The organism is Pseudomonas proteolytica, assembly GCF_007858275.1.
Taxonomy (GTDB): Bacteria; Pseudomonadota; Gammaproteobacteria; order Pseudomonadales; family Pseudomonadaceae; genus Aquipseudomonas; species Aquipseudomonas proteolytica.
In genome coordinates this window covers 1-55566 of record NZ_VFEV01000029.1, presented here as the reverse complement: position 1 = coordinate 55566, position 55566 = coordinate 1, and the positions used below count along the sequence as shown (strand labels likewise).

The window sequence follows — 55566 nt, the reverse complement described above, 5'->3', positions numbered from 1 at the left end:
AAACCAGAAAAGATCAATGATTGATATTTTTAACAACAAAGGTGTTGCATCATGTCGGTACCCCCGCGTGCCGTTCAGCTTAACGAAGCGAACGCGTTCCTTAAGGATCATCCTGAGGTTCTGTACGTAGACCTTCTAATTGCGGATATGAATGGTGTGGTGCGCGGTAAGCGCATCGAACGCACCAGCCTCCACAAGGTTTACGAGAAAGGCATCAACTTGCCTGCCTCTTTATTTGCCCTGGATATCAATGGCTCGACGGTGGAAAGCACCGGCCTGGGTCTGGACATCGGTGATGCTGACCGAATCTGTTATCCAATCCCCGATACCCTGTGCAATGAACCCTGGCAAAAGCGCCCTACCGCGCAACTGCTGATGACCATGCACGAACTTGAAGGTGAACCTTTCTTCGCCGATCCGCGCGAAGTGCTCCGCCAAGTTGTAACCAAGTTTGACGATATGGGCCTGACCATCTGCGCAGCCTTCGAGCTTGAGTTCTACCTGATCGACCAGGAGAACGTGAACGGCCGCCCACAACCTCCCCGCTCGCCGATTTCCGGCAAACGCCCGCACTCGACACAGGTCTACCTGATCGACGACCTCGACGAATACGTCGACTGCCTCCAGGACATTCTGGAAGGTGCCAAAGAGCAAGGCATCCCGGCCGACGCCATCGTCAAGGAAAGTGCCCCGGCGCAGTTCGAAGTGAACCTGCACCACGTCGCCGACCCGATCAAGGCATGCGACTACGCGGTACTGCTCAAGCGCTTGATCAAGAACATTGCCTACGACCATGAGATGGACACCACCTTCATGGCCAAGCCTTACCCGGGCCAGGCAGGCAACGGTTTGCACGTGCATATTTCGATCCTGGACAAAGAAGGCAAGAACATCTTTGCCAGCGAGGATCCCGAGCAGAACGCCGCATTGCGTCACGCGATCGGCGGTGTGCTGGAGACCCTGCCTGCACAAATGGCTTTCCTGTGCCCCAACGTCAACTCCTACCGTCGTTTCGGCGCACAGTTCTACGTGCCGAACTCGCCGTGCTGGGGCCTGGACAACCGCACCGTGGCGATTCGCGTCCCTACCGGCTCGTCCGACGCGGTACGTATCGAACACCGCGTGGCCGGCGCCGATGCCAACCCTTACCTGCTGATGGCTTCGGTCCTGGCGGGCGTGCACCACGGTCTGACCAACAAGATCGAACCTGGCGCACCGGTGGAAGGCAACAGCTACGAGCAGAACGAGCAAAGCCTGCCGAACAACCTGCGTGACGCACTGCGCGAGTTGGACGACAGCGAGGTGATGGCCAAGTACATCGATCCGAAATACATCGATATCTTCGTCGCCTGCAAGGAAAGCGAGCTGGAGGAGTTCGAACACTCCATCTCCGACCTTGAGTACAACTGGTACCTGCATACCGTGTAAACGGATTGTGGTGAGCGGGCTTGCTTGTGGTGAGCAGGCTTGTCTGTGGCGAGCGGGCTTGTCTGTGGCGAGCGGGCTTGCCCCGCGCGGGGCTGCGAAGCGGCCCTCATTCAAAAACACCGCGATGCATCTGATGCATCGCGGTGTTTGTTTTGGGGCTGCTTCGCAGCCCAGCGCGGGGCAAGCCCGCTCGCCACAGACAAGCCCTAGCCACAACAAGCCCACTCACCACAAACAAGCCCTAGCCACAACAGGCCCACTCACCACAAACAAACCTGCTCCCCACAACAAGCCCTATCTGTACCGATATGGATCTCTGCGTACAATGCGCTCTGCCTTGTAGGAGACTTCCATGACCACCCGCCCCGCCGCCCCTCGCAAACCCCGCGCCCGCAGCCAGGCCCGGATCGACGCGATCCTCGACGCCGCCCGCACCTTGCTGGCAGCCGAAGGCGTGGCCAGCCTATCGATCTACAGCGTGGCCGAACGGGCGCAGATTCCGCCGTCATCGGTGTATCACTTTTTCGCCAGCGTACCGGCCTTGCTCGAAGCATTGACGGCTGACGTACACGCCGCATTCCGCGCCGCGCTACAAGCCCCCATCGACCACGACAGCCTGCATCACTGGCGCGACCTGTCGCGCGTGGTGGAGCTGCGCATGCTGACCATCTACAGCAACGACGCCGCCGCCCGGCAATTGATCCTCGCCCAGCACGGCCTCACCGAAGTGACCCAGGCCGACCGCCAGCATGACCTGGAGTTGGGGGACTTGATGCTGCAAGTGTTCAACCGCCACTTTGAAGTGCCGGTGCTGCCGGCAGATGTGGACGTGTTTGCCCTGGCGCTGGAGCTAAGCGACCGCGTTTACGCGCGCTCGGTGCATCAGCATGGGCAGATCACCCCGCGCATGGCGGAGGAAGGGATGCGGGTGTTTGATGCGTATGTGGGGCTTTATTTGCCGGTGTTTTTGCCTAAGCGATAAGGGTTGTGGTGACTGGGCCGGCCTTATCGCGAGCAAGCCCGCTCCCACATTCGACCGCATTCCCATGTTGGAAATCGGTCGAATGTGGGAGCTGGCTTGCCTGCGATAGCGGTCTGAAGCCGATCACAGCTTGGCGATCGACACCTCGGTGGACTTCACAAACGCAATCACTTCACTGCCAATCACCAACTCCAGCTCTTTCACCGAGCGGGTGGTGATCACGGAGGTGACGATGCCGGACGCGGTCTGCACGTCGATTTCCGACAGTACGTCGCCTTCGACGATTTCCTTGATGGTGCCTTTGAACTGGTTACGCACGTTGATCGCTTTGATAGTCATGGTGTTATTCCTTAAGGGACAAGTGAGTTATTGCGCCCAACGCAATTGCGTAGGCAACGGTGAAACAGGTTCCGGCTCCGGCGGCGTGCCGGGCAGTGACAGCACACGGTTGAGGACTTCGGTTTCCAGGGCCGCCAGGCGATGGGAGCCACGGACCCGCGGGCGTGGCAGTTCCACATGCAGGTCGAGGCCGATTTCGCCGTCTTCGATCAGGATTACCCGGTCGGCAATGGCCACGGCTTCGCTGACGTCATGGGTCACCAGCAACACGGTAAAACCGTGCTTGCGCCACAGGTTTTCGATCAGTTGCTGCATCTCGATGCGGGTCAGGGCATCCAGCGCACCCAAGGGTTCATCCAGCAGCAACAGGCGCGGCTGGTGAATCAGGGCGCGGGCCAGGGCCACCCGTTGTTTCTGGCCACCGGACAACGCCGCCGGCCATTCATCGGCACGCTCGGCCAGGCCGACCGCCTCCAGCGCCTCAAGCGCCTGGGGCCGCCAGTTGCCTTTTAGGCCCAGGCCGACGTTATCGATGATCTTTTTCCACGGCAGCAGGCGCGCTTCCTGGAACATCAGCCGCGTGTCTTCGAGCGCTTCGCTCAGGGGTGCAGAGCCTGCAAGCAACTCGCCACTGCTGGCGCTATCAAGGCCGGCCAGCAGGCGCAGCAAGGTACTTTTGCCACAGCCACTGCGGCCCACTACAGCCACGAACTGGCCCGCCGGGATGTGCAGGTCAATCTCGCGCAGGACTTCCCGCGCGCCGAACGCCTTGCGCAGCTTGCGCACCGCTAACGGAATGCCCCGCAGCAGGCGTGGAGGTTGTTGAGCGGTCATGCCGCACCTCCTTTGTGTACTTGATAGGCCGGATGCCAGCGCAGCCACACCCGCTCCAGGCCACGCGCCGCGAGGTCCGCCAATTTGCCGAGCACCGCGTACAGCACAATCGCCAGTACCACCACGTCGGTTTGCAGGAACTCCCGGGCATTCATCGCCAGGTAGCCGATACCGGAGCTGGCGGAAATGGTTTCCGCGACGATCAGCGTCAGCCACATAAAGCCCAGGGCAAAACGCACCCCCACCAGAATCGATGGCAACGCGCCCGGCAGGATCACCTGGCGAAACAGGCTGAAACCCGACAAGCCATAACTGCGCGCCATCTCCACCAGTGCCGGGTCGACGTTGCGGATGCCGTGATAGGTGTTGAGGTAGATGGGGAACAGCGTGCCGAGGGCGACCAGGAAAATCTTCGCCGTCTCATCAATGCCGAACCACAAAATCACCAGCGGGATCAGCGCCAAGTGCGGCACGTTACGAATCATCTGCACCGAGCTGTCCAGCAGGCGCTCGCCCCATTTCGACAGGCCGGTGATAAAACCCAGGGCCAGGCCAATGCCGCCGCCGATCACAAAACCCAGGCCCGCGCGCCAGCCGCTGATGGCCAGGTGGGTCCAGATCTCACCGCTACTGACCAGGTGCACGCCGGCCGCAATCACTGCGCTGGGGGCCGGCAAAATCCGGGTCGACAGCCAGCCCGCCGACACCGACAACTGCCACACCGCCAGCAACAGGACCGGCAGTGCCCAAGGCGCCAGCCGATGCAGAATCCGTTGACTATTCATGACGGCGCCTCAGCTCTGCGACGCGGCTTTGGGAAGAATGTCGTTGGCCACCATCTCGCCAAACGGGCTGACGTAACCGGCACTTTTCGGCAGCTCGGGACGTTCGATATCCAGGTGCGGGAACAGCAACTCTGCAACCCGGTACGACTCTTCCAGGTGTGGATAACCGGAGAAAATAAAGGTGTCGATGCCCAGGTCCGCGTACTCCTTGACCCGCGCCGCCACGGTCGGCCCATCGCCCACCAGTGCCGTGCCGGCGCCGCCGCGTACCAGGCCGACGCCAGCCCACAGGTTGGGGCTGACTTCGAGGTTGTCGCGACTGCCACCATGCAAGGCGGCCATGCGCTGCTGGCCAACCGAATCAAAGCGCGACAGCGAGGCCTGGGCACGTGCGATGGTGTCGTCGTCCAGATGGGAGATCAGTTTGTCGGCGGCTTTCCATGCCTCCTCGTTGGTTTCACGCACGATCACATGCAAGCGAATACCGAAGCGCACGGTGCGCCCAAGCTTGGCCGCCTTGACCCGTACCTGCTGGATTTTTTCCGCGACTGCCGCTGGTGGTTCGCCCCAGGTCAGGACCATTTCCACTTGTTCGGCTGCCAGGTCCTGGGCCGCTTCGGAAGAACCGCCGAAATACAACGGCGGGCGTGGCTGCTGGATCGGCGGGTAGAGCAACTTGGCGCCTTTGACGCTGATGTGCTGGCCGTCGTAATCCACGGTTTCGCCTTCCAGCACGCGCCGCCAGATACGGGTGAATTCCACCGAGGCCTGGTAGCGCTCCTCATGGCTAAGGAACAGGCCATCACCGGCCAGTTCTTCTGGATCACCACCGGTCACCAGGTTGAACAGCGCCCGTCCACCGGACAGCCGGTCCAGGGTCGCTGCCTGGCGCGCCGCCACCGTCGGCGAAATGATGCCGGGGCGCAGGGCAACCAGAAATTTCAGACGCTGGGTCACCGGGATCAGCGAGGCGGCCACCAGCCACGAGTCTTCGCAAGAACGACCGGTGGGGATCAGTACCCCGCCAAAACCCAGGCGATCAGCGGCCTGGGCCACCTGCTGCAGATAACCGTGGTCTACGGCGCGAGCGCCTTCGGCAGTGCCAAGGTAATGGCCGTCGCCGTGGGTAGGCAGGAACCAGAAAATATTGAGGCTCATGGAGTTGTCTCCTGAAGAAGTCGGATTACGGCGCTTTGGCAACGGTCGCAGGTGGCGTCCAGATCACGTCCTTGATGCTCAAGGGCTTGGGAATCAATTTGAGCTGGTAGAAGGTGTCAGCGATTTTCTGCTGCGCGGCGACCACTTCCGGGGTCAGGAACAGCGCGCCGTAGCCCTGGCGTTTGACCGAGGTCAGGGTGATGTCAGCCGGCAGGCCGAGCAGCGGCGCAACTTGTTGGGTGACTTGCTGGGGGTTGGCCTTGGACCATTCGCCTACGGCGCGCACTTCTTCCACCAGCGCCTTGATCACGTCCGGATGTTTTTCGGTATAGGGCTTGGTGGCCAGGTAGAACTGGTGGTTGTCGGCAATGCCGGTGGCGTCACGTAGGGTGCGGGCTTGCAGTTGTTGCTCGGCGGCCGCCTGGTACGGGTCCCAGATGACCCAGGCGTCGACACTGCCTCGTTCGAAGGCGGCACGGGCGTCGGCGGGCGGCAGGAACACGGTCTGTACGTCGGTGTATTTCAGGCCGGCGTCTTCCAGGGCGCGCACCAGCAGGTAATGCACGTTGGAGCCTTTGTTGAGCACGACTTTCTTGCCCTTGAGCTCGGCCACCGATTTGATCGGCGAGTCCTTGGGTACCAGGATGGCCTCGCTGGTCGGCGCTGGCGGTTCGTAGGCGACGTAGAGCAGATCGGCACCGGCGGCCTGGGCGAACACCGGTGGGGTTTCGCCGGTGACGCCAAAGTCGATGGAGCCGACATTCAGCCCTTCGAGCAACTGCGGGCCACCGGGAAACTCGGTCCACTGCACGGTCACGCCCTGCTCGGCCAGGCGTTTTTCCAGGGTACCCTTGGCTTTGAGCAGCACCAGGGTGCCGTATTTCTGATAACCGATCCGCAGGGTTTCAGCGGCCTGGGCTTGAACAATGGCGCCGAAGGACACAGCCGCAGCAAACAGTGCGACCAGGCCCCGACGCAAGATGATAGTGCGCATGGCGCTCTCCAAATTGACGATTAGGGTTGTGGCTGCACCTGCTTGGCCGTTGGCGGCTGAGTAAGGTGAGGGTTTTGTATTCGGGTGTGGCTTATATCCGGGTGTGGCTTAGATGCTCCAGCGAGCACTCAACAAACGTTCATTCAACACATGGGGGTCCAGCGGTTGCGGGCGGCGGGCCATGGCGCTGTAGAACTGCTCCAGGGCTTCGCTCAAGCGTTGTTCAAGGATCGGCACCAACTGCGCCTGGGCACTGCCTTCGCCGTAGGCGATCTGGCTGTCCTCGGCAAAAATCCCGTGCAGCAGCTCTTGGGCTTTGAGTGCCGACAGCACTGGCTTCAAGGCGTAGTCCACCGCCAGCATGTGGGCAATGCTGCCGCCAGTGGCCATGGGCAATACCACTTTGTGGGCCAGGGCGCGTTCCGGCAGCAGGTCGAGGACGGTTTTCAGCGCGCCGGAAAACGACGCCTTGTACACCGGCGTGGCGATCAGCAAACCATCGGCATTGGCCACCTGGGCCAGCAGGTCGAGGACCTTCGGGCTGTCGAAGCGGGCATACAGCAAATCTTCGGCCGGGAAGTCCCGTACCTGATAACTCACCACTTCCACGCCTTGCTGCTGCAACCAGCGCCGGGAGTGATCCAGCAAGACCCCGGAGCGGGAACGCTGACTGGGACTGCCACCAAGTGTTACGACCAGCATCGGGAGTTTCCTTGAGCAAGTGTCGGCGGTTCGCGGTGCGGCGATGGCGCCAAGATGGAACAGACCTTATCAGCAGATTTATATATCTATAAATCTTATTTTTTCATTTGTTTATTCTTAAATTGCATATAAGAAAAATCATTTATCAGGCGAAAAAAAAGGCCGTCGAGACGGCCTGAAAACCCCTGCTATGTGAGCACTGAAATGCGATCAACCTGTGGGAGCGGGCTTGCTCGCGAATGCGGCGTATCAGTCAGCACATTTCTTGCTGATCCACCGCATTCGCGAGCAAGCCCGCTCCCACATTGGATTCAGGTTAACGATTAGGTTGTGGGGTCAGCCGCTGATACGGCTTGACCACGCGATAGCCCTTGGGAAAGCGCTTTTTGATCTCGTCTTCATCCTTGAGCGACGGCACGATCACCACTTCATCACCGTCCTGCCAGTTGGCCGGAGTGGCGACTTTGTAGTTGTCGGTCAGTTGCAACGAGTCGATGACCCGCAGGATTTCGTGGAAGTTGCGCCCGGTGCTGGCCGGGTAGGTGATGGTCAGGCGAATCTTTTTGTTCGGGTCGATCACGAACAGCGAACGCACGGTAAGGGTGTCGTTGGCATTGGGGTGGATCAGGTCGTAAAGGTCCGAGACCTTGCGGTCGGCATCGGCCAGGATCGGGAAGTTGACGAGGGTGTTCTGGGTTTCGTTGATGTCTTCGATCCACTTGTGGTGGGAGTCCACCGGGTCCACCGACAGAGCAATGGCCTTGACCCCACGCTTGGCGAACTCATCCTTGAGCTTGGCGGTGAAGCCCAGCTCGGTGGTGCACACCGGGGTGAAGTCCGCCGGGTGGGAAAACAGCACACCCCAGCTATCGCCCAGCCACTCGTGGAAACGAATCTTGCCGGCGCTGGAATCCTGTTCAAAGTCGGGGGCGATATCGCCCAGTCTGAGGCTCATGGTGTGGCTCCTGATGAGTGCTTATGCAACCCACTGTGCCTGCGCCGATGAGATTTTAAAAAGAATAAATATCGATTTATTTAGACGATATAGGAATATTAAAAATCTGTTCACTGGACCCTGCAAAAGGCGCACGCCAACATGCCGCCCAAGGTTCGAGAAGGCCTTGAGACGCTGTAAAAAGAGGGATTCAGGAAGGGCTTGCGGGGGTTGAGCCCGACTTGAAAGCAACAGCACCTTGCCCGGCTTTGCGCCGGGCAAGGTTTTACGGGTATACGGATTTAATGGTTGATGGGGCACCTTCACCCCATCAATCTGATACCACCCTCAGATGGTTGATAGATCGACTCCGTAGTTGAGTTCCTCTGCGAAGTCCGGCAGTCCGTAACCGATGGTTTTCTTGTAGAAAGGAGAGACCTTCGCAGTCGGTGCCTTCTTCTTGTGCTTCGTGGTGTAGAGCATTCGTGCCCGCATCACCTCGAAGGAGTAACCGCGCCCTTCACGGTTCTTGTCCTTGGCCAGTCGGTTGATGGACTCCGTGTAAGCGTTGGTGACGGGCATGTCCGTCTCGAAGTAGGTCATGGTCTCTTCGCGCCAGTTTCCCACTGCCCTGACCAGATCGCTCCAGACTTCCTTTTGGCCCTTCGGGATGGTGGCTATCCACTCGTCCAGGGCGGCTTCTGCCTGGAGCCGTGTGGTGGCGTCCCAGATGCCGTAGAAGCGCTCCTTGTGCTCGTAGGCGGCCAGCAGTTGCGGGAACGCGCCTGTCCAGGTCTCCATGATGAGGCGCTCCCGGTCTGAGACTTCGTGAGCGCGTTTCAGCAGGATTTTCCGGTCTCCCTTGAGAGTCCGGCTCTGGGACGGTTTCAGCTCCTTTCTGAGGCCCTTGCGCACTCTCTCTAGGGCATCGTTGGCCATGCGCACCACATGGAACTTATCGACCACGATACGGGCCTGGGGCAGCACAGCCTTGACCGCTGCCCGGTAGGGGTTCCACATGTCCATGCTGACGATCTCGACCTTCTGCCGGTCTTTCAGCTTCATCAGGTAGTTGGTCACCACGTCCTGGCGGCGGGTGGCCAGCAGGTCGAGCAGGGTTCGCTCCTCAATGTTGGTCAGAATGCAGCGGTAGCGCTTGTTCAGGTATAGCTCGTCAATGCCCAGGATGCGGGGCGTCTCGAAGCGGTGCCAGCGCCCCAGGAACTCGGCGCGGGCGTTGAAGATGTCGCGCACCGTCTTCTCGTCCAGGCCGGTCTGTGCCGCCACAAAGGTGTAGGGGTGGTTGAAGGATTCCTTCTCCACGTACTCATGCAGCCGCAGTGTCATACGGAATCCGTCCACCATCTCCGGTAGCTGGGGCCTGAATGTTGTCTTGCAGGCCCGGCAGGTGTATCGGCGGCGGACCACCCAGAGAGTGACCCGCTTGCCGTGGATGGGCAGATCACGATAGGGAACGTCACGCTTGCCGAACCGTACGAACTCACCCTGCACGCCGCATTCCTCGCAGGCGATGGGATCGGGCACGTCCACCTGGAAGTGCATTTCGTCGTCGGTTGATTTGCAGCCCAGTACTTGGTATTGCGGCAGGTGAAGGATGTTGTCGGGAAGTTCGGTCATGGTGTTGTATAGGCGTAGGTGTCAGTCAGATCCATCCGACTCGGCATTGGTGTTTGCTTTTTTACCCAACAAGCTGCTGGAAACGAAAAGTAAGGCACCGAGGACAATTGCAATATCAGCCAGGTTGAAGGCCGGCCAATGCCAGTCTCGCCAATAGAAATCAAAGGAATCCACAACATAGCCGCGAAAGACCCGGTCAATCAGGTTGCCCATGGCGCCACCGAGGATAAGACTGTAAGCGATGGCTTCTCCTTTATGACGATTTTCAAGGATCAGCTTGATCAGAAAAATCGAGACCACTACCGCGATTCCGATAAAAAAGTAGCGCTGCCAGCCTCCACCATTCGCAAAAAGACTGAATGCGGCACCGGTGTTCCATAGGTGCACCCAGTTAAAGAACGGGGTCACCGAAACATACTCGCCATAGGCCATTGATTGCTGCACCAGCCACTTTACAGCCTGATCAGACGCTGCCAGCAGGCCCGATATGGACAATAGGGCATACGGCGAGAGCTTTTTGCCAATAATGAGCATTATTTAACCCTTCAACGCCAAAATGCGTCTGGCACCGTTAAGTACAATGCCCCCCGCGATGGTGCCGATAATCAGATCCGGATAATTGGAACCGGTCCACGCGACCAGGGCGCCGGCGGTGATGACCCCCAGGTTGATCACCACGTCGTTGGCCGAGAATATCCAGCTTGCCTTCATGTGCGCCCCGCCTTCCCGATGTTTGGATATGAGCAGCAGACAACTGGTATTGGCAATCAATGCGACGAATGCGATAGCCATCATCACCAGCGATTCAGGCTCACTACCGAATACAAAGCGTCTCACCACCTCTACGAGCACGCCCACAGCCAAGATCAGTTGCAGTACACCAGCAAGATGCGCGGCACGTACCTGCATTTTCACGCTATGTCCAACCGCATAAAGGGCAAGCCCGTACACCGCCGCATCGGCAAAATTGTCCAGGGATTCTCCAATCAGGCCGGTGGACCGGGCGATCAGACCGGCAGTCATTTCCACCACGAACAGAAGTGCATTGATGCCGAGCAACCAGCGCAGGGTCCCGGATTCTTGCTTAGCAGAAGCTGCCGAAAACTCGGCGGCCTTGATGGTCTCCGGATTTGCAGCGACGGTTTCCTGAAGCGAGGCGCCTAGCCCCAAGGTCTTCAGTTTCGAGGTGACGGGCTCGACCTCGCCGTCATGCACGACCTTCAGCCGGCGGTTCGACAAGTCGAAGGACAGCGCCCGAATTTCCTCAAAGCCGTTCAGGGCTAGGCGAATCATTCGTTCTTCTGATGGACAGTCCATCTTCGGCACGGCATAAACACTGACCCATCTCCCTGGCGCCTCGGAGGAGGCCTGTATATCGGTATCCGCTGCGGACGTTGCATCACCGCCACAGGCGCCACCACAGGATTTGCTCATGATACGACTCCACTTGAACAATGTTGTGGTACCATTTAAAACTATAAAGCTACTATAAGGTCAATAGAGTAAAGAATCCGTTGGGGAGGAGGCTGATGCGCATTGGTCAGTTGGCGCAGTTGGTAGGGGTCGAAACACAGACGATCCGCTTCTATGAACAGCAGGGCTTGTTGCCGCCGCCTGATCGGCAGGACAACGGTTACCGTGTCTATACCGAGAAGCATGGTGAGGGGCTGGCCTTCATCCGTCGCTGCAGAATCCTGGGCCTGTCACTGGCTGAGATTCACGAACTACAGAGCTATGAGGACGACCCTCATCAGCCTTGTACCGCCGTCAACGCCTTGCTCGATGATCACATCTCTCATGTGCGGTCGCAGATAACCGCTCTGCAAGCGCTTGAGAAACAACTCGTTTCACTGAGAGCGAGTTGCAACGATGACCGGGAAGTTGAGGCGTGTGGGGTTCTTGCTGGAATTAGCGAAGGAAACATGCACCAGCAGTAGGTGAAGCATCAACCAGATAATCCGATGAGATGCCGGTCTGTCTCACTCTCATGCAAAGGTAAGATCAACCATTTAATCCGCTTACCCGGTTTTACTGCTGGTATTACAAGATCGGCAGGGTGTAGCTGACGATCAGACGGTTTTCGTCCTGGTCACGCTGGGAAGCAACCTGGGAGCGCAGCGAGGCGTTTTTCCACGCCAGGCCCAGGCCCTTGAAGGTGCCTTCCGGGATTACGTAGCCGAGGTTGAAGTCACGTTCCCACTCGCCCTTGTCGCCGGTCGAAGTGGCGATGTTGTCACCCTTGAGGTAGACAACAGAGGTGGTCAGGCCTGGCAACCCGATGGTTGCGAAGTCATAAGCGTACTGGGCCAACCAGGTGCGCTCGCCGGCGCGTTGGAACTTGCCGATCTGCATGTCAGTGATCAGGTACGAGGAAGCACCGTCACCCTGGTTGAGGAACGGGAAGTCGCTGGTGCCATTGACACGCTGGTAGCCGGCGCTGATCGCGTGGCCTTGCAGGCTGTACGTGAACTTGGCGCTCCAGGTGCGGTTATCGACTTCGCCGCCATTCTGGTAGCCCGACGCACGGTAGCCGGCGATACGGCCTTCCTGGCTCGAGTTCTTGCCGTCGGAGTCACTGTTGAAGTAACGCAGGTCGGACTTGATGCTACCTACTGGCAGCGCCCAGTTGTGGGTCAGGCCCAGGAAGTGCTGCTTGTAGAAGTCGGACAGGTTGCCGTAGTAGTACTGGGCCACCAAGTCTTTGGTGATCTTGTAATCACCACCGGCATAATAGAACTCGTTGCTACGTGCGTTGGCGGTGGCGGTGCGGGTTGCACCGTTGGAGCCAGCGATAGTCAGCGAGTCATTGTTGCTGGAGTTACGACCTTTGGCGTGCTCCAACTTACCGCCAACCAGGGTCAGGTTGTCGATTTCGTTGGAAGTGATCTGGCCACCTTCAAAGGTTTGTGGCAACAGACGACCGTCGTTGGACGTCACTACCGGCAGTTTCGGCAGCAAGGTACCCAGCTTCAGTTCGGTCTTGGAGATCTTGACCTTGCCCGTCAGGCCCAGACTGGCGAAATCGTCTACCGCACGACCGTCGCTGTCGCTTGGGAAAACAACGCCACCCTTGTTGGCGCTGTTGTTGTTGTAGGCGGTGCCTTTACCGGAGTCCAGCTTGACGCCGTACAGGCCGATCGCATCAACACCGAAACCAACGGTACCTTGGGTATAGCCCGAGGCGAAGTTGAAGATGAAACCCTGGCCCCATTCTTCCTGCTTGGAAGGCTTGGCGGCGCCATCACGGTTATCTTGGTTGATGTAAAAGTTACGTGCAGTAACGCTTGCCTTGCTGTCTTCAACAAAACCAGCGGCGCCAGCTTGCTGAGCCAAAACCCCAGCCGCGACGGCGAACGCCAATGTGGACTTCTTCATGTACCGCTCCTCTCGTTTCTAATTTTTGTAGTTCTTTGGTCTCGGGTCTGACGCCCTCGATCCACAGATGCGCGATTAGCGCCAGATCGTGACTGACAAGTCAATCGTAACCTTGTGTGTCTACTACCTTCGTCTAACCGCAGTTGATTTGGTCCCTGCAGGGTAATGAGTTTTTCATACACCCAAAAAGAATTATTTCATCCTTTTTCATACTATTCAGGAATAACACTTTCCATGGCGCGACAATCCCGCAGCGGGGTATCGCTCCATAAGCTAATTCCTAAAGGGTATTTATTGGCCATTTTTTAGATCGTTTAGTGTGATCAGAATCTCGCACACGTCACTCACGATCAAAAAGGCGACGCCATCATGGCCAAACGCGCATCCTCTAGTCAATTTGTTACAGTTTTACTATCACTTACACTTTCTTTTGGCGTGCAAGCGGCCAGTCTCACCATCGGTTACCAAACCGGGGTTGACCCCAGCAAAGTGCCCCAGGCCGACGGCGTCTATGAGCAGGCCATCGGCGAGAAAATCGACTGGCGCCGCTTCAATAGCGGCCCGGAAGTGATCACCGCGATTGCCTCCGGCGATGTGCAGATCGGCAACCTCGGCTCCAGCCCGTTGGCGGCCGCCGCATCCCGTAACCTACCCATCGTAGCGTTCATCGTATCGGCCCAGATCAATAGTTCTGAAGCTTTGGTAGTGCGCAACGACAGTCACATTGACGCACCCAAGGACCTGATCGGCAAAACCATCGCCACGCCCTTTGTCTCCACATCCCACTACAGCCTGCTCGGGGCCTTGAAACACTGGGGCCTGGACACAAAGCAGGTCAAAGTGGTGAACCTGCAACCAGGCGAAATTGCCGCAGCCTGGAAACGCGGGGATATCGACGGCGCGTTTGTCTGGTCGCCGGCCCTGGGGGAAATCCGCAAGACCGGCAGGATCCTCACCGATGCTGCCCAGGTCGGCCAATGGGGCGCGCCGACGTTCGAGGTGTGGGTGGCGCGCAAGGATTTTGCCGAGAAGCATCCTGAGGTGGTGGCCAAGTTTGCCAAGGTCACCCTGGATTCGTTTGCCGAGTATGCGGCCCATAAAGCCAGTTGGACGGTGGATTCGGCGCCGGTACAGAAGATCGCCAGGTTGACCGGCGCAAACGCCGCAGATATTCCCGAACTGCTGGAAGGCAGCACCTTCCCCGATGCCCGGGCGCAGCAAACCGACGCCTTGCTTAATGGTGGGACAGCCAAGGCCATTGGAGATACGGCGAAGTTTCTCAAGGAACAAGGGAAAGTAGAGACAGTGCTACCGGACTATTCAGCCTACGTGACCGGAAAATTCATCAAAGAATAAACCCGGACAAAGAATGTGGGAGCGGGCTTGCTCGCGAAGGCGGTGTGAAGTCAATAAATGTGCTGACTGACACACTGCCTTCGCGAGCAAGCCCGCTCCCACATTAGGTATTGGGTGTACCGAATACCGTGTTTACAGGGTCTTCTCGAAGATCTTCGAATTACGCTGGAAGTTGTACAGCGAAGCCCGCGCCGACGGCAGGCGATCCACGCTGCTTGGCACAAAGCCGCGCTCGCGGAACCAGTGGGCGGTACGGGTCGTCAGCACGAACAGGGTCTTCAAGCCTTGGGTGCGGGCGCGGGTTTCGATGCGCTCGAGCAGCTCATCACCACGGCCGCCATGGCGATATTCCGGATTGACCGCCAGGCACGCCAGCTCACCCGCCTCCGAGTCGGCAATGGGGTACAGCGCGGCGCACGCGATGATCATGCCTTCGCGCTCTACCACGCTGAACTGTTCGATTTCCCGCTCCAGCACTTCCCGCGAGCGGCGCACCAAAATGCCCTGCTCTTCCAGTGGGCTGATCAGGTCCAGCAGGCCGCCGACGTCTTCAATCGCCGCCTCCCGCACCAGTTCGAATTGCTCCTGGGCCACCAGCGTACCGCCGCCGTCCCGGGTAAAGAGTTCGGTCAACAGCGCACCGTCTTCGACATAACTGACGATGTGGCTGCGCCCCACACCCCCACGACAGGCCTCGGCCGCCGCATCCAGCAGTTCGGCCTGGTAGTTGTTGCCCAGGCGTTGCAGGTGCGCCGGTACTTGCTGCGGACGCAGCTCGCGCACCAGTCGGCCGTTTTCGTCGATCAGGCCCAGGTCGGCGCCAAACAACAGCAGCTTGTCGGCGCCCAGGTCGATGGCGGCGCGGGTGGCGACGTCTTCACAGGCCAGGTTGAAAATCTCCCCGGTCGGCGAATAGCCCAATGGCGACAGTACGACGATGGAGCGTTCGTCCAGCAGGCGGTTGATGCCCTTGCGGTCGACCCGGCGCACTTCGCCGGTATGGTGGTAATCGATACCGTCCAGCACGCCGATCGGCCGTGCGGTCACCAGGTTGCCACTGGCTACCCGCAGGCGCGAGCCCTGCATTGGCGAGGACGCCATGTCCATGGACAGTCGTGCTTCGATAGCAATACGCAAGTGGCCGACCGCGTCGATCACGCACTCCAGGGTCGCGGCATCGGTGATGCGCATGCCATCGTGGTAATGCGGGGTCAGGCCGCGAGCGGCGAGGCGGGTTTCGATTTGCGGGCGCGAACCATGTACCAGCACCAGGCGCACGCCGAGGCTGTGCAGCAGCACCAGATCGTGGACGATGTTGCCGAAGTTGGGATGATCCACACCGTCGCCCGGCAGCATGACCACAAAGGTGCAGTCACGGTGGGCATTGATGTAAGGGGAAGCGTGACGAAGCCAATTGACGTATTCGGGCATAAACCTGGGCCTGTTATAAAAAGCAGCCAAAAAAGGATGAATCGCTAAACGCACAGCGGGCTGATGGTTATCGTCGGAACAGGCTTGGCGACACGCTCGCTCTCCTTCTAAGTACGGGATGCAATGGGGTTAATTTATGCAGGTTTGAGGCAGTAGTGTTCAATCAATTCCCGCAATAGACGCACTGTAGGCGTCAAGCGTGACATTTCAAGGTACTCGCCCGGCTGGTGGGCGCAGGCAATATCCCCAGGGCCGAGCACCAGGGTTTCACAACCAAGGCGCTGAAGATAAGGCGCTTCAGTGCCGAACGCTACTGCTTCGGCACGATGGCCGGTCAATCGTTCCGCGACCCGCACCAGCTCGGCATCTTCAGGCTGCTCGAAAGGCGGCACTTCGGGGAACAGCGGCGCATAGTCGATCTGCACCTGATGGCGTTCGGCGATGGGCCGCAGTTTCTGCTGGATGGCGTCGCGCAGCACCTGCGGATCCATGCCGGGCAAGGGCCGCAGGTCGAATTCCAGGGAGCATTGGCCGCAAATGCGGTTGGGGTTGTCGCCGCCGTGGATGCAGCCAAAATTCAAGGTGGGCTGGGGCACGCTGAACTGTGGGTTGCGATACTCCCGCTGCCAGGCCAGGCGCAGGCCGCGCAGCTCGCCCATGGCATCATGCATGGCTTCGAGGGCGCTGTGGCCCAGGCTTGGGTCTGACGAGTGACCACTGCGCCCGAGGATGTCGATACGTTCCATCATCACGCCCTTGTGCAGGCGGATCGGTTTGAGGCCCGTGGGCTCGCCAATCACTGCAGCCCGCCCCAGCGGGCGACCGGCCGCAGCCAGCGCGCGGGCGCCGGCCATGGAGCTTTCTTCATCACAGGTGGCAAGGATCAACAGCGGCTGCTTGAACGGTTGGTCGAGCAGCGGCAGGACCGCTTCGATGGCCAGCGCGAAAAAGCCTTTCATGTCGCAGCTACCCAGTCCTACCCAGCGCCCGTCCACTTCCGTCAACTTCAAAGGATCGGTCTGCCATAGCGCTTCATCGTACGGCACGGTATCGCTGTGCCCCGCCAGCACCAGGCCACCGGGGCCGCTGCCGAAGCTGGCCAACAGGTTGAACTTGCCAGGGCTGACCTGCTGGATCTCGCAGGCAAAGCCCAGTTCGCCGAGCCAGGTGGCGAGCAGATCGATCACCGGGCGGTTGGTCTGGTCGAGAGACGCTTGGGTACAACTGACAGAGGGCGCGGCAATCAGAGCGGCAAATTGTTCTTTCATGGACGGTAAAGGCATGCGCTGTCTCTCAACTTCCACAGATGAAACCCATCATAGAACCATCTGCGCTGCACAATAAACCCGTTGCGGCACGTTGCCGGGCTCAGTCCTGTACACTGCACGACCTTGGCAGCCACATATTCCCCCGGCTGCACTCCCGATCCTGGATGTTCCGGCCATGCAAAAAGAAACCGAAATCAAGCTCCGCGTCAGCCGCGAGACCCTCGCCGCGCTGCGTGAGCACCCGCTCCTGAAAAAACGCAATAAAAGTGGCTGGGAACGCCGTGAGTTGATGAACCAGTACTTCGATACCCCCGAGCGTGACCTGGCCCAGGCCAAGGTTGCCCTGCGCCTGCGCAAGGATGGCGACGAAGTGATCCAGACCCTCAAGACCCGCGGCCACAGTGTTGCCGGCTTGTCGGAACGTAATGAATACGACTGGAAGCTGCCTAAAGCCAAGCTCGACGTGAAGAAACTCGACGGCGAATGCTGGCCCGAGCAACTGGCCGAGCTGGACAAAAAGACCCTCAAGCCGATCTTCACCACCGACTTCGTGCGCGAACGTGCCGAGATCGCCTGGGGCCGTGGCAAGGCCAAGGTGGTAATCGAAGCCGCCCTGGACCTGGGCCATGTGATTGCCGGCAAGCAGAAGGAAGAAATCTGCGAACTGGAACTGGAACTGCGCGAAGGCGAGCCCGCCGCCCTGCTGGAACTGGCTGCCGAACTGGCCCAGACCCTGGCGCTGATGCCGTGCGATATCAGCAAGGCCGAGCGCGGCTATCGCCTGTTTGACGCCAACAGCTATTCCCTGAGCCTGCCGGCCCCGCAACTGCAACCAGAAATCCCCCTGGACGACGCCTTCGCCGCGCTCACCTGGCATCTGCTGGGCAGCAGCCAGCGCCTGGCCGAGCAGTACCGTTTCAACGGTCACTGGCGCCTGCTGCAGGACTGGGTGGAAAACCTCGCCGAAATGCGCGCCCTGATCGGTAGCCTCGGCCAGGCTGCGCCACGTCAATCCACCAGCGAACTGCGCAGCGCCCTCGACGCCCTGCTGGAAGACTGGCGCCCACTGGTCCAGGCCGGTGAAGACGATGAAGACGTGCGCAAGGCCGCGCCGGAACAGTTCCTCGAAGAATTGACCGACGTGCGCTGGGGCCTGTTCTCACTGAACACTTCGCGCTGGCTGCTGGCCCGCACCTGGACCCAGGACCGCAACGTGCGCGGCAACCGCCAGGGCGCCGCCCAGGTCGCCAACTGGCTGCCGCGCCTGCTGGCCGACGAAGCCGTCGCCCTGCGCCTGCCGCGCTACCAGCAACAGCCCGAAGACCTCGCCGAGCAACTGCCGCGCATCGAGCGTCTGCAGGCTTGGCTGCACCATGCCCGGCACCTGCTGGAAATCCCGGAGCTGGATCGTTTGTACGGTGAGCTGAACAAGTTGGCGGCCCTGGCCAACCTGCCAATCACCGACGAATCGCTGGATGCGCGGATGCATCAGGTGATTGCGGTGTATCAGAATCGTGCGTGGAAGACTTTGCTGCGTCTGTAAGCGCCCCCAGGTTTGTTGTGGCAAGCCGACCTCTTGTGGAACAGGCTTGTCGTGGCGAGCGGGCTTGCCCCGCGCTGGGCTGCGTAGCAGCCCCAACCAAGACCAACTTATTTTTCAGGTGGACCGAGGCGACAGGTTTTGGGGCTGCTACGCAGCCCAGCGCGGGGCAAGCCCGCTCGCCACGACAAGCCCGGTTGCCACAAGCCGCCGCTCAGCGCAACACTGGCAGGCTGGTGGTCGACTTGATTTCCGACAACGCCACAATCGAGTTGACCTCCTGTATCCCCGGCACCATCGACAACTTCTCAAAGAAAAACCGCTCATACGCCTCGATATCCGAGGTGACAATGCGCAACAGAAAATCCACCGCTCCCATCAACACATAACACTCCAGCACCTCCGGGAACCCGCGGATCGCCTCGGTGAACTCCGTGAAGTTGGACCGCCCGTGGGCGTTGAGTTTGACCTCGGCAAAGATCTGCGTGTTGAGGCCAATCTTCTTGCGGTCGAGCAACGTCACCTGGGCGCGAATCACCCCCTCTTCCTTGAGCCGCTGGATCCGCCGCCAGCAAGGCGACTGCGACAGACCGACCTGTTCGGCAATCTGCGCGCTGGAGAGTGACGCGTCTTCCTGCAGCAGTGCCAGGATCCGGCGGTCGTAGACGTCCAACTCACTGTGCATAAAAATACCCTTTAATCCCGTACGCTCGAATAGTGCTATTCATTTATAAGGCATATCACTCAAACATAGATAAGAAATACCCCACAGCTCATGTAAAAATTTCTCCAGTCAAATTTGGAGAACGGCCATGCATTCAGTCCCAGCCAGCCCCACCCGCGTCGATGCCTGGGCAGTCAGCAATAGCCATTGCCAGGCGCGCTACCAGATCCTCGCCGAAGCCGAGCCCGATGTGCTGTGCCGGATCCTGAACTACTTCGCTTTGCAGTTCCTCGTGCCGCAACAGGTGAACGTGACACGCGACGATGACCTGCTGAACATCGACGTAGTGATGGACGGCCTGAGCTGGCACCGCGCCCAGGTGATCGGTGAAAAACTTCGTAACCTGATCAGCGTGTGCTCGCTGGAGCTGCAACCTGTTGAATCCACAAGGTTGCAGACCGTACAAGCGATGGCTCAGTAAAAACCGGCAATAACCCTCTGGGCGACAGCGACCAGGATGGAACTAGCCTTGGCGCTACCGCATGAAACCGCCCAGGAAACCGCCATGCCCGTTGCGCCACAATGCCAGGATCGCAGGCTTTGCCTCGACGAACTGCTGCCCGCCCTCACCGCCCATGGCTTGATCGACACTGCCCTGGCCGAACGCCTGCGGCGAACTCCGGCCAATGGCCTGCACCCGCTGGAGTTTCTCGCCGGCCAGTCACTGCCCGACCCCACGCGGCCTGGCCTGCCGCTATCACTGGAACGGCTGACCCAATGGCTCGCCAGTCATGTATACCAGCCCTATCTGCGCATCGACCCACTGAAAATCGATGTGGCGAGCGTGGTGCCGCTGATGTCCCATGCCTTCGCCCAGCGCCACCATATCCTCGCCGTCGCCCTGGATCGCGACAGCGTGACGGTGGCCAGCGCCGAACCCTACCTGCGCGAGTGGGAAGCGGGGCTGGCTCATGTGTTGAAGCGCTCGATCAAGCGCGTGGTCGCCAACCCCCAGGCGATCCGCAGTTGTACCCAGGAGTTCTTCCGGCTGGCCAGGTCGGTCAGCGGGGCCGACCAGACCAACCCCACGGCGCCCCCTGCCGAGCAGTTGCTCAACCTCGGTGCCGGCGATCAGGAGCCCGACGCCAACGACGCGCATATCGTCAATATTGTCGACTGGCTGCTGCAATTTGCCTTCGGCCAGCGCGCCAGCGATATCCATATCGAACCGGGCGGCGACCAAGGCCGCGTGCGCTTCCGTATCGACGGTTTGCTGCACGATGTCTATCAGTTTCCGCCCCAGGTCACGACCGCCGTGGTCAGCCGCCTGAAAAGCCTCGGGCGGATGAATGTCGCCGAGAAGCGCAAGCCCCAGGATGGCCGGGTCAAGACCAAGACGCCCACGGGTATCGAAGTGGAATTGCGTCTTTCGACCCTGCCCACGGCCTTCGGCGAGAAGCTGGTGATGCGGATTTTCGATCCCCAGGTGCTGCTCCAGGATTTCCAGCAACTGGGGCTGTCGGCCGATGACCTGCAGCGCTGGCAGCACATGACCGCCCAGGCCAACGGTATCATCCTGGTCACCGGCCCCACCGGGTCAGGCAAGACCAGCACCCTCTATACCACCCTGCGGCAACTGGCTTCCCGCACGGTGAACCTGTGCACGGTGGAAGACCCCATCGAGATGGTGGAGCCGGCCTTCAACCAGATGCAGGTCCAGCACAATATCGACCTGACCTTCGCCAGCGGCATCCGCGCGCTCATGCGCCAAGACCCGGACATCATCATGATCGGCGAGATCCGCGACCTGGAAACCGCTGAAATGGCGATCCAGGCGGCCTTGACCGGTCATCTGGTACTGTCGACCCTGCACACCAACGACGCTCCCAGCGCAGTAAGCCGCCTGCTGGAACTGGGCATTCCCCATTACTTGATCAAGGCCACTCTGCTTGGGGTCATGGCCCAGCGCCTGGTGCGGCGGTTGTGCCCACACTGTAAAAGCCCGACGGCGTTGAACCAGGACGCTTGGCACAGCGCTACCCAATCCTGCGTGGCACCACCCGCCAGCGTCTACCGCGCCAATGGCTGCGTAGAGTGCCGCGAAAGTGGCTATCGCGGGCGTATCGGGGTCTACGAAATCATGCTGATGAATGACGGGGCCAGGGCCCTGGTCAGTGCCGACACCGACTTGCAGGCACTGCGCCGCGAAGCGCTCAACGGCGGCATGCACAGCCTGCGTCTGGCAGGTGCGCACAAGGTGGCTGCGGGGCTGACCACACTGGAGGAAGTGCTACGGGTCACACCAGCGAACGAGTAAACCGTTCTTATCTGCGGCAAGCCCGTTACAATCGACAGACTTCGCGTCACCGCCACCACCAGACAAGGAATCGTTATGCAGATCGGAACAGTGCTTCTCCTCTTCGTAGGCTTGGCCATCGCCATCCTGTTCATGGGCTTCAAGGTCGTGCCCCAGGGCTACCAGTGGACCGTGGAACGCTTCGGCCGCTACACCAACACGCTCAAGCCTGGCCTGAATATCATCATTCCTGTGATGGACCGCATCGGGCGCAAGATCAACGTGATGGAAAGCGTGCTGGATATTCCGCCCCAGGAAGTGATCACCGCCGATAACGCCACAGTGCAGATCGACGCGGTGTGTTTCTTCCAGGTGGTGAACACCGCCCAGGCAGCCTACGAGGTCAACAACCTCGAACATGCGATCCGCAATCTGCTGCAAACCAACATCCGTACGGTGCTCGGCTCGATGGAACTGGATGCCATGCTCAGCCAGCGCGACGGCATCAACGAGAAGCTGCTGCGCACGGTCGATGAAGCCACCGCACCTTGGGGCATCAAGATCACCCGTATCGAGATCAAGGACATCAGCCCGCCCGCCGACCTGATGGCCGCCATGTCCGGCCAGATGAAAGCCGAGCGTATCAAGCGTGCCCAGATCCTCGAAGCCGAAGGCCTGCGCGCCTCCGCCATCCTGACCGCCGAAGGCAAGAAGCAGGCGCAGATCCTCGAGGCTGAAGGTGGTCGCCAGGCCGCATTCCTTGAATCCGAGGCCCGTGAACGTCAGGCCGAGGCAGAGGCCCGTGCCACGCAGGTGGTATCGGAAGCGATCGCCACCGGTAACGTGCAAGCCATCAACTACTTTGTCGCACAGAAGTACATCGACGCCCTTGGCAAGCTGGCCTCGGCCAACAACAGCAAAGTCATCCTGATGCCGCTGGAAGCCAGCCAGGTCATTGGCGCAGTGGGAGGCATCGGCGAAATCGTCAAGGCCACCTTCGACAACAAGAAAGCCTGAGGCCCGCACCATGTGGGAATTCCTGCAACACCTGTCGTTCTGGGATTGGCTGGCGCTGGGCACGGTGCTGCTGATTCTTGAAGTGTTTGGTGCCGGCGGTTATCTGCTGTGGATGGGGATCGCGGCGGCGGCCGTTGGTGTGCTCAAGTTCCTGATCCCGGGGCTTGGGCTGGAGCTGCAACTGCTGCTGTTTGCGGTGCTGTCCATCCTGACGGCGGTGTACTGGTGGAAGCGCCAGCGCAGCAGCGCCAAGGCCAGCGACCAGCCGGGCCTGAACATGCGCGGTTCGGAGCTGATTGGCCGCACCTTTGTGGTGCATCAGGCGATTATCGACGGGCGGGGCAAAATCAAGGTCGGCGATGGCGTATGGATGGTCACCGGGCCTGACGCACCTGTAGGGGCTCAAGTACGGGTGATTGGCCAGGATGGCGTGATTTTGCGAATTGAAACTGTTTAGTCAGCCATGGAACTCGACCGGGTTATCTACAATCAAACTGTTCAGATAACCCAGTCGGAGTCACCCATCATGCGTCTCAAATATGCTGTCGCCACCCTCGCCGTGCTTTCCCTCCCAGTTGGATCGGCCATGGCCGACAGCTTCTGGCGTAATGTCATCTCATCGGGCGCCACCACCGGCTCGACGTACCTGACCTTCAAGGACCACAAGCTGGTCGTCGCCGCCCAGGACGACGCCGGCAGCTTCGTCGCCAGTGACGGCGGTATCCGTGGCCCATACCTGGAAGCCGCCATGCAGAAAGTGCGGGCAGACAATCCAGGCCTGAAAGCCACCGACATGGAGTTGGCCAACGCCATCCTGGCGAAAAACGCAGTTGCTGCCGAGTAAATCCGGTGCGTGAAAAAGCCGCTTTAGAGCGGCTTTTTTTTGCTTGTTTTTCGACGATACGTTTACAGGCGACAGGCTATATTCAGTTGCCCCGTGCGACGATGCCGGGGTTGATTTGAGTTTTTATTCTTGGTCTTTCTCCTGCGGGTACCTTCAACATCATGAGCCAACTGCCTTTCCTGCCGTTTTCAAAACCCAGCATTGACGAAGCCACCATTGCGGCGGTCGGTGATGTGTTGCGCTCGGGCTGGATCACCAGCGGGCCAAAGGTGCAGGCGTTCGAAGCACAGCTATCGGAGTACTTTGGTGGACGGCCGGTGCGCACCTTCAACTCCGGCACCTGCACCATGGAAATTGCCCTGCGCATCGCCGGGGTTGGCCAAGGGGATGAGGTGATCACCACACCGATTTCCTGGGTGGCGACCGCCAACGTGATTCTGGAGGTGGGCGCCACGCCTGTGTTTGCCGATATCGACCCCGTGACCCGCAATATTGACCTGGTCCAACTGGAAGCCGCTATCACACCGCGTACCAAGGCGATTATCCCGGTGTACCTGGCCGGCCTGCCGCTGGACATGCCGATGCTCTACGCCCTGGCCAACAAGTACGGGCTGCGTGTCGTCGAAGATGCCGCACAGGCGCTCGGGGCCAGCTGGGATGGCCAGAGGATCGGCGCCACCGGGGATTTTGTCTCGTTCAGCTTCCAGGCAAACAAGAACATCACCTCTTGCGAAGGCGGCTGCCTGGTGTTGAACAACGCCGAAGAAGCACGCCTGGCGGAAAAGTACCGGCTGCAAGGCGTGACTCGCAGCGGCTTCGATGGCCTGGATGTGGATGTGCTGGGCGGCAAGTTCAACATGACCGATGTCGCCGCGGCGGTGGGCCTGGGCCAATTTGCCAACATCGAGCAGATCACTGCCCATCGACAGGCCCTGGCCCGGCATTACTTCGAGTGTTTTGGCAGCGATTTCGAGGCGACATACGGCGCGCAGTTGCCACCTGCCGACTTCGAAAACAGCAACTGGCACTTGTTCCAGCTGGTACTGCCTGAGCGCCAGGATGGCCTGCCGGCCCGCGCCACGTTCATGGAGCAGATGCAGGCCCAGGGCGTGGGCATTGGCTATCACTACCCGCCGATCCATCTGCTGAGTTTGTACCGGGCACAGGGGTTCAAGGAAGGCATGTTCCCGGTGGCAGAACGAGTCGGGCGTTTGATTGTGTCGTTGCCGATGTTTACGGCGATGACCAAGACGGATGTAGAGCGCGCGGTTGCGGCGGTGAAGCAGGTGCTCAAGCCCTGACCTTTGTTGTAGGAGCCGGCTTGCCGGCTCCTACACAGGGGGGTGTTACTCGCCGATGGCAGCCTTGTAGCCGGCGGCATCCAGCAGTTTTTCCAGTTCGGCGGTATTGCTTGGCTTGACCTTGAAGATCCACGCCTCATACGGCTTGTCGTTGAGCGACTCAGGGGCATCGGTCAGATCCTCGTTGACCGCAATCACTTCACCCGACACTGGAGAGTAAATATCCGAAGCAGCCTTCACTGATTCCACGACGCCCGCTGCGTCGCCTGCAGCAAATACCTTGCCCACTTCAGCCAACTCAACGAAGACCACATCACCCAGTGCTTCCTGGGCGTGATCGGAGATCCCGACGGTCACCGAGCCATCAGCTTCCAGGCGTGCCCATTCGTGGCTTTCGGCAAAACGCAGTTCGGCAGGGATATTGCTCATAGTCTGTGTCCTCAAAAGAAATGTCAGCGGCCATTGGCCTGCCGGAAAAGGTTAGATCAAGGTTTTGCCATGGCGCACGAAGGTCGGTTTGACCACTCGCACCGGGTACCATTTGCCGCGAATCTCTACCTCGGCGCGGTCGGCGGTTGCCATCGGTACACGCGCCAGGGCAATGGATTTACTCAGCGTAGGAGAGAAACTACCACTGGTGATCTCTCCTTCGCCAACATCGGCGATACGAACCACCTGGTGAGCGCGTAAAACCCCACGCTCCTCCAGCACCAGACCCACCAGTTTGAGCTGAACCCCAGCCTCACGCTCGGCTTCCAGGGCCGCACGCCCGATGAACGCGCGGCTGGCAGGTTCCCAGGCGATGCTCCAGGCCATATTGGCGGCCAGAGGGGACACATTCAGGTGGATATCCTGGCCGTAAAGGTTCATGCCGGCCTCCAGGCGCAGGGTGTCGCGCGCGCCCAGGCCGATGGGCGAGATGCCCGCCCCGACCAGGTCGTTGAAAAAACCCGGGGCCTGGTCGGCGGGCAGGACGATTTCCAGGCCATCTTCGCCGGTATAGCCTGTGCGCGCGATGAACCAGTCGCCGTCGGCACGGCCCTCGAAGGGCTTGAGCTGGTGGATCAACACGCCACGAGACTGGGTGACCAGCTCGGCAATCTTGTGTCGGGCCTGGGGCCCCTGGATAGCCAGCATGGCCAGGTCCGGGCGCTCACGCATCATCACCTGGTAGCTGCCCAGCTGGGCCTGCATCCAGGCGATATCCTGGTCGCGGGTGGCCGCGTTGACCACCAGCCGGTAACCGTCTTCGGTGCGGTAGACAATCATGTCGTCCACCACCCCGCCCTGCTCGTTGAGCATGGCGCTGTACAGCGCATGGCCGCAGCCATGCAAACGACCGACATCATTGGCCAGCAGATACTGCAGCCACTCCCTGGCCTGATGGCCCGAGATGTCGATCACGGTCATGTGGGAAACATCAAACACCCCACAGTCACGGCGCACCTGATGGTGCTCCTCGACTTGCGAGCCGTAGTGCAGAGGCATATCCCAACCGCCAAAATCGACCATTTTCGCGCCGAGGGCGAGATGCAGGTCATACAGAGGCGTACGCTGTCCCATGGGTTTCTCCTTCCGGGCGTGGCGAAGGTGCGGACGGTCGCCGTTCGGGCTACACACCTTGAAATACAAGGCCTGCAGCCACAATCAGCCACCCTGCCCGAAAGACGGGCCGCACCGAATGCCGCGCATTGTAGCCTCAAGCCGTAGGACTGGCACCTAACCGATTCGTCGCGCCGAACGTCGGATCAAGCCGATGACCGGCAACAGGCCGACCAATACCAGGGTCAGTGCAGGCAAGGAGGCACGCGCCCACTCGCCTTCGCTGGTCATCTCGAAGATGCGCACGGCCAGGGTATCCCAGCCGAATGGGCGCATCAGCAGGGTCGCGGGCATTTCCTTAAGTACATCGACAAATACCAGCAAGGCTGCACTCAAGGTGCCTGGTAGCAAGAGCGGCAGATACACTTTGCAAAACAGTCGTGGCCCACTGACCCCCAGACTACGCGCTGCTTCCGGCAAGGATGGGCGGATGCGCGCCAGGCTGTTTTCCAGCGGGCCATAGGCCACAGCCAGGAAGCGCACCAGATAAGCCATCACCAGGGCCGACAGGCTGCCGAGCAGCAAAGGCTTGCCCGCGCCTCCCAACCAGCTGGAAAGCGGAATCACTAACTCGCGATCCAGATAGCTGAACGCCAACATGATCGACACCGCCAATACCGAACCCGGCAAGGCGTAGCCCAGGTTACCCAGGCTCACCCCGGAGCGGATGGCCCGGGTCGGCGCCAGGCGGTTGGCAAACGCCAGCAGCAGCGCCACGCTGACGGTGATCAGCGCGGCCATGCCGCCCAGGTAAAGGGTATGTACGATCAGCCCGGTGTAACGCTCGTCGAGGTCGAAACGCCCGCGCTGCCAAAACCAGGCCAGCAGTTGGATCATCGGAATGACAAACGCGCAGGCAAATACCAGGGCGCACCAGCCAGTCGCGGCGGCGGCTTTGAACCCATGCAGGTGATACAGCGCCTTGCCCCGTGGCCGCTCGTTGCTTGGGCGGCTGGCGCCACGGGCCCGGCGCTCGCCGTAGAGCACCAGCATCACCACCAACAGCAACAGGCTTGCCAGTTGCGCGGCGCTGGACAGGCTGAAAAAGCCGTACCAGGTCTTGTAGATGGCGGTGGTAAAGGTGTCGAAGTTAAACACCGACACCGCGCCGAAATCCGCCAGGGTTTCCATCAGCGCCAGGGCCACGCCGGCGCCGATGGCCGGGCGCGCCATGGGCAGGGCCACCCGCCAGAATGCCTGCCAGGGTGATTGGCCCAGCACCCGCGCCGCCTCCATCAAGCCCTTGCCCTGCGCCAGAAAGGCGGTGCGCGCCAGCAGGTAGACGTAGGGATAGAACACCAGCACCAACACGATGATCACGCCACTGGTGGAGCGTACGCGCGGCAAGCGCAGGCCTGTGCCGAACCACTCACGCAGCAGGGTCTGCACCGGCCCGGAGAAATCCAGCAGGCCCACGAAGACAAACGCCAGGACATACGCCGGGATGGCAAACGGCAGCATCAACGCCCAGTCCAGCCAGCGCCGGCCGGGGAATTCACAGAGGCTGGTCAGCCAGGCCAGGCTCACGCCCAACACCGTTACGCCAACTCCGACCCCCAACACCAAGGTCAAGGTGTTGCCCAGCAGGCGCGGCATCTGGGTGTCCCACAGGTGCGACCAGATTTGCGTGTCAATGCTTTGCCAGGACAGCAGCAGGACACTCAGCGGCAGCAGCACCAGGGCAGCGACAGTGAAGACCGGCAGGTACCAGCGGCGTTGGGCGGGGTGGGCCAAAAGAAATTCCCAAGCAGTGGATGATTTGGAGACATACACAAACCACTGTGGGAGCGGGCTTGTGTAGGAGCTGGCTTGCCTGCGATAGCATCACCCCGGTATCGCTGATACACCGAGGTGTCTGCATCGCAGGCAAGCCAGCTCCCACACAAGCCAGCTCCCACATTAGATTTGTGAAGCCTTACAAATTGTACTCAGTTCCAGCCTGCGCGATCCATCAGGCGAATCGCCTCGGCCTGGCGCTTGCCCGCGACTTCCACCGGCAAGGTGTCAGCCTTGAACTTGCCCCAGCTCGCCACTTCAGCCGAAGGCTCGACCGCCGGGTTGGCCGGGAACTCCTGGTTGACGTCGGCAAAGATCTTCTGCGCTTCAGGCGTAGTCATCCATTCCACCAGGGCCTTGGCGGCGTCCGGGTGCGGGGCGTATTTGGTCAGGCCAATGCCCGACAGGTTGACGTGCACGCCACGGTCGCCCTGGTTAGGCCAGAACAGTTTCACGGCCAGCTTCGGATCCTGCTTGTGCAGGCGCCCGTAGTAGTAGGTATTGACGATGCCCACATCGCACTGCCCGGCATTGATTGCCTGCAATACGGCGATGTCATCGGAGAACACGTCGGTGGACAGGTTGTTGACCCAGCCCTTGATGATCTCCTCGGTCTTGTCCGCGCCATGGGTCTCGATCAGGGTGGCGGTCAGCGACTGGTTATAAACCTTCTTCGCGGTGCGCAGGCACAGGCGGCCTTCCCATTGCTTGTCGGCCAGGGCTTCGTAGGTGGTCAACTCACCCGGCTTCACACGGTCGGTGGAGTAGGCGATGGTCCGCGCCCGCAGGCTCAAGCCGGTCCAGGCATGGCTTGAAGCGCGATATTGCGCAGGGATGTTGGCGTCGATCACCTTGGAGGTGAACGGCTGCAAAATGCCCATCTGCTCGGCTTGCCAGAGGTTGCCGCCATCGACGGTCAACAGCAGGTCGGCGGTGGCGTTCTGGCCTTCGGCCTTGATGCGCTGCATCAGCGGCGCTTCCTTGTCGGTGATGAACTTCACCTGTACACCGGTTTTCTTGGTGTAGGCATCGAACACCGGCTTGATCAACTCGTCGATACGAGAGGAGTAGACCACCACTTCGTCAGCCGCCTGGACGGTGGTGCTGGCGATAAGGGTGAGTGCCAGGGCAGTCAGGAGGCGCTTGGGTGCCAACATAGGTGCGGTCTCTCGTAGGAAAAGTGAGCGCAAATGATAAGGACTCACATTTAGCATCTCAACCGAACACTGGGTGGAGGCGTTACGAGATGTTGCGTGATTGGCTTCCGGGGTGCGGCAACCGGCCTCAGGCTTTGGCCAGTTCCGGTAGATCCCCAGTCAATCCCAATGCCTGGCGCACAAATACCGCCTTGGCCTCGGGCATCTGGTCGACCATCTTCAACCCGGCATTGCGCAACCAGCGCAACGGCAGTTGGTCAGCCTGGAACAACCGCTCAAAGCCCTCCATCGCCGCCATCAGCGCCAGGTTGTGGGGCATACGCCGGCGCTCGTAGCGACTGAGCACCTTCACATCCGCCAAGCGTTCACCGCGCTCGGACGCCTGCAGCAGCACCTCGGCCAACACCGCCGCGTCGAGGAATCCCAGGTTCACGCCCTGCCCCGCCAACGGGTGGATGACATGGGCGGCATCGCCAATCAGGGCCAGGCCTTCGGCGACGTAACGCTTGGCGTGGCGCTGGCGCAACGGTACACACAGGCGTGGATCGGCGCTGATCACACTGCCCAGGCGGCCTTCAAAGGCGCGCTCCAGTTCGCGGCAGAAGCTTTCGTCGTCCAGGGCCATCAAGCGTTCGGACTCACTCGGTGTGGTCGACCAGACGATCGAACACCAATCTTCCTGGCCATCGCGCACCAGCGGCAGGAATGCCAGCGGACCATGGTCGGTAAAGCGCTGCCAGGCCGTGCGCTGGTGCGGTTGGCTGCTGCGCACGCTGGTGACAATGGCGTTGTGCAGGTAATCCCATTCGCGGGTAGCAGTGCCCGTCAGGCGGCGCACCGCCGAATTGGCGCCGTCGGCCGCGATCACCAACGGCGCGCGCAGGGTGCGGCCATCAGCGAGGGTCAGCAGCCAGTCATCGCCGGAGCGACGCATCTGTTCCAGGCGCGCATTGGCCAGCAGGCCCAGGTCGCAGTCGTGCAGGCGGTCGAGCAAGGCGTCCTGGACCACGCGGTTTTCGACGATATGCCCCAACACCTCGGCATGCACACTGGCCGCCGAAAAGTGGATCTGCCCGGTGCCGCTGCCATCCCACACCTGCATCTCGCCGTAGGGGCTGGCGCGGCGACTGGCGATGCCGTCCCACACGCCCAGGCGTTCGAGGATGCGCTGGCTGGCAGCCGACAAGGCGCTCACCCGTGGTTCAAACGGAGCGTCGGCATCAAATGGCTTGACGCTCAACGGGCTACCGTCGAGCAGCAGCACTTGCAGGCCACTGCCTTGCAACGCCAGCGCCAAGGCGCTTCCGACCATTCCGGCCCCGACAATCAGCACATCTGCGCGCATGTCCATGCTTTATGCCTGCTTCGCTGGCGGCTTGCGCCGCACGTAAAGGGTTTTGTCGACTCGCGCCACCAGGGTGCCGGAGCCGTCGTGAATCTGCACTTGGAGGCGCGGCAAGTATTTATCGCCGCCCTCGGTCTGCCGCAGCACCTCATCCAGCAAGGCCTGGTCGATAGAGAATTCGGCAAACACCGGGCCTTTGCCCGGCGAGATGAAATCGATGCTCGCCGCTTTGTCCCAGACGATGTAGTCGCGCCCCAGGTTCTCCATCAGCATCAGCATGTAGAACGGGTCGACCATCGAATACAGGCTGCCGCCAAACTGCGTACCGACATAGTTGCGGTTGTACCAGCCCAGCCCCATCCGCACCTTCACATGACGAAAGTCCGCGCTCATATGCTGCACGCTGATCCCTGCGCCCAGATACGGCGGGTACAAGGTCATGACCCAACGCAGTAACCGCGCCTTGCCCAGGCGCTCGATCAGCCACTTACGCATCAGGACGCGTACCCAGGCCCATCGCCTGCCGGGCGAACCAGCGCTTGGCCGGCGGCAACAGGTCCAGGCCCAGCAGGCCGAGGTTACGGCCCATGGCGACCAGCGGCTGGCCGCTGCCGAACAGGCGGGTGACCTGATCAGAGAAGCCCACGGTCATCTGCTGATCCAGGCGCTGGCGTTCGCGGTAAGCCTGCAAGGTCGCCAGGTCGCCCGGCACCGCCGGCCCGGCCAGCAAGGCCTCGGCCAACGCATAGGCATCACGCAGGGACAGGTTGAAGCCCTGGCCGGCAATCGGGTGCAGGCTGTGGGCCGCGTTGCCGAGGATCACCAGGTGCGAGCGCACCTGCTCCTCGGCCTCCACCAGCGTCAGCGGATACAAGTGACGCGCGCCGACCTGTTTCAAGGTGCCCAGGCGGTAGCCGAACACACCCTGCAATTCACTGAGGAAGCTGCGCTCATCCAACTGCGCCAAGCGCTGGGCATCCATGCCGACACGGGTCCAGACCAGCGCGCAACGGTTGTCCGCCAGTGGCAGCAGGGCCATCGGGCCTTCGTCGGTGAAACGCTCGAACGCCTCGCCGTTGTGGGCTTCGCTGGGGGTGATGTTGGCGATCAGGGCGCTCTGGTTGTAAGGCCGTTGCTTGACGCCAATGCCCAACTGCTCGCGCAGCCCGGAGCGGCCGCCATCGGCCAATACCGCCAGGTCGCATTCGATGACGGTTTCATCGTTGAGGGTCAGGCGGTAGCCGTCGGCCAGCGGCTCCATGCGGCTGACTTCTGCCGGGCAGCGCCAACTGATCACGTCTTTGTCCAGGCCTTGCCACAGGCACTGCCCGAGCCAGGCGTTTTCCACCACATAGCCCAGGGCCGGCACGCCCTCCTCCAGCGCCGACAAGCGTGCGGTAGAGAAGCGGCCACGATCGGAAACATGGATTTGCTTGATCGGCTCGGCACGCCGGGAAATGTCCTGCCATACGCCCAGGCGTTGATAGATCTGCCGCGCACCAAAGGACAGCGCCGAAGAGCGGGCGTCGTAGCTCGGCTGATAGCTGTCGCCGGGAGCAAAGGGTTCGATCAGCACGATCTTCCAGCCCCGGGCCTTGGCCCCGGCCTGCAACGCCAGCGCCAGGCTGGCGCCCACCAGGCCGCCGCCGATAATGGCCAGGTTGACCCGGCTCATCGGGCTGCTGCCATCAGTGCTTCGATCTCGGCCACGCCCTTGGGCACGCCACCGGTCAGAATTTCACAGCCTTGCTTGGTCACCACCACGTCATCCTCGATGCGCACGCCTATGCCACGCCATTTCTTTGCCACGTTCTGGTTGTCCGGGGCAATGTAGATGCCCGGCTCCACGGTCAGGGCCATGCCCACTTCCAGCACCCGCCATTCGCCGCCGACCTTGTACTCGCCGACATCATGCACATCCATGCCCAGCCAATGCCCGGCGCGGTGCATATAGAACGCCTTGTAGGCTTCGCTGGCGATCAGCTCATCCACATCACCCTGCAACAAGCCCAACTTCACCAGCCCGGCGGTGATGACTTGCACCGTCGCCTCATGGGCCTGGTTCCAATGCTTGTTCGGCGCGATCTGCGCAAAGGCGGCTTCCTGGGAGGCCAGCACAATGTCGTAGATCGCCTTCTGCTCGGCGGAAAACTTGCCATTGACCGGCCAGGTGCGGGTGATATCGCTGGCATAGCAGTCGATTTCACAACCGGCGTCGATCAATACCAGGTCGCCGTCCTTGAGCAGCGCGTCATTCTGCTGGTAGTGCAGGATGCAACTGTTGCGCCCCGACGCGACGATGGAGCCATAGGCCGGCATCTTCGCCCCGCCCCGGCGGAACTCGTAGTCCAGCTCGGCTTCCAGGCTGAACTCATGCAACCCTGCACGGCTGGCCTGCATCGCCCGGATGTGAGCGGCGCAGGAAATCCGCGCGGCTTCGCGCATCACCTTCACTTCTGCGGCGGATTTATACAGGCGCATGTCGTGCAGCAGATGATCCAGGGCAACGAATTCGTTCGGCGGCTGCGCACCGAGGTGCGCCTTGGAGCGGATCACGTTGATCCATTCCATCAGGTGCCGGTCGAATTCGGCATTGCTGCCCATGGCCGAGTACACCCGGTCCCGGCCTTCGATGAGGCCGGGCAGGATGTCGTCGATATCGGTGATCGGGAAGGCATCGTCGGCACCGTATTCGCGAATCGCGCCTTCGGTGCCGGCGCGCAGGCCGTCCCATAATTCGCGCTCGGCATTGCGTTCGCGGCAGAACAGCACGTATTCGCCGTGAATGCGCCCAGGCATCAGCACAATCACCGCTTCGGGCTCGGGGAAGCCGCTCAGGTACTGGAAGTCGCTGTCCTGGCGGTACACATGCTCGACATCACGATTGCGGATCGCCACGGCGGCGGCCGGCAGGATCGCGATGCTGTTGGGTTCCATCTGCGCCATGAGCGCCTTGCGGCGGCGGGTGTATTCCGCTTTGGGGATATGGATCATGGGCAGGTGGGTTCCCTCTCTTAGTGCAGCGACGGCTTGGGCGCTGCGGGCTCAGCAGACTTTTTGGTCTCGGTGAACAGCAGCAGCGGCGCGACGCGCAGGTATTCCATGACTTCCATATAGGCGCCTTCGCCGTCTTCGGACTCTTCCAGGGCATCTTGCACCTGGGAGATGGCGGCCAGGTCTTGCAACACTTCCTTGGCGTCGGTGCTCAGTTCCAGGCCGCCGGCGTTCACGCCAAAGCCATGGAGGAAACCCTGGCACCATTGGCCCAGAGCCGCAGCACGCTCGGTGAGCGGCGCGTCGTCGGTTGGCAGCAGCAGGACTACGGTGACGTCATCACCGGTCAGTTCGCCTTTAACCATTTCTTGCAAACCGATCAACGCATTGCGCACGTTTTCGGTAGGCTCGGTTTCCAGCAGCTCGGCCACGTCGGCCAGCCAGTTATCGGCGTCAAAACCGACGCCGGTGCAGCTGCGGCCCAACAGCACGCCATGCAGTTCGGCGGGCGAGCAAGGGTGGCCGCTGGTGCTCAGCAGTTTGGAAAAAGCGTCGTACGGGGAATTCTGAATAGGCATGATGAGCTAGGCGCCAGGCGGCGCGATGTCTAGAATGAAGCGCTGTATCCTAGCACCGGCAGACGCACCCGACTATCAAGGGCGTCAGATCGTTTATCCTGCAGTTGCCATTCATCAGACAAATCCAGTGGAACCCAATGGAAGACACCGACTTGCAAGCGCTGATGGCCAGACTCGAATTGCTAATTACCCGGGTCGAGCAACTAAAGAGTCAAAACGGACTCCTATTAGCTCAGGAAAAGACCTGGCGCGAGGAACGCGCGCACCTCATTGAAAAAAACGAAATCGCCCGGCGTAAGGTCGAATCGATGATTTCGCGCCTGAAGGCCCTGGAGCAAGACTCATGAGTTCAAGCAATAGCGTCACCGTGCAGATTCTCGACAAAGAGTATTCAATCATCTGCCCCCAGGAAGAACGCAGCAACCTGATGAGCGCTACCCGCTACCTGGACGGCAAGATGCGCGAGATCCGCAGCAGCGGCAAAGTCATCGGCGCCGACCGTATCGCCGTGATGGCCGCACTGAACATTACCCACGATTTATTGCATAAGCAGGAACGCCCGGACGTACAGGCCAGCGGCTCGACACGCGAGCAAGTGCGTGACCTGCTTGAGCGTGTCGACCTGGTACTTTCTACCGATCAGGAACCACCCAAGGGCTGATTGCCGCGTCTATTTGGGGTATACTCGCCTCACTCCCTGGCGTGCTTGCCAGTCGGCGATGTCCCTGAGCCGATTCGCACTACCCTGGAAGTTGCACGTTGGGCTGGTGTGCATGTCCGCTAGACGGAAAGCCTTAAAGCCTACTGCATCTTCCACCTTGAACTTTCGGGTTCAAGGGCTAAGTCGACAGCGGTTCTGTCGGGGAGCCTGATTCCCAAACTCAATGCCAGTCCCCGGACTGGCATTGTTGTATGAGCCGACCACCATGACCGAACCTGCGCCGCTTTCCCGTCCGCAACTTCGACGCATGTTGCGCAATGCCCGCCGCGCCCTGACGCCGAGCGAGCAGCGCCGGGCCGCCATTGGCCTGTATCGGCAACTGGCACAGCACCCGCTGTTTCGCCGGGCCAAACATATTTCCCTGTACCTGCCGACGGATGGCGAAATCGATCCGCGCCTGCTGCTGCGCGCAGCCCAGCGCCGGGGCAAGGCCACCTACCTGCCGGTGCTCAGCGCCTGGCCACGGACCAAGATGGTGTTCCAACGCGTGAGCCCCAGGGAAAAGCTTGCGCCCAATCGCTTTGGCATTCTTGAGCCACGGGTCAATGTCGGGCGCCAGCGCAAGGTCTGGGCCCTGGACCTGGTGCTGCTGCCATTGGTGGGGTTCGATGATGCGGGCGGGCGACTGGGCATGGGCGGCGGCTTTTACGATCGCAGCCTGGCGTACCTGGCGCGCCGTTCGTCGTGGCGCAAGCCAACGCTGCTAGGGCTGGCCCATGAGTGCCAGAAGGTCGAACGACTGGCGCAGGCAAGCTGGGACGTGCCGTTGAATGGCACCGTTACCGATAAAAGATGGTATGTCGCAGAGGGGACGCCGCTGGAATCAACGGCGCCGAAATAGCGTCAACGCTTGAAGGTTTGTTGCTGCTGCTGTGCAAATTCAACGGGCGCTTCGGTCTTGTTCGACCACAGGCTTTGCGCATACCCGGTGGTCACGACGCCCAGACCGAACAAAATAACCAAAATCCATAGTAAATCCGGTTTGCGTTTCATCGATTGCCCCCCTTCAGGCATATCACACACGATGACAGCAACGTTCCAAAGTAGTCCGTTCCAGCTGCGTCAAGCTTAAAATCCCGGCATTCTGCGTTAACGTGAACCAACACGCAAACCTTGGCGTCAACCGACCGTCGGTTTGTCATGAAATTGACAGACAACCTGCCCAATCCCCTGTGAAGGAGCAAAACCATGGCCTATTGGCTGATGAAATCCGAGCCCGATGAGCTGTCCATCAAGGGCCTGGAAAAACTCGGCGAGGCGCGCTGGGATGGCGTGCGCAATTACCAGGCGCGCAACTTCCTGCGGGCCATGGCGGTCGGCGATGAGTTCTTCTTCTACCACTCCAGTTGCCCGGAGCCGGGGATTGCCGGCGTAGGGAAAATCATCGAAGCGGCTTACCCCGACCCGACCGCGCTGGAACCTGACAGCCATTACTTCGATGCCAAGGCCACACCCGAGAAAAATCCGTGGAGCGCCATCACCGTTGCCCACGTCAAGACCTTCCCCAAAGTCCTCGGGCTGGGCTACCTCAAGCAACAGACCGCCCTGGCTGAAATGCCCCTGGTGCAAAAAGGCAGTCGCCTGTCCGTGATGCCGGTGACAGCCGAGCAATGGGCGGCGGTAATGGCCCTGCGCTAACCCCCCCTGGCCAAAGAAGCCCTCCATCAACACCTCAACACCGCATCATAAAGAGCGGGTCAGGGATTCATTTGACCGGTATCAACGGCTATCGGTTACGATCCCGGCAAACTAGGACGCTAACACCGCAGGATGCACCCATGTCGACGTCACATCGCAGTTCGCAATTCTTCGCCTTTCTCCTGATTTTGCTGTTGGTCGCCGCCGGCGGCTTCGGCTACTGGAAGTCCACCCTCGACCGCCTGCCAGAAGGCTTGAGCATGGGCAACGGCCGGCTGGAATCCACCGAAGTGCAGATCGCCACCAAAATCCCCGGCCGCCTGGCCGAGGTGCGGGTCGATGAAGGCGACAAGGTGCTCAAGGGCCAACTGCTGGCGCGTATCGACACCCGCACCCTGGAAGCCCAGCGTTCCCAGGCTGAAGCCGAAGTGCTGCGCGCCAAGGAAAATTTCGCCGCCGCCGAAGCCAACGTGCAACTGCGCCAAAGCGAAAACCTGCTGGCCAGCCAGGAACTCAAGCGCACCCAGGAACTGTACCGACGCGGTTTTGCCAGCGCGCAGTTGATCGATCAGCAACAGGCCCGCCAGAACACCGGCAACGCGGCAGTGGTCGCGGCCCAGGCCCAGGTGAATGCGGTCAAGGCCGCCATCGGTGCCGCCCAGGCCCAGGTGGCGCAACTGACCAGCGAGATCGACGACAGCAGCCTGCGTGCGCCCATCGACGGCATCATCCAGTTGCGCCTGGCCGAACCCGGCGAAGTGCTCGGGGCCGGCGGGCGGGTGTTGTTGTTGATCGACCCGAATGACCAGTACATGAACCTCTACCTGCCCGCCTCGGTCACCGGTCGCCTGACCGTGGGCAGCGAAGCGCGGATCGTGCTCGATGCCCTGCCGGATCAGCCGTTGCCGGCAAAAATCAGCTTTGTCGCGGCCAAATCCCAGTTCACCCCCAAAGAAGTGGAAACCCGCGACGAGCGCCAGAAACTGGTGTTCCGCGTCAAGCTGCGCCTGACTCAACCCAGCGCCGTGCCCCAGGCCAAGCCCGGCATGCCCGGCGCCGGCTACGTGCGCACTGCCGACCTGGACTGGCCGGCCAACCTGCAATGAACGGCCTGGCGCTGCACGCCACGGGTATCAACCACCGCTACGGCAAGCAACAGGCACTGATCGACATCGCCTTCAGCCTGCCGGCCGGCACCCGCTGCGGGCTGATCGGCCCGGATGGCGCGGGCAAGTCGAGCCTGCTGGGCTTGATCGCCGGGGTTAAAAAGCTGCAGGCCGGAGACTTGCAGGTGCTGGGCGGCTCCATCGAAGACCGCCGCCACCGCAACAGCCTGTACCCGTTGATCGCCTTTATGCCCCAGGGCCTGGGCGGCAACCTGTATCCCGAGCTGTCCATCAGCGAAAACATCCGCTTTTTCGCCACCCTGTTTGGCCTATCCAAAGCCGACTGCGACCAGCGCATGCACAACCTGCTGCTGGCCACTGACCTGGCGCGCTTCGCCGACCGCCCGGCGGGCAAACTGTCGGGCGGGATGAAGCAAAAACTGGGGCTGTGCTGCGCGCTGATCCACGATCCGGATCTGTTGATCCTTGATGAGCCCACCACCGGCGTCGACCCATTGTCCCGCCGCCGCTTCTGGGAGCTGGTGGAAACCGTACGCAGTGAACGCCCACAACTGACGCTGCTGGTGGCCACGGCCTACATGGAGGAAGCCGAGCAGTTCGAACATTGCCTGATGCTCGACCGCGGCAAGCTGATCGCCGATGGCCTGAGCCGCGACCTGGCGGCTGTCACGCCCAGCGGCAAGCTGGACGAAGCCTTTACCCATTTCCAGGGCGACAGCGCGCACAACAACCAGCCGCTGGTGATCCCACCTCGGGCGAACGACAACACTGATATCGCCATCGAAGCCCACGACCTGACCCTGCGTTTTGGCGACTTTACGGCGGTGAACAAAGTCAGCTTCGCTATTGGCCGTGGTGAAATCTTTGGCTTTCTCGGCTCCAACGGCTGTGGCAAGACCACCACCATGAAAGTCCTCACCGGGCTGATGCCGGCCAGCGAAGGCAGCGCCACACTGCTGGGCAACCCGGTGAACGCCAAGGACCTGGCGACCCGCAAGCGCGTGGGCTTCATGTCCCAGAGCTTCTCGTTGTACGGCGAGCTCAGCGTGCGCCAGAACCTGGTGCTGCACGCACAACTGTTCGACCTGCCCAAGGCTGACAGCGGCCCGCGTATCGAAGAGTTGATCCAGCGTTTTGACCTGGGCAGCGTCGCTGAGCAACCCTCCGGCGAGCTGCCCCTGGGTTTGCGCCAGCGCCTGTCCCTGGCCGTGGCGGTACTGCATCGCCCGGAAGTGCTGATCCTCGACGAACCCACGTCCGGGGTGGACCCCGCCGCACGTGACGATTTCTGGCGCCTGCTGGTGGAGCTGTCCCGCGAGCAAGGGGTGACGATTTTCCTCTCCACCCACTTTATGAACGAAGCCCAGCGCTGCGACCGTATTTCCTTGATGCACGCCGGCAAGGTGCTGGCCTGCGACACGCCGCACGCACTGCAACAACAATTCCACGGCGAGACCCTGGAAGCCGCGTTCGTCACCTGCCTGGAGCAAGCCCAGCAAGCCCCGCAAGCCGACGCCCCCAGCGCGACCGTCAGCACGCCGACTACGCCGCCCGTCAGCAAGCGCGGCTTCAGCCTGGCGCGCCTGCTGGCGGTGGCCAGCCGTGAAGGCAAGGAACTGCTGCGCGACAAAGTGCGCATGGCCTTTGCCCTGCTCGGGGCGATTTTCATGATGGTGATCTTCGGCTACGGCATTTCCCTGGACGTGGAGAAGCTTGCCTTCGCCGTGTACGACCAGGACCAGACACCCCAAAGCCGGGCCTACCTGGAAGCCTTTCGCAGTTCACGCTACTTCGCCGAACAGCCGCCGATCACTGATTCGGCCGAGTTGCACCGGCGCCTGCAGCGCTCGGAGATCAAACTGGCCCTGGAAATTCCACCCGGGTTTGGCCGCGATCTGTACGCCGGACGCCAACCGGCGGTGGCCGCCTGGCTTGATGGCGGCATGCCGTTTCGCGCCGAGACCAGCCGCAATTATGTAGAAGCCGTGCACCAGGCCAACCTCCAGCAATTGGCCGAACTCAACAGCACACCACGGGCCCAGCCGCCTGCGGCCAAACTGGAAACGCGCTTTCGCTACAACCAGGACGTGGTCAGCGTCAATGCCATCGGCCCCGGCGTGATGGCCCTGATCCTGGCCTTTATCCCGGCAATGCTCACTGCCCTGGGCATCGTGCGTGAGAAGGAGCTGGGTTCGATTACCAACTTCTACGCCACGCCGCTGACCCGCCTGGAATTCCTCCTCGGCAAACAGGCGCCGTATCTGGTCATCAGCCTGATCAACCTGGCCTTGCTGGTGGCAATGAATCGCTGGCTGTTCGGCGTGCCGTTCAAGGGCAGCGCTCTGACCCTGGCCTTTGGCGGGCTGCTGTACGTGCTGGCGACCACCAGCATGGGCCTCCTGATTTCCGCGTTCACCCGCACCCAGATCGCCGCGATCCTCGGCACCATGATCATCACCAGCCTGCCGACCATCCAATTCTCCGGGCTGATCGTGCCGCGCTCGTCCCTGGAAGGGGCGGCCGCGCTGATGGGCATGCTGTTTCCTGCCGGTTACTTCCTGGATGTGGCCGTCGGCACCTTCACCAAAGCCCTGGACTTGCGCCAGTTGTGGCCGCAGTGCCTGGCGCTGTTCGGGTTTTTCCTGGGGTTCACTGGGCTGAGCCTGGTCATGCTTAAGAAGCAGGAGGCCTGATGCACAAGTTCGCCCATATCCTGCGCCTGGGAATCAAGGAACTCACCAGCCTGCGCCACGACAGTGTGTTGCTGTTGTTTCTGTTCTACGCCTTCACCGTCGCCATCTATATGCCAGCGGCCGGCTCGGTGATTGGCGTGCACAACGCAAGCGTGGCCTTTGTCGATGAGGACCACGGCCAATTGTCGCGCCAGTTGGCCGAAGCCCTGCAGCCACCGGAATTCCAACCCGCCGTGCCACTGGCCTACGACCAGTTGGACAAGGTCATGGACAGCGGCCAGTACACCTTCGTGATCAACGTGCCGGCCAATTTCCAGGCAGACCTGTTGGCCGGGCGCCAACCAAGCGTACAGGTCAACGTGGATGCCACGGCGATGAGCCAGGCCTTTATGGGTGCGGGTTATATCGGGCGGATTTTCCAGCGCGAACTGCTGACCTACAGTGGCCAGCCTGACGCCAGCCAGCGGGCGCCGGCGGCCCTCACCACCCGGGCGTTGTTCAACACCAACCTGGAAGGCGGCTGGTTCCTGGCGGTGATCCAGATCGTCAACAACATCACCATCCTCGCCATCGTACTGACCGGCACGGCGCTGCTGCGCGAGCGCGAACACGGCACCCTCGACCATCTGCTGGTGCTGCCGCTGACAGCGCTGGAGATCATGCTGGCGAAAATCTGGAGCAACATGCTGGTGGTGGTGCTGTGCACCTGGCTGTCGCTGGAAGTGGTGGTCAAGGGCATGCTCGGCGTGCCGCTGGCCGGGTCGTTGAGCTTGTTCCTGCTGGTGACGGCACTGTACCTGTTTGCCAGCACCGCCCTGGGCATCTTCCTGGCCACCCTCGCCCGTTCGACGCCGCAATTCGGTCTGCTGGCAATCCCGGTGATCATTCCGATGCTGCTTCTGTCTGGCGGCAGCACGCCGCTGGACAGCATGCCCGAATGGTTGCAATGGGTGATGCAGGGCTCGCCGTCGACGCATTTTGTGAGCTTGAGTGCGGCGATTCTGTTCCGGGATGCGGGAGTAAGCGTGGTGTGGCCGGACTTGCTGGCGCTAGCGGCGATTGGGTTGTTGTTTTTTGCGGTGGCGTTGGCCAGGTTCAGGAAAAGCCTGGCGTCTTGAGGTGCCCGCAAGGCCGTCATCGCAGCATCGGTATCTACACAACTTTCAGAAACTGACGAACTTCGCTGTGGCGAGCGGGCTTGCCCCGCGCTGGGCTGCGAAGCAGCCCCAAAAAGCCCCCCGCGTTTCTTCAGATAAACCGCGATGGCCGGGTTTAGGGCTGCTTCGCAGCCCAGCGCGGGGCAAGCCCGCTCGCCACAACAACGCTATCTGCCTGGATTTAGGCGTTGCGGCAAAATTGTGTAGATACCTATGGTCATCGCAGGCAAGCCAGCTCCCACATTTTGAGGGTGAGCACCGTCAAATGTGGGCACCGGCTTTTCAGCGCGGGCTTTACTGGATGATCAAGTTGTTGAACAACAGGTCCTCAACCACCGGCTTGCCGGTTTCGTCGTTCATCACTTGTTGGGTCTGCTTCAACGCTTCCTGGCGCAACTTCTCTTTGCCTTCGACACTGCCCATGCTCTCGACAGTCTGCTGGGTAAACAACGCCACCAGTTGGTTGCGAATCAACGGTTCATTGGCCTTGATCGCCGCCGCCGCTTCCGGGCCGGTCACGCGCAGGGCCACATCGGCCTTGTACACCCGCAGTTTCGGGCCGCCATCCAAGGCGTAGTTGCCCACAAAAGGCGGCGTCAGGCTGTAATAGCTGACCTTCGGCGCTTCGCCTTCCTTGGCTTCTTCGGCATGGGCCGCCATCGGCAACGTCAGGGCCAGCATCAACAGGATCCACGCTTTCACAGTTCATTCCTCAAATTCGGTTGCCAGTAGCATAACGCTAGCAAGGCAGAGCACAAGCTTATGGCGACTTATCAGGCCGGGGCATGCTCGTTGACCCGTGACCTTACCCACCTACACTTATCGGCCAATACGCCAAAAGGAATAGTCCGATGAAAGCCGTGCTGTGCAAAGCCTTCGGCCCTGCCGAAACCCTGGTGTTGGAAGACGTCGCCAGCCCCGCGATCAAGAAGAACGAGATCCTGCTGGATGTGCATGCCGCCGGGGTGAATTTCCCAGACACGCTGATCATCGAGGGCAAGTACCAGTTCAAGCCACCCTTCCCGTTCTCGCCGGGTGGCGAAGCGGCAGGCGTGGTCAGCGAAGTCGGGGAAAAGGTCAGCCACCTCAAGGTCGGCGACCGGGTCATGGCGTTGACCGGCTGGGGTAGCTTTGCCGAGCAGGTCGCTGTACCGGGCTATAACGTACTGCCGATCCCGCCGAGCATGGACTTCAACACCGCCGCCGCCTTCAGCATGACCTACGGCACCTCGATGCACGCGCTCAAGCAGCGCGGCCACTTGGTGGCCGGCGAGACCCTGCTGGTACTGGGTGCGTCCGGTGGCGTGGGGCTGGCCGCTGTGGAAATCGGCAAGGCCATGGGCGCCCGGGTGATCGCTGCCGCCAGCAGCGCCGACAAGCTGGCTGTGGCCAAGGCGGCGGGTGCCGATGAGTTGATTAACTACAGCGAAACCAACCTCAAGGATGAAATCAAGCGCCTGACCGATGGCAACGGCGCCGACGTGATCTACGACCCGGTAGGTGGCGACCTGTTTGACCAGGCCATCCGCGCCATCGCCTGGAACGGGCGCCTGTTGGTGGTGGGCTTTGCCAGCGGGCGTATTCCTGAGTTGCCAGTGAACCTGGCGCTGCTCAAGGGCGCGGCGGTGGTCGGGGTGTTCTGGGGCTCGTTCGCCCAGCGCCAGCCCCAGGATAATGCGGCGAATTTCCAGCAACTGTTCAGTTGGTATGCCGAGGGGAAGCTGAAGCCACTGGTTTCGCAGGTGTACCCGCTGGATAACGCCGCCCAGGCGATCAATGACCTGGGGCAGCGCAAGGCGGTGGGCAAGGTGGTCGTCCAGGTCCGCCACTGATCTGTGGAGGAGCTGGCTTGCCTGCGATAGCGGTCCGTCAGCTCCACCTGTTTAGCTGAGCCACCGCTATCGCTGGCAAGCCAGCTCCTACAGTTGAGTCGCGGGGTTCTGAGGAATTTGATTACGACGCATATTTATCTATTAGCGACATGTTCGTAAAAGAACATGCAATTACTCCAGTTTCCTGTGTTTGCAGATAAGAGGCGATGCTATTTTCGGTAACGAAACTGTAACATTCGCATCCGCAGTCAAAACAAGAAATTTGGAGCTCTTGAATGTTTGCTTTCTTTCGTCCTGCCCCTCATCAGGCACCCCTGCCTGAAGAAAAGATCGACAGTACCTACCGACGACTGCGCTGGCAGATCTTCGCCGGTATTTTCTTTGGCTACGCGGGTTACTACCTGCTGCGCAAGAACTTCTCCCTGGCCATGCCGTATTTGATCGACGAGGGTTACACCCGTGGTCAACTGGGCCTGGCCATGTCGGCGATCGCCATTGCCTATGGCCTGTCCAAGTTCCTCATGGGCCTGGTGTCCGACCGCTCCAACCCGCGCTACTTCCTGCCTTTTGGCTTGCTGGTGTCGGCGGGGGTGATGTTCATTTTCGGTTTCGCGCCTTGGGCCACCTCCAGCGTGACCATGATGTTCATTTTGCTGTTCATCAACGGCTGGGCCCAGGGCATGGGCTGGCCGCCGAGCGGACGGACCATGGTGCACTGGTGGTCGCAGAAAGAACGCGGCGGCGTGGTGTCGGTGTGGAACGTGGCGCATAACGTCGGTGGCGGCCTGATCGGCCCGCTGTTCCTGCTGGGCATGGCCTGGTTCAACGACTGGCACGCGGCGTTCTATGTACCGGCCACTGTCGCCCTGGCGGTAGCGGCGTTTGCCTTCATCACCATGCGCGACACCCCACAGTCGGTGGGCCTGCCGCCTATCGAGAAGTACAAGAACGACTACCCGGAAGGTTACGACGACAGCCACGAAGACGAATTCAGCGCCAAGGAAATCTTCGTCAAGTACGTGCTGCGCAACAAAATGCTCTGGTACATCGCCTTCGCCAACGTGTTCGTGTACCTGCTGCGCTACGGCGTGCTGGACTGGGCACCGACCTACCTCAAGGAAGCCAAGCACTTCACGGTCGACAAGTCGTCCTGGGCGTACTTCTTCTATGAGTGGGCAGGGATTCCGGGCACGCTGCTGTGCGGCTGGATGTCAGACAAGATCTTCCGTGGCAACCGAGGCCTGACCGGCATTGTGTTCATGGCGTTGGTCACCGTGGCGACCCTGGTTTATTGGCTCAACCCGCCAGGCAACCCGATGGTCGACATGATCGCGCTGTTCTCCATTGGCTTCCTGATCTACGGCCCGGTGATGCTGATCGGCCTGCAGGCACTGGAGCTGGCGCCGAAGAAAGCCGCCGGTACAGCCGCAGGTTTTACCGGCCTGTTCGGTTACCTGGGCGGTTCGGTAGCGGCCAGTGCGGCCATGGGCTACACCGTGGACCACTTCGGCTGGGATGGCGGCTTTGTGCTGCTGATCGGCGCGTGCCTGTTGGCTATCGCGTTCCTGATTCCTACGCTGTGGCACACCAATAGCGTCAGCTCGGCGCGTTAATCGCCGCGACGCCTTTGGCACATCGCTTGAGCCGCGCCTCCAGATTCTTGTCTGGCATGGCGTGGCTACGCAGGGCGTTGACGGTCTGCTCGACATAATCGCGAGTAGTGCCGTAGCGCCCGCAAGCGCTGGCGAATACCTGGTTCAGCACGCTGTCGGGCAAGTTGCCGGCGTAGCTGGGCAAGTGCCGCTCCAGCACAAAACCCAACGCCTGCACCTGACTGCCGTCTTCAAGCCGGCAACTGAGCCAATGTGGCCGATACGAAGGGTAAGGCATCTCCCGCTGCCACAAGGCATAGAGCGAAGCCTCCAGCTGCTCCTCCGGCAGGCGATAGGCAAAGCCACTGCACGAGCCGCCGCGATCCAGGCCAAACACCAGCCCCGGCAACTCCGGCGTACCCCGATGCTCGTGGGACCACAGGTACAGGCCCCGGTGATAACCGTGGACCCGTGCCCGCAGGCGCTGGGTGGCCGAACACTCGGGACGCCAGATCAGCGAGCCGTAGGCAAACAACCAGACCGGCCCACCCTTGTGCAGGCCCATGGTGGCCTGCATCGAGCTCATCAATTGTTCGTGAGTGAGTTGCGGCCCCAGATCGAGCCGCGGAGGGTAAGCCAATTGCAGAAGTTCGGATTCAATAACGGTCATGGCGGATCGCTTAGGTCTCCTTTCTCGGAAATGAAGAGCTACTACCAGTTATAGGCGACTTTACCGTAATAGAACGCGCCGCTGTAACCGTAAGGCGAAAAAGTGCTATAGGCCAGGTTGCCGCCACTGCTGGCGTAGGCATTGAGCTTTTCCGGGTACTTATCGGTCACGTTGTCGCCGCCCACGGTGAAGGTCCAGTTGTGTAATGTGTAGTCAGCCGACAAATCCAGCACCCAGGCGGCCTTGAAGGTCTGGTCATTGACCTTGTCCGCCTGGTAGCTGGTGAATTCGCCATAGCGCACCAGATTGCTGTGCAGCGCCCAATTGCCGAAGGTGAAATCGTTGCCCAGGCTCAGCTTGTGCTGGGGCGTGGTGTCGCCCAGCAGACCGATGCGCTCGCGCCGGTCGACCCGCACCAGGTTGGCGCCCAGGCTATCGAGAATGGCCGGGTTGGCCTTCACGTCCGTGACCTTGGTGTGGTTGTAGTTGTAGCCCACGGTGCTGTTCCAGCGGATGCCGTTGTCCAGTTGGTAGCGGTAGTTGGCCACCAGGTCGACGCCGTCGGTGCTGGTGTCCGTAGCATTGGTGAAGTAGCGGGCGGTGGTGTAGTCGATATTGCCGACGCCATTGGCTTGCAGATAGGCGCGTGTCGCCGCGTTAAGGGCAAGGTTGGACGACAGGCTTATGCGGTCGCGGATGTCGATGCGGTAGACGTCCGCCGTCACCGTCAGGTTATCCGCGGGCTCCAGCACCAGGCCCAGGCTGTAGTTGCGTGACTTCTCGGCCTTGAGGTCTTCGGCGCCAAGCAAACGCGCCACCTGGCTGTTGGCCGGGAAGGTGCCGGCTTCCTGGATGGTGTTGCCGATCAACTGCGACGAGGTGTAGGCAAAGTTCTGCTGGGCCAGGGACGGCGCGCGGAAGCCATTGGAAATACTGCCGCGCAGGGCCACTTGCGGGGTGAAGTCATAGCGCGCCGACAGCGAGCCGCTGACGTTGGAGCCGAAGTCGCTGTAGTCCTCATGGCGCACCGCCGCCGAAACCCCGAGCTTCTCGGTGAAGTTGGTTTCCAGGTCCAGGTACTGCGCCCAGTTGTGGCGCGAGGTGCTGCCGGCGTCGGCATCGCGGAAACCGCCGAGGCCTGAACTGCCGGTCTGGTAATAGGAGGCCGGCTCACCGGCTTCAATCTCATAGCCCTGGTGCAGGTATTCGCCGCCGAATGCCACCGATACCGGGTACGGCAGCCAGCCCAGGTCAAACTCACGGGACAGGTCCAGGCTGAGCTGCTTCTGCTCGTTGCTCAGGGTGCCGTTGTCGAATTTGCGCGGCGTCGCCAGGCCCAGGGAGGTGTTGATGGTTTCGGTGTGCAGTTCGTACTGGTTCTTGCCGTAGTTGGCCGACAGGTCGTAGTGCCAGTCATACGCCAACTGCCCGCGCAGGCCGGCCACCAGCGAGGTATCTTCGAGGCTGCCACGGATCAGCGGCAGGTAGCCATTGGGGTTGAGCGCCGGGAGGTTGTTGGACGCATTGCTCGCCCGGTAGAACGCCGCCGTCTCGCCACGCCGCTTGCTGTAGCCGCCAAAAGTGTAGAACTCGGCAGCTTCGTTGAAAGCGTAGCCAGCGTTCAGCCACAGCTTGCCTTCGTTGGTCGAAGGTTCGCCCTGGCGGAACACCCGCTGGCCGTACGTGGTGGAACCGATGCTGGCCGGGCGGTAATCGTGGCCGGCGCGGTTGGTGTAGTCATTGTCGGCACCTTCGGCCGAAAGGTTGATAAACCCGTTCTCGCCTACGGCCAGGCCGGTGTTGCCGCTGATGTTGCGCTGGATCCCGTCGCCTTTCTTGTATTGGCCGAACTTGCTCGAAACCGAGCCGCCGTGGTCGGTCTGCTTGAGGATCACGTTGATCACCCCGGCAATTGCATCGGACCCGTAGCGCGCCGACGCGCCATCACGCAGCACTTCAATATGGTCGACCGCCGACAACGGGATGGCATTCAAATCCGCCGGGGCCGAACCGCGGCCGACCGCACCACCCAGGTTGACGAAAGCGCTGGTGTGGCGCCGCTTGCCATTGACCAGCACCAGCACTTGATCCGGCGACAGGCCGCGCAGTTGCGCCGGGCGCACCAGTTCGGCGCCGTCCACCAGGCTAGGGCGGGGGAAGTTGATAGAAGGAATCAGCCGCGCCAGTACCGCGCCCAGCTCATCGGAACCGCTGCTGCGCAGGCTTTCGCCGGAAATCACATCAATAGGTGATAGTGACGCGCTGGCCGTGCGCTCTTGGGCGCGGGTACCCGTGACGATCACGGTGTCGAGTTTTGGCGTTTCGGTCGCCGCCGCTTCAGCGGCGATCACTGGATTGAATCCCACGGCGGCCAGCAAATTGGCTGACAAAATCGCCGTGTACAGCGCGTGCCTGTTGTAGCTCCCCATACCGCTCCCCTTGGAATCAAAAGTCAGAACGTCAATGCCCTGAGTTCATACGATCGATCCGTGTGGCGGACGGTGGCGGTCATTTACTGGTTAGTGGCAGATAGTCGGTAGCCCGATGACATATAGCTTAATGATATTCATCTTGACGAATAAATATCTTTTAAGAATAAGCAACAGCATAAGCAACAGACCCCGTTCATCAGGATTGCTCCAGAAAATCCCGCTACTTTCAGCGCCCGTTCAGCCTTTGGGCAGAGCGAGCCCTCAAAATAGGCCCGCGTCACGACCCACTTAGCCGTGCATCCACCGACTATCGAGGTCGCCCCATGAAAAACCGACTTTCCGGCCTGCTGCTCCTGGCACAGGCCACCACCGCCCTGGCCGCCGAAGCGCCGGCCAACGACGACAAAGGCTTCTGGTACGCCCAGACCAGCGTCTACACCCGGCACTTTGCGCCGGATCCCGAGCACAACAACAACCAGGACCTGATCGGCCTGGAGCGTAATGACGCTTCGGGGTGGGTGTATGGCGGTGCGACCTTTCGCAACTCGTTTCGCCAGCGCTCGTACTACGCGTACGCAGGCAAGCGCTACGACATGAGCGACTATCCGGTGTATCTGAAGCTCACCGGCGGGGCGATCCAGGGCTATCGCGGCAAGTATCGCGACAAGATTCCGCTGAACCGCTACGGCGTGGCGCCGGTGATCATTCCGTCGGTGGGAACCCACTATGGGCCGGTAGCGGCGGAATTCGTATTGCTGGGGTTCAATGCGGCGATGGTGACCACAGGTGTGCGGTTCTGACACCGACAGACGTGAGTAGACACAATCCCCTGTGGGAACCGGGCCTATGTGGGAGCGGGCTTGCCCGCGAATGCGGTGTGTCAGTCAACACAGCCAGCGACTGATTCACCGCTTTCGCAGGCAAGCTCACACACCGTTTGAAGTCAGGAGCGTGGTGCGTAGGCAAACACGTCGGCGCGCATCTGGTGTGCATCCATGCCGGCGTTGACCAGCGCATCCAACGTGCCATAGATCATCGCTGGCGAACCGCTGGCGTAGACATGCACGCCCTTGAGGTCGCTGATGTCTTCACACACCGCCTCATGCAACAAGCCACAGCGCCCTTCCCAACCGCACAAGTCACTGACCACTTTGTGCAGGAACAGATTGGGCAATTGCTGCCATTGCTCCCAATGCTCCACCTGATAGAAATCATCTGGTTGGCGCACGCCCCAATACAGGTGCACAGGGTGCTTGAAACCGCTGGCCCGGCAGTGCTCGATCAGGCTGTGCATCTGGGCCATGCCGGTGCCGGCCGCGATCAACACCAGCGGCCCGTCGGGCAGTTCGGCCAGGTGGGTATCGCCAAATGGCAGTTCGACCCGCGCCATCTGGTTACGCTGCAACTGCTCGATCAGGCTGCGGGCGCTGTCTTCACGCACCAGCACATGCAGTTCCAAATCGCGCCCGGCATGGGGCGCCGAAGCCAGGGAAAACGCCGACTTCTCGCCGTTTTCGCGCTCGATCATCAGGTACTGGCCCGCGTGATAGCGCACCGCCTTGCCGGCCGGTGCCCGCAGGCGCACGCGCCACACGTCGCCCCCCAGGTCCACGCACTCGCTCAACTGGCAGGCAAGTTTGCGCACCGGCAACTCTCCCGGCGCCAGCACGCCATCCCATAGCACGATGCAATCCTCCAAGGGCTCGGCGATGCAGGTATAGAACTCGCCATGATCGCGCACCTCACCGGCTTGTTGCACCCGGCCCTCGACCAACAGGGCCGCACAGACGTGGCACACCCCATTACGGCACGCCTGCGGGCATTCATAGCCCAGGCGCCGCGCGCCTTCAAGAATCCGCTCGCCGGGCTGCAAGTCGAGGACCGCACCGGAAGGTTGCAGGGTTACACGCATCAATCTATTCCCAATTCTTTCCACATCGCATCGACACGCGCCGTCACGGCTTCATCCTTGACGATCACCCGGCCCCACTCCCGGGTGGTTTCACCCGGCCACTTGTGAGTGGCATCCAGGCCCATCTTCGATCCCAGGCCCGACACCGGCGAGGCAAAGTCCAGGTAGTCGATCGGCGTGTTATCGATCATCACCGTGTCGCGCTTGGGGTCCATGCGCGTGGTGATGGCCCAGATCACGTCGTTCCAGTCCCGGGCGTTGATGTCGTCGTCGGTGACAATAACGAACTTGGTATACATGAACTGTCGCAAAAACGACCACACACCGAGCATGACGCGCTTGGCATGGCCCGGGTACGACTTCTTCATGGTCACGATGGCCATGCGGTACGAGCAGCCTTCCGGCGGCAGGTAGAAGTCGGTGATTTCCGGGAACTGCTTCTGCAGGATCGGCACGAACACTTCGTTCAGCGCCACACCGAGGATCGCCGGCTCATCAGGCGGCCGGCCCGTGTAGGTGCTGTGGTAGATCGGTTTGACCCGGTGGGTGATACGCTCGACGGTGAATACCGGGAAGCTGTCGACTTCATTGTAGTAGCCGGTGTGGTCGCCATACGGGCCTTCATCGGCCATCTCGCCCGGATGAATCACGCCTTCGAGGATGATTTCGGCGGTGGCCGGTACTTGCAGGTCGTTGCCACGGCACTTCACCAGCTCGGTGCGGTTGCCGCGCAGCAGGCCGGCAAAGGCGTATTCGGAAAGGCTGTCGGGCACCGGCGTCACGGCGCCGAGGATCGTCGCCGGGTCGGCCCCCAGGGCCACGGAAACCGGGAACGGCTGGCCCGGGTGCTTCTCGCACCACTCACGGAAATCCAGCGCCCCACCACGGTGGCTCAACCAACGCATGATCACCTTGTTGCGGCCGATCACTTGCTGGCGGTAGATGCCCAGGTTCTGGCGGTCCTTGTTCGGGCCCTTGGTGACGGTCAGGCCCCAGGTGATCAGCGGGCCGACGTCGCCGGGCCAGCAGGTCTGCACCGGGAGCATCGCCAGGTCGACATCATCGCCTTCAATGACCACTTCCTGGCATACCGCGTCCTTGACCACCTTGGGCGCCATGGCAATGATCTTGCGAAAGATCGGCAGCTTCGACCACGCGTCCTTCAGGCCCTTGGGCGGCTCGGGCTCCTTGAGGAACGCCAGCAGCTTGCCGATTTCGCGCAGTTCGCTGACCGACTCGGCGCCCATGCCGAATGCCACCCGGTCGGGCGTGCCGAACAGGTTACCGAGCACCGGGATATCAAAGCCTGTGGGGTTCTCGAACAGCAGCGCCGGGCCCTTGTTGCGCAAGGTGCGGTCGCAAATCTCAGTCATTTCCAGGACCGGGGACACCGGCACCTGAATACGTTTCAACTCTCCGCGCTGCTCAAGTTGCTGCACGAAATCCCGAAGATCCTTGAATTTCATTAACCATGCCACCCGTAAAATAGGCGTACATCCTACCTGTTCTGAGGGCGGCTGGCAGCCCTATCGGCGGCGCAATTGCCGGCCGGGTGTCGTTAAAAACCCCAGGCAAAAAAATGGCGCCCCTGGGGGCGCCATTCTTTCGGACCTGAAACGCTGTATTACTTGCGTTTCATCGACAGGAAGAACTCGTCGTTGGTCTTGGTGGTTTTCAGCTTGTCGATCAGGAACTCGATGGCAGCGACTTCGTCCATCGGGTGCAGCAGCTTGCGCAGGATCCACATGCGCTGCAGTTCGTCGTCGGCCGTCAGCAACTCTTCGCGGCGGGTGCCGGAGCGGTTGATGTTGATGGCCGGGAACACACGCTTTTCAGCGATGCGACGGTCCAGAGGCAGTTCCATGTTGCCGGTACCCTTGAACTCTTCGTAGATCACTTCGTCCATCTTCGAGCCGGTTTCAACCAGCGCGGTGGCGATAATGGTCAGCGAGCCGCCTTCTTCGATGTTACGCGCGGCGCCGAAGAAACGTTTCGGCTTCTCCAGGGCGTGGGCATCGACACCACCGGTGAGCACTTTGCCGGAGCTCGGGATCACGGTGTTGTAGGCACGGGCCAGACGGGTGATGGAGTCGAGCAGGATCACCACGTCCTTCTTGTGTTCGACCAGGCGCTTGGCCTTCTCGATCACCATTTCGGCAACCTGCACGTGGCGGGTTGGCGGCTCATCGAACGTCGAGGCAACCACTTCGCCGCGCACGGTGCGCTGCATTTCGGTCACTTCTTCCGGACGCTCATCGATCAGCAGCACGATCAGGTGAACTTCAGGATTGTTACGCGCGATGTTCGCTGCAATGTTCTGCAGCATGATGGTCTTACCGGCTTTCGGCGGCGCGACGATCAGGCCACGCTGGCCTTTGCCGATCGGGGCGCACAGGTCGATCACACGACCGGTCAAGTCTTCGGTGGAACCGTTGCCGGCTTCCATCTTCATGCGCACGGTTGGGAACAGCGGCGTCAGGTTCTCGAAGAGAATCTTGTTCTTCGCGTTCTCCGGGCGATCGAAGTTGATCGTGTCGACCTTGAGCAGGGCGAAATAACGCTCGCCTTCCTTTGGAGGGCGGATCTTGCCAACGATGGTGTCACCGGTGCGCAAGTTGAAGCGACGGATCTGGCTCGGCGAGACGTAGATATCGTCTGGGCCGGCGAGATAGGAGGCGTCTGCAGAGCGGAGAAAGCCGAAGCCGTCCTGGAGAATCTCCAGCACGCCATCACCGGAGATTTCCTCGCCGCTTTTCGCGTGCTTTTTCAGCAGGGAGAAAATCACGTCCTGCTTGCGCGAACGGGCCATATTTTCTATGCCCATTTCTTCGGCCAGTTGGAGCAGGTCGGTAATCGGCTTTTGCTTGAGTTCAGTCAGATTCATATAGGAATGACGTAATCATTTATAGAGGGGGGGAATTAAGCTTTTGGCTTAATGAGGCCGCGCCGCAGAGAAGGCGACAGGATCGCGTACTAATCGAAAGGAATGCGTCGGCGACGGCTTGCAGGGGGCAGTGGAGAAACCAGTGCGGGGCCGAATGTACCACCTGAATTTCAGAGCGTCTAGCCCTGCTTTACGAAAAAGCCCCGCAATTTGCGGGGCTTTTTTTACGACGCTTAGATGTTGGCGTCGAGGAATGCGGCCAGTTGCGACTTCGACAGTGCGCCAACCTTGGTGGCTTCGACGTTGCCGTTCTTGAACAGCATCAGGGTCGGGATACCACGTACGCCGTGCTTGGCCGGGGTTTCCTGGTTCTCGTCGATGTTCAGCTTGGCAATGGTCAGTTTGCCTTCGTAGGTGGTTGCGATGTCGTCCAGGACCGGAGCGATCATTTTGCAAGGACCGCACCACTCAGCCCAGTAGTCAACCAGCACCGGGCCCTGGGCCTGCAGTACTTCGGCCTCAAAGGTCGCGTCGGTGACGTGCTTGATAAGATCGTTGCTCATGGATGTCTCCGGGTTGTAAGCAAAAAAAACGTTGCCCATCATAGCTGCCCTTCCTTCGTTCAGGAAGCCGCCGCTGATTGACTCTTGCTATCGAATGCCATCATTTTGGGTATTACCGATTCAGGATGTTACCGGTGTGACAAAGGCGATGCCCGTGCGCAAGGCGGCGTTACGCACGTGCTCCTGCATGGCTTTTTGCGCCGCCGCGCTGCTGCGCCGGGCCAGCGCACGGAGGATCTTGCGGTGCTCCTGCCAGGTCTCCATCGCCCGCTCCGGTCGGATGAACGGTAGTTTCTGGCTTTCCAGGAACACCTCGGCACTGGCGCTGAGGATGCTCACCATCGCCTGATTGCCACTGGCCAACAGGATGCGCTGGTGAAAAGCGAAGTCCAGCCGCGCGGCGGCCTCGAAATCACCGGCCTTGAGCTCCCGGCGCATGGCCTGGACATTGTCTTCGAGCCAATCCAGTTCCCCAGTGGTCAGCGTCATGGCCGCCAGCCCCGCCGCAAACCCCTCCAGGGCATAGCGCAACTGGAAGATATCCAGCGGGCTGGCCTGGGCCGTAAACGGCCAGGCCACGCCGTTTATCTCGGCCGCCGGCGGCGCCTGCACAAATACGCCCTTGCCCGGTTGCACGCTGACCAGCCCCAGTGCGCTGAGCGACGACAAGGCCTCGCGCAAGGAAGCACGACTGACCCCCAATTGCATCGCCAGGTCCCGCTGCGAAGGCAAGGCATCGCCAGGGCCGAAGCCCTGCTCCTTGATCAGTTTGCGGATAGCTTGCAAGGCCGCTTCCGGTACGGCTTGGGCGATGGAATTCATGGAAAACCCGAGGTTTCAGTCAACAGTGGGCCTAGTTGTAAAGCTATTCTCGGCAGCCGGCAAGCCACGCCCCAAAGGGGCTCGCGCGGTTTTGCCGACGCTCGAAAAGGGTGCGAAACCAGACCTGACTGTTCAGACCAGTCAGACCGCCGCACGCCTCGTAAAACCTGCCTTGCAGGCGTTTCAAAGCACCATGGCACGGGCTGTGCACTGGCAACACTCAGAAAATCCCTTCGCCCTTTTCGGAGAGTTGCCATGACCAAGCGTTGCAGCGTCCTGCTCACTGCCTTGTTTGCCAGCCTGATGCTCAGCCAGGCACCTGCCCAGGCCAATGGCCTGGACGATATCGTCGCCCGTGGCACCCTCAAGGTTGCCGTACCCCAGGATTTCCCACCATTCGGTTCGGTGGGCCCGGACATGAAACCACGCGGCCTGGACATCGACACCGCCAAACTGCTGGCCGAGCAACTCAAGGTCAAACTGGAACTGACCCCGGTCAACAGCACCAACCGCATCCCGTTCCTCACCACCGGCAAAGTGGACCTGGTGATTTCCAGCCTGGGCAAGAACCCGGATCGCGAGAAGGTCATCGACTTTTCCAAGGCCTACGCGCCGTTCTATCTCGCAGTGTTCGGCCCGCCTGACGCGGCCATTGCAAGCCTCGATGACCTCAAGGGCAAGACCATCAGCGTGACCCGCGGCGCCATTGAAGATATCGAGTTGAGCGCGGTCGCCCCCAAGGAAGCCACGATCAAGCGCTTCGAAGATAACAACTCGACCATCGCCGCCTACCTCGCCGGCCAGGTGGACCTGATCGCCAGTGGCAACGTGGTGATGGTGGCGATCAGTGAGCGCAACCCCAAGCGTGTGCCGGCGCTGAAGGTCAAGCTCAAGGATTCGCCGGTGTATGTCGGGGTGAACAAAAACGAGCCGGCACTGCTGGAGAAGGTCAACCAGATCCTGGTCAGCGCCAAGGCTGATGGCAGCCTGGAAAAAAACGCGATGCAGTGGCTGAAAGAACCATTGCCTGCAGATCTCTGAAGCGGAGCTGATTGATGGCCTATCAACTAGACGCCCCAATACCCACCGATAAAAACACCGAAAACTCAAGGTTTTAGGAATATTTTCAGCGTTATTCCGAAAGTATTACCACCCAATGTGGACAGTATGTGGACACTAACCGTG

The 55566-nt window shown here is 60.8% G+C and carries 54 protein-coding genes and 1 other RNA gene; 23 read left to right on the top strand and 32 right to left on the bottom strand.

Annotated features, from left to right (window positions below):
- Positions 1 to 51 precede the first annotated feature (51 nt).
- Together FIV38_RS20135 and FIV38_RS20130 are read left to right on the top strand one after the other, a co-directional pair.
- Positions 52 to 1428: a glutamine synthetase family protein gene (locus FIV38_RS20135; protein WP_029289461.1), complete on the top strand. Its 1377-nt coding sequence runs from the start codon at positions 52 to 54 to the stop codon at positions 1426 to 1428.
- A gap of 352 nt (positions 1429 to 1780) precedes the next feature.
- Positions 1781 to 2410 carry a TetR/AcrR family transcriptional regulator gene (locus FIV38_RS20130; RefSeq protein ID WP_029289463.1) on the top strand — a complete coding sequence of 210 codons (630 nt, stop codon included), beginning with the start codon at positions 1781 to 1783 and terminating at the stop codon, positions 2408 to 2410.
- Between the two features lie 123 nt (positions 2411 to 2533).
- Here FIV38_RS20130 and FIV38_RS20125 read toward each other — a convergent pair whose 3' ends face one another.
- The 10 genes from FIV38_RS20125 to FIV38_RS20075 all read right to left on the bottom strand — a co-directional run bounded on the left by FIV38_RS20125 (position 2534) and on the right by FIV38_RS20075 (position 11228).
- A complete protein-coding gene (locus FIV38_RS20125; RefSeq protein WP_003213899.1) occupies positions 2534 to 2749 on the bottom strand; it encodes a TOBE domain-containing protein in 216 nt (71 codons plus the stop codon).
- Positions 2750 to 2776: 27 nt separating this feature from the next.
- A complete protein-coding gene (gene ssuB / locus FIV38_RS20120; RefSeq protein WP_032858910.1) occupies positions 2777 to 3583 on the bottom strand; it encodes an aliphatic sulfonates ABC transporter ATP-binding protein in 807 nt (268 codons plus the stop codon).
- Positions 3580 to 4368 (bottom strand): aliphatic sulfonate ABC transporter permease SsuC, encoded by a 789-nt coding sequence (ssuC, locus tag FIV38_RS20115; RefSeq protein ID WP_092231234.1) that lies wholly within the window; start codon positions 4366 to 4368, stop codon positions 3580 to 3582. Before ssuC ends, ssuB begins: the two co-directional genes overlap by 4 nt.
- Positions 4369 to 4377: 9 nt before the next feature.
- Positions 4378 to 5526, bottom strand: a complete 1149-nt coding sequence (gene ssuD / locus FIV38_RS20110) for an FMNH2-dependent alkanesulfonate monooxygenase (protein WP_029289471.1) — start codon at positions 5524 to 5526, stop codon at positions 4378 to 4380.
- A 25-nt stretch (positions 5527 to 5551) separates the two neighbouring features.
- Entirely contained in the window at positions 5552 to 6520 is a 969-nt protein-coding gene (locus FIV38_RS20105; protein ID WP_092231237.1) for a sulfonate ABC transporter substrate-binding protein, read from the bottom strand.
- 108 nt (positions 6521 to 6628) lie between these two features.
- Positions 6629 to 7222, bottom strand: coding sequence for an NADPH-dependent FMN reductase (gene ssuE / locus FIV38_RS20100; RefSeq protein WP_038444301.1), 594 nt, complete (start codon positions 7220 to 7222; stop codon positions 6629 to 6631).
- Positions 7223 to 7538: 316 nt separating this feature from the next.
- Positions 7539 to 8177: a peroxiredoxin gene (locus FIV38_RS20095; RefSeq protein ID WP_092231239.1), complete on the bottom strand. Its 639-nt coding sequence runs from the start codon at positions 8175 to 8177 to the stop codon at positions 7539 to 7541.
- Between the two features lie 327 nt (positions 8178 to 8504).
- A complete protein-coding gene (locus FIV38_RS20085; protein ID WP_004574636.1) occupies positions 8505 to 9794 on the bottom strand; it encodes an ISL3-like element ISPpu12 family transposase in 1290 nt (429 codons plus the stop codon).
- 21 nt (positions 9795 to 9815) lie between these two features.
- On the bottom strand, positions 9816 to 10328 hold the full coding sequence (gene lspA / locus FIV38_RS20080; RefSeq protein WP_003821921.1) for a signal peptidase II: 513 nt from the start codon (positions 10326 to 10328) through the stop codon (positions 9816 to 9818).
- A gap of 3 nt (positions 10329 to 10331) precedes the next feature.
- Entirely contained in the window at positions 10332 to 11228 is an 897-nt protein-coding gene (locus FIV38_RS20075) for a cation efflux transmembrane domain-containing protein (protein WP_004364974.1), read from the bottom strand.
- Positions 11229 to 11323: 95 nt separating this feature from the next.
- Between FIV38_RS20075 and cadR the strand changes: the two genes are divergently transcribed.
- Entirely contained in the window at positions 11324 to 11731 is a 408-nt protein-coding gene (gene cadR / locus FIV38_RS20070; protein ID WP_009403731.1) for a Cd(II)/Pb(II)-responsive transcriptional regulator, read from the top strand.
- 103 nt (positions 11732 to 11834) lie between these two features.
- Here cadR and FIV38_RS20065 read toward each other — a convergent pair whose 3' ends face one another.
- Positions 11835 to 13169: an OprD family porin gene (locus FIV38_RS20065; RefSeq protein WP_092231241.1), complete on the bottom strand. Its 1335-nt coding sequence runs from the start codon at positions 13167 to 13169 to the stop codon at positions 11835 to 11837.
- Between the two features lie 369 nt (positions 13170 to 13538).
- Here FIV38_RS20065 and tauA point away from each other — a divergent pair, with 369 nt between their 5' ends.
- Positions 13539 to 14525, top strand: a complete 987-nt coding sequence (gene tauA, locus FIV38_RS20060; protein ID WP_092231243.1) for a taurine ABC transporter substrate-binding protein — start codon at positions 13539 to 13541, stop codon at positions 14523 to 14525.
- Positions 14526 to 14657: 132 nt separating this feature from the next.
- On the opposite strand, the gene argA is transcribed toward tauA, so the two are convergent.
- Together argA and argE are read right to left on the bottom strand one after the other, a co-directional pair.
- Positions 14658 to 15956, bottom strand: a complete 1299-nt coding sequence (gene argA, locus FIV38_RS20055; RefSeq protein ID WP_029289484.1) for an amino-acid N-acetyltransferase — start codon at positions 15954 to 15956, stop codon at positions 14658 to 14660.
- Positions 15957 to 16090: 134 nt separating this feature from the next.
- A complete protein-coding gene (gene argE, locus FIV38_RS20050; RefSeq protein ID WP_092231246.1) occupies positions 16091 to 17239 on the bottom strand; it encodes an acetylornithine deacetylase in 1149 nt (382 codons plus the stop codon).
- Between the two features lie 160 nt (positions 17240 to 17399).
- On the opposite strand from argE, the gene FIV38_RS20045 reads away from it, so the two are divergent.
- Positions 17400 to 18767: a CYTH domain-containing protein gene (locus tag FIV38_RS20045; protein ID WP_092231249.1), complete on the top strand. Its 1368-nt coding sequence runs from the start codon at positions 17400 to 17402 to the stop codon at positions 18765 to 18767.
- 211 nt (positions 18768 to 18978) lie between these two features.
- Here FIV38_RS20045 and FIV38_RS20040 read toward each other — a convergent pair whose 3' ends face one another.
- On the bottom strand, positions 18979 to 19449 hold the full coding sequence (locus tag FIV38_RS20040; protein ID WP_029289490.1) for an Lrp/AsnC family transcriptional regulator: 471 nt from the start codon (positions 19447 to 19449) through the stop codon (positions 18979 to 18981).
- Between the two features lie 127 nt (positions 19450 to 19576).
- On the opposite strand from FIV38_RS20040, the gene FIV38_RS20035 reads away from it, so the two are divergent.
- The 6 genes from FIV38_RS20035 (at position 19577) to FIV38_RS20010 (ending at position 24886) form a co-directional block, all read left to right on the top strand.
- On the top strand, positions 19577 to 19909 hold the full coding sequence (locus tag FIV38_RS20035; RefSeq protein WP_029289492.1) for a hypothetical protein: 333 nt from the start codon (positions 19577 to 19579) through the stop codon (positions 19907 to 19909).
- An 84-nt stretch (positions 19910 to 19993) separates the two neighbouring features.
- Positions 19994 to 21745, top strand: a complete 1752-nt coding sequence (tfpB, locus tag FIV38_RS20030; RefSeq protein ID WP_092231310.1) for a type IV pilus assembly ATPase TfpB — start codon at positions 19994 to 19996, stop codon at positions 21743 to 21745.
- Between the two features lie 75 nt (positions 21746 to 21820).
- Entirely contained in the window at positions 21821 to 22741 is a 921-nt protein-coding gene (locus tag FIV38_RS20025; protein ID WP_027608388.1) for an SPFH domain-containing protein, read from the top strand.
- 10 nt (positions 22742 to 22751) lie between these two features.
- Positions 22752 to 23198 carry an NfeD family protein gene (locus tag FIV38_RS20020; RefSeq protein WP_092231253.1) on the top strand — a complete coding sequence of 149 codons (447 nt, stop codon included), beginning with the start codon at positions 22752 to 22754 and terminating at the stop codon, positions 23196 to 23198.
- Positions 23199 to 23267: 69 nt separating this feature from the next.
- Positions 23268 to 23585 (top strand): DUF2388 domain-containing protein, encoded by a 318-nt coding sequence (locus tag FIV38_RS20015; protein WP_029289499.1) that lies wholly within the window; start codon positions 23268 to 23270, stop codon positions 23583 to 23585.
- Between the two features lie 161 nt (positions 23586 to 23746).
- Positions 23747 to 24886 (top strand): DegT/DnrJ/EryC1/StrS family aminotransferase, encoded by a 1140-nt coding sequence (locus FIV38_RS20010; RefSeq protein WP_092231256.1) that lies wholly within the window; start codon positions 23747 to 23749, stop codon positions 24884 to 24886.
- A gap of 45 nt (positions 24887 to 24931) precedes the next feature.
- On the opposite strand, the gene gcvH is transcribed toward FIV38_RS20010, so the two are convergent.
- The 9 genes from gcvH to FIV38_RS19960 all read right to left on the bottom strand — a co-directional run bounded on the left by gcvH (position 24932) and on the right by FIV38_RS19960 (position 34338).
- Positions 24932 to 25315 (bottom strand): glycine cleavage system protein GcvH, encoded by a 384-nt coding sequence (gcvH, locus tag FIV38_RS20005; protein WP_092231258.1) that lies wholly within the window; start codon positions 25313 to 25315, stop codon positions 24932 to 24934.
- A gap of 51 nt (positions 25316 to 25366) precedes the next feature.
- The gene (gene gcvT / locus FIV38_RS20000; protein ID WP_092231261.1) at positions 25367 to 26449 is read right to left on the bottom strand and encodes a glycine cleavage system aminomethyltransferase GcvT; all 1083 of its coding nucleotides are present in this window, start codon (positions 26447 to 26449) and stop codon (positions 25367 to 25369) included.
- Positions 26450 to 26605: 156 nt separating this feature from the next.
- Positions 26606 to 28222 (bottom strand): ABC transporter permease, encoded by a 1617-nt coding sequence (locus FIV38_RS19995; RefSeq protein WP_070994014.1) that lies wholly within the window; start codon positions 28220 to 28222, stop codon positions 26606 to 26608.
- A 194-nt stretch (positions 28223 to 28416) separates the two neighbouring features.
- Positions 28417 to 29421: an extracellular solute-binding protein gene (locus tag FIV38_RS19985; RefSeq protein WP_029289509.1), complete on the bottom strand. Its 1005-nt coding sequence runs from the start codon at positions 29419 to 29421 to the stop codon at positions 28417 to 28419.
- A 127-nt stretch (positions 29422 to 29548) separates the two neighbouring features.
- Entirely contained in the window at positions 29549 to 30766 is a 1218-nt protein-coding gene (locus FIV38_RS19980) for a 2-octaprenyl-3-methyl-6-methoxy-1,4-benzoquinol hydroxylase (protein WP_169871364.1), read from the bottom strand.
- Between the two features lie 9 nt (positions 30767 to 30775).
- The gene (locus tag FIV38_RS19975) at positions 30776 to 31261 is read right to left on the bottom strand and encodes a DUF4442 domain-containing protein (protein ID WP_029289513.1); all 486 of its coding nucleotides are present in this window, start codon (positions 31259 to 31261) and stop codon (positions 30776 to 30778) included.
- A complete protein-coding gene (ubiH, locus tag FIV38_RS19970; RefSeq protein ID WP_029289515.1) occupies positions 31254 to 32441 on the bottom strand; it encodes a 2-octaprenyl-6-methoxyphenyl hydroxylase in 1188 nt (395 codons plus the stop codon). The genes FIV38_RS19975 and ubiH overlap by 8 nt, the downstream gene beginning before the upstream one ends.
- Positions 32438 to 33760 (bottom strand): Xaa-Pro aminopeptidase, encoded by a 1323-nt coding sequence (pepP, locus tag FIV38_RS19965; protein WP_029289518.1) that lies wholly within the window; start codon positions 33758 to 33760, stop codon positions 32438 to 32440. Before pepP ends, ubiH begins: the two co-directional genes overlap by 4 nt.
- 20 nt (positions 33761 to 33780) lie before the next feature.
- Positions 33781 to 34338, bottom strand: a complete 558-nt coding sequence (locus tag FIV38_RS19960) for a YecA/YgfB family protein (RefSeq protein ID WP_092231264.1) — start codon at positions 34336 to 34338, stop codon at positions 33781 to 33783.
- A gap of 137 nt (positions 34339 to 34475) precedes the next feature.
- Here FIV38_RS19960 and FIV38_RS19955 point away from each other — a divergent pair, with 137 nt between their 5' ends.
- The 4 genes from FIV38_RS19955 to FIV38_RS19940 all read left to right on the top strand — a co-directional run bounded on the left by FIV38_RS19955 (position 34476) and on the right by FIV38_RS19940 (position 35900).
- Entirely contained in the window at positions 34476 to 34685 is a 210-nt protein-coding gene (locus FIV38_RS19955) for a TIGR02449 family protein (protein ID WP_007982902.1), read from the top strand.
- On the top strand, positions 34682 to 34999 hold the full coding sequence (locus FIV38_RS19950; RefSeq protein WP_092231267.1) for a cell division protein ZapA: 318 nt from the start codon (positions 34682 to 34684) through the stop codon (positions 34997 to 34999). The genes FIV38_RS19955 and FIV38_RS19950 overlap by 4 nt, the downstream gene beginning before the upstream one ends.
- A gap of 30 nt (positions 35000 to 35029) precedes the next feature.
- Positions 35030 to 35208, top strand: a non-coding RNA gene (gene ssrS / locus FIV38_RS19945) — 6S RNA.
- 56 nt (positions 35209 to 35264) lie between these two features.
- Entirely contained in the window at positions 35265 to 35900 is a 636-nt protein-coding gene (locus FIV38_RS19940) for a 5-formyltetrahydrofolate cyclo-ligase (RefSeq protein WP_092231270.1), read from the top strand.
- A gap of 2 nt (positions 35901 to 35902) precedes the next feature.
- On the opposite strand, the gene FIV38_RS29995 is transcribed toward FIV38_RS19940, so the two are convergent.
- Positions 35903 to 36052 carry a hypothetical protein gene (locus FIV38_RS29995; protein WP_092231272.1) on the bottom strand — a complete coding sequence of 50 codons (150 nt, stop codon included), beginning with the start codon at positions 36050 to 36052 and terminating at the stop codon, positions 35903 to 35905.
- 195 nt (positions 36053 to 36247) lie between these two features.
- On the opposite strand from FIV38_RS29995, the gene FIV38_RS19935 reads away from it, so the two are divergent.
- The 4 genes from FIV38_RS19935 to FIV38_RS19920 all read left to right on the top strand — a co-directional run bounded on the left by FIV38_RS19935 (position 36248) and on the right by FIV38_RS19920 (position 41635).
- Complete coding sequence (locus tag FIV38_RS19935; protein WP_029289534.1) at positions 36248 to 36697, top strand: EVE domain-containing protein; 450 nt, start codon at positions 36248 to 36250, stop codon at positions 36695 to 36697.
- Between the two features lie 140 nt (positions 36698 to 36837).
- The gene (locus FIV38_RS19930) at positions 36838 to 37803 is read left to right on the top strand and encodes an HlyD family secretion protein (protein ID WP_029289536.1); all 966 of its coding nucleotides are present in this window, start codon (positions 36838 to 36840) and stop codon (positions 37801 to 37803) included.
- Positions 37800 to 40517, top strand: coding sequence for a ribosome-associated ATPase/putative transporter RbbA (gene rbbA, locus FIV38_RS19925; protein ID WP_092231276.1), 2718 nt, complete (start codon positions 37800 to 37802; stop codon positions 40515 to 40517). The genes FIV38_RS19930 and rbbA overlap by 4 nt, the downstream gene beginning before the upstream one ends.
- The gene (locus FIV38_RS19920) at positions 40517 to 41635 is read left to right on the top strand and encodes an ABC transporter permease (protein ID WP_070994018.1); all 1119 of its coding nucleotides are present in this window, start codon (positions 40517 to 40519) and stop codon (positions 41633 to 41635) included. The genes rbbA and FIV38_RS19920 overlap by 1 nt, the downstream gene beginning before the upstream one ends.
- A gap of 333 nt (positions 41636 to 41968) precedes the next feature.
- On the opposite strand, the gene FIV38_RS19915 is transcribed toward FIV38_RS19920, so the two are convergent.
- On the bottom strand, positions 41969 to 42376 hold the full coding sequence (locus FIV38_RS19915) for a flagellar basal body-associated protein FliL (RefSeq protein WP_029289542.1): 408 nt from the start codon (positions 42374 to 42376) through the stop codon (positions 41969 to 41971).
- A gap of 149 nt (positions 42377 to 42525) precedes the next feature.
- Here FIV38_RS19915 and FIV38_RS19910 point away from each other — a divergent pair, with 149 nt between their 5' ends.
- A complete protein-coding gene (locus tag FIV38_RS19910) occupies positions 42526 to 43506 on the top strand; it encodes an NADPH:quinone oxidoreductase family protein (protein WP_029289544.1) in 981 nt (326 codons plus the stop codon).
- A 275-nt stretch (positions 43507 to 43781) separates the two neighbouring features.
- Positions 43782 to 45119, top strand: coding sequence for a glycerol-3-phosphate transporter (glpT, locus tag FIV38_RS19905; protein WP_029289546.1), 1338 nt, complete (start codon positions 43782 to 43784; stop codon positions 45117 to 45119).
- Here glpT and FIV38_RS19900 read toward each other — a convergent pair.
- Together FIV38_RS19900 and FIV38_RS19895 are read right to left on the bottom strand one after the other, a co-directional pair.
- Positions 45103 to 45768 (bottom strand): gamma-glutamylcyclotransferase, encoded by a 666-nt coding sequence (locus FIV38_RS19900; RefSeq protein ID WP_029289548.1) that lies wholly within the window; start codon positions 45766 to 45768, stop codon positions 45103 to 45105. The two genes, glpT and FIV38_RS19900, sit on opposite strands and share 17 nt — an antisense overlap.
- Before the next feature lie 41 nt (positions 45769 to 45809).
- A complete protein-coding gene (locus FIV38_RS19895; RefSeq protein WP_092231278.1) occupies positions 45810 to 48197 on the bottom strand; it encodes a TonB-dependent receptor plug domain-containing protein in 2388 nt (795 codons plus the stop codon).
- A 326-nt stretch (positions 48198 to 48523) separates the two neighbouring features.
- Here FIV38_RS19895 and FIV38_RS19890 point away from each other — a divergent pair, with 326 nt between their 5' ends.
- The gene (locus FIV38_RS19890; protein WP_070994021.1) at positions 48524 to 49000 is read left to right on the top strand and encodes a sn-glycerol-3-phosphate transporter; all 477 of its coding nucleotides are present in this window, start codon (positions 48524 to 48526) and stop codon (positions 48998 to 49000) included.
- Between the two features lie 143 nt (positions 49001 to 49143).
- Here FIV38_RS19890 and FIV38_RS19885 read toward each other — a convergent pair whose 3' ends face one another.
- The 5 genes from FIV38_RS19885 to FIV38_RS19865 form a co-directional block, all read right to left on the bottom strand.
- On the bottom strand, positions 49144 to 50112 hold the full coding sequence (locus FIV38_RS19885) for a CDP-6-deoxy-delta-3,4-glucoseen reductase (RefSeq protein WP_029289554.1): 969 nt from the start codon (positions 50110 to 50112) through the stop codon (positions 49144 to 49146).
- Positions 50112 to 51578 (bottom strand): 4-hydroxy-3-polyprenylbenzoate decarboxylase, encoded by a 1467-nt coding sequence (gene ubiD, locus FIV38_RS19880; protein ID WP_029289556.1) that lies wholly within the window; start codon positions 51576 to 51578, stop codon positions 50112 to 50114. The genes FIV38_RS19885 and ubiD overlap by 1 nt, the downstream gene beginning before the upstream one ends.
- A 158-nt stretch (positions 51579 to 51736) precedes the next feature.
- Complete coding sequence (rho, locus tag FIV38_RS19875; protein ID WP_003176825.1) at positions 51737 to 52996, bottom strand: transcription termination factor Rho; 1260 nt, start codon at positions 52994 to 52996, stop codon at positions 51737 to 51739.
- A gap of 233 nt (positions 52997 to 53229) precedes the next feature.
- On the bottom strand, positions 53230 to 53559 hold the full coding sequence (gene trxA / locus FIV38_RS19870) for a thioredoxin TrxA (RefSeq protein WP_029289563.1): 330 nt from the start codon (positions 53557 to 53559) through the stop codon (positions 53230 to 53232).
- Between the two features lie 120 nt (positions 53560 to 53679).
- Complete coding sequence (locus FIV38_RS19865; RefSeq protein ID WP_029289565.1) at positions 53680 to 54381, bottom strand: FadR/GntR family transcriptional regulator; 702 nt, start codon at positions 54379 to 54381, stop codon at positions 53680 to 53682.
- Positions 54382 to 54636: 255 nt separating this feature from the next.
- Here FIV38_RS19865 and FIV38_RS19860 point away from each other — a divergent pair, with 255 nt between their 5' ends.
- Positions 54637 to 55422 carry a transporter substrate-binding domain-containing protein gene (locus tag FIV38_RS19860; protein ID WP_070994024.1) on the top strand — a complete coding sequence of 262 codons (786 nt, stop codon included), beginning with the start codon at positions 54637 to 54639 and terminating at the stop codon, positions 55420 to 55422.
- Positions 55423 to 55566 lie beyond the last annotated feature (144 nt).

What these genes read in the sequence shown, in the direction of transcription:
- FIV38_RS20135 (WP_029289461.1), top strand. Translation starts at nt 52, where the DNA reads ATGTCGGTACCCCCGCGTGCCGTTCAGCTTAACGAAGCGAACGCGTTC.
- FIV38_RS20130 (WP_029289463.1), top strand. Translation starts at nt 1,781, where the DNA reads ATGACCACCCGCCCCGCCGCCCCTCGCAAACCCCGCGCCCGCAGCCAG.
- FIV38_RS20125 (WP_003213899.1), bottom strand. Translation starts at nt 2,749, where the DNA reads ATGACTATCAAAGCGATCAACGTGCGTAACCAGTTCAAAGGCACCATC.
- ssuB (WP_032858910.1), bottom strand. Translation starts at nt 3,583, where the DNA reads ATGACCGCTCAACAACCTCCACGCCTGCTGCGGGGCATTCCGTTAGCG.
- ssuC (WP_092231234.1), bottom strand. Translation starts at nt 4,368, where the DNA reads ATGAATAGTCAACGGATTCTGCATCGGCTGGCGCCTTGGGCACTGCCG.
- ssuD (WP_029289471.1), bottom strand. Translation starts at nt 5,526, where the DNA reads ATGAGCCTCAATATTTTCTGGTTCCTGCCTACCCACGGCGACGGCCAT.
- FIV38_RS20105 (WP_092231237.1), bottom strand. Translation starts at nt 6,520, where the DNA reads ATGCGCACTATCATCTTGCGTCGGGGCCTGGTCGCACTGTTTGCTGCG.
- ssuE (WP_038444301.1), bottom strand. Translation starts at nt 7,222, where the DNA reads ATGCTGGTCGTAACACTTGGTGGCAGTCCCAGTCAGCGTTCCCGCTCC.
- FIV38_RS20095 (WP_092231239.1), bottom strand. Translation starts at nt 8,177, where the DNA reads ATGAGCCTCAGACTGGGCGATATCGCCCCCGACTTTGAACAGGATTCC.
- FIV38_RS20085 (WP_004574636.1), bottom strand. Translation starts at nt 9,794, where the DNA reads ATGACCGAACTTCCCGACAACATCCTTCACCTGCCGCAATACCAAGTA.
- lspA (WP_003821921.1), bottom strand. Translation starts at nt 10,328, where the DNA reads ATGCTCATTATTGGCAAAAAGCTCTCGCCGTATGCCCTATTGTCCATA.
- FIV38_RS20075 (WP_004364974.1), bottom strand. Translation starts at nt 11,228, where the DNA reads ATGAGCAAATCCTGTGGTGGCGCCTGTGGCGGTGATGCAACGTCCGCA.
- cadR (WP_009403731.1), top strand. Translation starts at nt 11,324, where the DNA reads ATGCGCATTGGTCAGTTGGCGCAGTTGGTAGGGGTCGAAACACAGACG.
- FIV38_RS20065 (WP_092231241.1), bottom strand. Translation starts at nt 13,169, where the DNA reads ATGAAGAAGTCCACATTGGCGTTCGCCGTCGCGGCTGGGGTTTTGGCT.
- tauA (WP_092231243.1), top strand. Translation starts at nt 13,539, where the DNA reads ATGGCCAAACGCGCATCCTCTAGTCAATTTGTTACAGTTTTACTATCA.
- argA (WP_029289484.1), bottom strand. Translation starts at nt 15,956, where the DNA reads ATGCCCGAATACGTCAATTGGCTTCGTCACGCTTCCCCTTACATCAAT.
- argE (WP_092231246.1), bottom strand. Translation starts at nt 17,239, where the DNA reads ATGCCTTTACCGTCCATGAAAGAACAATTTGCCGCTCTGATTGCCGCG.
- FIV38_RS20045 (WP_092231249.1), top strand. Translation starts at nt 17,400, where the DNA reads ATGCAAAAAGAAACCGAAATCAAGCTCCGCGTCAGCCGCGAGACCCTC.
- FIV38_RS20040 (WP_029289490.1), bottom strand. Translation starts at nt 19,449, where the DNA reads ATGCACAGTGAGTTGGACGTCTACGACCGCCGGATCCTGGCACTGCTG.
- FIV38_RS20035 (WP_029289492.1), top strand. Translation starts at nt 19,577, where the DNA reads ATGCATTCAGTCCCAGCCAGCCCCACCCGCGTCGATGCCTGGGCAGTC.
- tfpB (WP_092231310.1), top strand. Translation starts at nt 19,994, where the DNA reads ATGCCCGTTGCGCCACAATGCCAGGATCGCAGGCTTTGCCTCGACGAA.
- FIV38_RS20025 (WP_027608388.1), top strand. Translation starts at nt 21,821, where the DNA reads ATGCAGATCGGAACAGTGCTTCTCCTCTTCGTAGGCTTGGCCATCGCC.
- FIV38_RS20020 (WP_092231253.1), top strand. Translation starts at nt 22,752, where the DNA reads ATGTGGGAATTCCTGCAACACCTGTCGTTCTGGGATTGGCTGGCGCTG.
- FIV38_RS20015 (WP_029289499.1), top strand. Translation starts at nt 23,268, where the DNA reads ATGCGTCTCAAATATGCTGTCGCCACCCTCGCCGTGCTTTCCCTCCCA.
- FIV38_RS20010 (WP_092231256.1), top strand. Translation starts at nt 23,747, where the DNA reads ATGAGCCAACTGCCTTTCCTGCCGTTTTCAAAACCCAGCATTGACGAA.
- gcvH (WP_092231258.1), bottom strand. Translation starts at nt 25,315, where the DNA reads ATGAGCAATATCCCTGCCGAACTGCGTTTTGCCGAAAGCCACGAATGG.
- gcvT (WP_092231261.1), bottom strand. Translation starts at nt 26,449, where the DNA reads ATGGGACAGCGTACGCCTCTGTATGACCTGCATCTCGCCCTCGGCGCG.
- FIV38_RS19985 (WP_029289509.1), bottom strand. Translation starts at nt 29,421, where the DNA reads ATGTTGGCACCCAAGCGCCTCCTGACTGCCCTGGCACTCACCCTTATC.
- FIV38_RS19980 (WP_169871364.1), bottom strand. Translation starts at nt 30,766, where the DNA reads ATGCGCGCAGATGTGCTGATTGTCGGGGCCGGAATGGTCGGAAGCGCC.
- FIV38_RS19975 (WP_029289513.1), bottom strand. Translation starts at nt 31,261, where the DNA reads ATGCGTAAGTGGCTGATCGAGCGCCTGGGCAAGGCGCGGTTACTGCGT.
- ubiH (WP_029289515.1), bottom strand. Translation starts at nt 32,441, where the DNA reads ATGAGCCGGGTCAACCTGGCCATTATCGGCGGCGGCCTGGTGGGCGCC.
- pepP (WP_029289518.1), bottom strand. Translation starts at nt 33,760, where the DNA reads ATGATCCATATCCCCAAAGCGGAATACACCCGCCGCCGCAAGGCGCTC.
- FIV38_RS19960 (WP_092231264.1), bottom strand. Translation starts at nt 34,338, where the DNA reads ATGCCTATTCAGAATTCCCCGTACGACGCTTTTTCCAAACTGCTGAGC.
- FIV38_RS19955 (WP_007982902.1), top strand. Translation starts at nt 34,476, where the DNA reads ATGGAAGACACCGACTTGCAAGCGCTGATGGCCAGACTCGAATTGCTA.
- FIV38_RS19950 (WP_092231267.1), top strand. Translation starts at nt 34,682, where the DNA reads ATGAGTTCAAGCAATAGCGTCACCGTGCAGATTCTCGACAAAGAGTAT.
- FIV38_RS19940 (WP_092231270.1), top strand. Translation starts at nt 35,265, where the DNA reads ATGACCGAACCTGCGCCGCTTTCCCGTCCGCAACTTCGACGCATGTTG.
- FIV38_RS29995 (WP_092231272.1), bottom strand. Translation starts at nt 36,052, where the DNA reads ATGAAACGCAAACCGGATTTACTATGGATTTTGGTTATTTTGTTCGGT.
- FIV38_RS19935 (WP_029289534.1), top strand. Translation starts at nt 36,248, where the DNA reads ATGGCCTATTGGCTGATGAAATCCGAGCCCGATGAGCTGTCCATCAAG.
- FIV38_RS19930 (WP_029289536.1), top strand. Translation starts at nt 36,838, where the DNA reads ATGTCGACGTCACATCGCAGTTCGCAATTCTTCGCCTTTCTCCTGATT.
- rbbA (WP_092231276.1), top strand. Translation starts at nt 37,800, where the DNA reads ATGAACGGCCTGGCGCTGCACGCCACGGGTATCAACCACCGCTACGGC.
- FIV38_RS19920 (WP_070994018.1), top strand. Translation starts at nt 40,517, where the DNA reads ATGCACAAGTTCGCCCATATCCTGCGCCTGGGAATCAAGGAACTCACC.
- FIV38_RS19910 (WP_029289544.1), top strand. Translation starts at nt 42,526, where the DNA reads ATGAAAGCCGTGCTGTGCAAAGCCTTCGGCCCTGCCGAAACCCTGGTG.
- glpT (WP_029289546.1), top strand. Translation starts at nt 43,782, where the DNA reads ATGTTTGCTTTCTTTCGTCCTGCCCCTCATCAGGCACCCCTGCCTGAA.
- FIV38_RS19900 (WP_029289548.1), bottom strand. Translation starts at nt 45,768, where the DNA reads ATGACCGTTATTGAATCCGAACTTCTGCAATTGGCTTACCCTCCGCGG.
- FIV38_RS19895 (WP_092231278.1), bottom strand. Translation starts at nt 48,197, where the DNA reads ATGGGGAGCTACAACAGGCACGCGCTGTACACGGCGATTTTGTCAGCC.
- FIV38_RS19890 (WP_070994021.1), top strand. Translation starts at nt 48,524, where the DNA reads ATGAAAAACCGACTTTCCGGCCTGCTGCTCCTGGCACAGGCCACCACC.
- FIV38_RS19885 (WP_029289554.1), bottom strand. Translation starts at nt 50,112, where the DNA reads ATGCGTGTAACCCTGCAACCTTCCGGTGCGGTCCTCGACTTGCAGCCC.
- ubiD (WP_029289556.1), bottom strand. Translation starts at nt 51,578, where the DNA reads ATGAAATTCAAGGATCTTCGGGATTTCGTGCAGCAACTTGAGCAGCGC.
- rho (WP_003176825.1), bottom strand. Translation starts at nt 52,996, where the DNA reads ATGAATCTGACTGAACTCAAGCAAAAGCCGATTACCGACCTGCTCCAA.
- trxA (WP_029289563.1), bottom strand. Translation starts at nt 53,559, where the DNA reads ATGAGCAACGATCTTATCAAGCACGTCACCGACGCGACCTTTGAGGCC.
- FIV38_RS19865 (WP_029289565.1), bottom strand. Translation starts at nt 54,381, where the DNA reads ATGAATTCCATCGCCCAAGCCGTACCGGAAGCGGCCTTGCAAGCTATC.
- FIV38_RS19860 (WP_070994024.1), top strand. Translation starts at nt 54,637, where the DNA reads ATGACCAAGCGTTGCAGCGTCCTGCTCACTGCCTTGTTTGCCAGCCTG.